The sequence below is a fragment of the Nakamurella sp. UYEF19 genome (assembly GCF_040546275.1).
Lineage (GTDB): Bacteria > Actinomycetota > Actinomycetes > Mycobacteriales > Nakamurellaceae > Nakamurella.
This window is the reverse complement of the sequence record NZ_JBEPNO010000003.1, coordinates 287,441-343,219: the sequence shown is the minus strand read 5'-3', so window position 1 is coordinate 343,219 and position 55,779 is coordinate 287,441. Positions and strand designations below refer to the sequence as shown.

General features: G+C 68.5%; 56 protein-coding genes (2 of these 56 only partly in view). 29 read left to right on the top strand and 27 right to left on the bottom strand.

Going from position 1 to position 55,779, the window contains the following annotated elements; all coding sequences use genetic code 11:
• Both ABIB25_RS07720 and ABIB25_RS07715 read right to left on the bottom strand, forming a co-directional pair.
• A protein-coding gene (locus ABIB25_RS07720; RefSeq protein ID WP_354527843.1) for a CPBP family intramembrane glutamic endopeptidase crosses the window boundary here: on the bottom strand, positions 1-238 show its start. It extends 560 nt beyond the left edge of the window; 238 of the gene's 798 nt are visible here — the first part of the coding sequence; the start codon lies at positions 236-238; its stop codon lies beyond the left edge, outside the window.
• A gap of 10 nt (positions 239-248) precedes the next feature.
• Positions 249-1,196, bottom strand: a complete 948-nt coding sequence (locus ABIB25_RS07715) for an NAD(P)H-binding protein (RefSeq protein WP_354527982.1) — start codon at positions 1,194-1,196, stop codon at positions 249-251.
• A gap of 223 nt (positions 1,197-1,419) precedes the next feature.
• Between ABIB25_RS07715 and ABIB25_RS07710 the strand changes: the two genes are divergently transcribed.
• From ABIB25_RS07710 to ABIB25_RS07700, 3 genes are all read left to right on the top strand, one after another.
• A complete protein-coding gene (locus ABIB25_RS07710) occupies positions 1,420-1,719 on the top strand; it encodes a WXG100 family type VII secretion target (protein ID WP_354527842.1) in 300 nt (99 codons plus the stop codon).
• A complete protein-coding gene (locus tag ABIB25_RS07705; protein WP_354527841.1) occupies positions 1,719-2,006 on the top strand; it encodes a hypothetical protein in 288 nt (95 codons plus the stop codon). The genes ABIB25_RS07710 and ABIB25_RS07705 overlap by 1 nt, the downstream gene beginning before the upstream one ends.
• 132 nt (positions 2,007-2,138) lie before the next feature.
• The gene (locus ABIB25_RS07700; RefSeq protein WP_354527840.1) at positions 2,139-2,546 is read left to right on the top strand and encodes a DUF3151 domain-containing protein; all 408 of its coding nucleotides are present in this window, start codon (positions 2,139-2,141) and stop codon (positions 2,544-2,546) included.
• 37 nt (positions 2,547-2,583) lie between these two features.
• Here the strand turns inward: ABIB25_RS07700 and ABIB25_RS07695 are convergent, their stop codons facing one another.
• Positions 2,584-3,264 (bottom strand): hypothetical protein, encoded by a 681-nt coding sequence (locus tag ABIB25_RS07695; protein WP_354527839.1) that lies wholly within the window; start codon positions 3,262-3,264, stop codon positions 2,584-2,586.
• Positions 3,265-3,327: 63 nt separating this feature from the next.
• Here ABIB25_RS07695 and ABIB25_RS07690 point away from each other — a divergent pair, with 63 nt between their 5' ends.
• A complete protein-coding gene (locus ABIB25_RS07690; RefSeq protein ID WP_354527838.1) occupies positions 3,328-4,620 on the top strand; it encodes an adenylosuccinate synthase in 1,293 nt (430 codons plus the stop codon).
• Between the two features lie 126 nt (positions 4,621-4,746).
• Here the strand turns inward: ABIB25_RS07690 and ABIB25_RS07685 are convergent, their stop codons facing one another.
• A complete protein-coding gene (locus ABIB25_RS07685; RefSeq protein WP_354527837.1) occupies positions 4,747-5,526 on the bottom strand; it encodes a maleylpyruvate isomerase family mycothiol-dependent enzyme in 780 nt (259 codons plus the stop codon).
• Positions 5,527-5,580: 54 nt separating this feature from the next.
• On the opposite strand from ABIB25_RS07685, the gene purD reads away from it, so the two are divergent.
• Positions 5,581-6,837 (top strand): phosphoribosylamine--glycine ligase, encoded by a 1,257-nt coding sequence (purD, locus tag ABIB25_RS07680; protein ID WP_354527981.1) that lies wholly within the window; start codon positions 5,581-5,583, stop codon positions 6,835-6,837.
• A gap of 89 nt (positions 6,838-6,926) precedes the next feature.
• A complete protein-coding gene (locus ABIB25_RS07675) occupies positions 6,927-8,027 on the top strand; it encodes an aminotransferase class I/II-fold pyridoxal phosphate-dependent enzyme (protein WP_354527980.1) in 1,101 nt (366 codons plus the stop codon).
• A 2-nt stretch (positions 8,028-8,029) separates the two neighbouring features.
• Here the strand turns inward: ABIB25_RS07675 and ABIB25_RS07670 are convergent, their stop codons facing one another.
• Positions 8,030-8,728, bottom strand: coding sequence for an HAD-IA family hydrolase (locus ABIB25_RS07670; protein ID WP_354527836.1), 699 nt, complete (start codon positions 8,726-8,728; stop codon positions 8,030-8,032).
• Between the two features lie 201 nt (positions 8,729-8,929).
• Here ABIB25_RS07670 and ABIB25_RS07665 point away from each other — a divergent pair, with 201 nt between their 5' ends.
• On the top strand, positions 8,930-9,112 hold the full coding sequence (locus ABIB25_RS07665; RefSeq protein ID WP_354527835.1) for a hypothetical protein: 183 nt from the start codon (positions 8,930-8,932) through the stop codon (positions 9,110-9,112).
• A gap of 154 nt (positions 9,113-9,266) precedes the next feature.
• Here the strand turns inward: ABIB25_RS07665 and ABIB25_RS07660 are convergent, their stop codons facing one another.
• Both ABIB25_RS07660 and ABIB25_RS07655 read right to left on the bottom strand, forming a co-directional pair.
• On the bottom strand, positions 9,267-9,869 hold the full coding sequence (locus tag ABIB25_RS07660; RefSeq protein ID WP_354527834.1) for an HAD family hydrolase: 603 nt from the start codon (positions 9,867-9,869) through the stop codon (positions 9,267-9,269).
• A 170-nt stretch (positions 9,870-10,039) separates the two neighbouring features.
• Positions 10,040-11,848, bottom strand: a complete 1,809-nt coding sequence (locus ABIB25_RS07655; RefSeq protein ID WP_354527833.1) for a molybdopterin-dependent oxidoreductase — start codon at positions 11,846-11,848, stop codon at positions 10,040-10,042.
• Between the two features lie 247 nt (positions 11,849-12,095).
• Between ABIB25_RS07655 and sigK the strand changes: the two genes are divergently transcribed.
• The 4 genes from sigK to ABIB25_RS07635 all read left to right on the top strand — a co-directional run bounded on the left by sigK (position 12,096) and on the right by ABIB25_RS07635 (position 14,656).
• Positions 12,096-12,722 carry an ECF RNA polymerase sigma factor SigK gene (sigK, locus tag ABIB25_RS07650; RefSeq protein ID WP_354527832.1) on the top strand — a complete coding sequence of 209 codons (627 nt, stop codon included), beginning with the start codon at positions 12,096-12,098 and terminating at the stop codon, positions 12,720-12,722.
• Positions 12,719-13,531, top strand: a complete 813-nt coding sequence (locus ABIB25_RS07645) for an anti-sigma factor (RefSeq protein WP_354527831.1) — start codon at positions 12,719-12,721, stop codon at positions 13,529-13,531. The genes sigK and ABIB25_RS07645 overlap by 4 nt, the downstream gene beginning before the upstream one ends.
• 82 nt (positions 13,532-13,613) lie before the next feature.
• Positions 13,614-14,069, top strand: a complete 456-nt coding sequence (locus ABIB25_RS07640) for an XdhC family protein (protein WP_354527830.1) — start codon at positions 13,614-13,616, stop codon at positions 14,067-14,069.
• A gap of 158 nt (positions 14,070-14,227) precedes the next feature.
• Positions 14,228-14,656, top strand: coding sequence for a hypothetical protein (locus tag ABIB25_RS07635; RefSeq protein WP_354527829.1), 429 nt, complete (start codon positions 14,228-14,230; stop codon positions 14,654-14,656).
• A gap of 7 nt (positions 14,657-14,663) precedes the next feature.
• Here the strand turns inward: ABIB25_RS07635 and ABIB25_RS07630 are convergent, their stop codons facing one another.
• Together ABIB25_RS07630 and ABIB25_RS07625 are read right to left on the bottom strand one after the other, a co-directional pair.
• Positions 14,664-16,337 (bottom strand): cytochrome c biogenesis protein DipZ, encoded by a 1,674-nt coding sequence (locus ABIB25_RS07630; protein WP_354527828.1) that lies wholly within the window; start codon positions 16,335-16,337, stop codon positions 14,664-14,666.
• Positions 16,338-16,473: 136 nt separating this feature from the next.
• A complete protein-coding gene (locus ABIB25_RS07625) occupies positions 16,474-17,400 on the bottom strand; it encodes a DMT family transporter (protein WP_354527827.1) in 927 nt (308 codons plus the stop codon).
• Positions 17,401-17,566: 166 nt separating this feature from the next.
• Between ABIB25_RS07625 and ABIB25_RS07620 the strand changes: the two genes are divergently transcribed.
• The 5 genes from ABIB25_RS07620 to ABIB25_RS07600 all read left to right on the top strand — a co-directional run bounded on the left by ABIB25_RS07620 (position 17,567) and on the right by ABIB25_RS07600 (position 24,064).
• Positions 17,567-18,115, top strand: coding sequence for a SigE family RNA polymerase sigma factor (locus tag ABIB25_RS07620; RefSeq protein ID WP_354527826.1), 549 nt, complete (start codon positions 17,567-17,569; stop codon positions 18,113-18,115).
• A 6-nt stretch (positions 18,116-18,121) separates the two neighbouring features.
• On the top strand, positions 18,122-19,165 hold the full coding sequence (locus tag ABIB25_RS07615; RefSeq protein ID WP_354527825.1) for a hypothetical protein: 1,044 nt from the start codon (positions 18,122-18,124) through the stop codon (positions 19,163-19,165).
• Positions 19,166-19,352: 187 nt separating this feature from the next.
• Entirely contained in the window at positions 19,353-20,732 is a 1,380-nt protein-coding gene (gene purB, locus ABIB25_RS07610; protein ID WP_502919767.1) for an adenylosuccinate lyase, read from the top strand.
• Positions 20,733-21,086: 354 nt separating this feature from the next.
• Positions 21,087-23,165 carry a M3 family metallopeptidase gene (locus ABIB25_RS07605; protein WP_354527823.1) on the top strand — a complete coding sequence of 693 codons (2,079 nt, stop codon included), beginning with the start codon at positions 21,087-21,089 and terminating at the stop codon, positions 23,163-23,165.
• Positions 23,165-24,064, top strand: a complete 900-nt coding sequence (locus ABIB25_RS07600) for a phosphoribosylaminoimidazolesuccinocarboxamide synthase (protein ID WP_354527822.1) — start codon at positions 23,165-23,167, stop codon at positions 24,062-24,064. The genes ABIB25_RS07605 and ABIB25_RS07600 overlap by 1 nt, the downstream gene beginning before the upstream one ends.
• On the opposite strand, the gene ABIB25_RS07595 is transcribed toward ABIB25_RS07600, so the two are convergent.
• Positions 24,019-24,441, bottom strand: coding sequence for a hypothetical protein (locus ABIB25_RS07595; RefSeq protein WP_354527821.1), 423 nt, complete (start codon positions 24,439-24,441; stop codon positions 24,019-24,021). The two genes, ABIB25_RS07600 and ABIB25_RS07595, sit on opposite strands and share 46 nt — an antisense overlap.
• 126 nt (positions 24,442-24,567) lie before the next feature.
• Positions 24,568-25,452: an alpha/beta hydrolase gene (locus ABIB25_RS07590; RefSeq protein ID WP_354527820.1), complete on the bottom strand. Its 885-nt coding sequence runs from the start codon at positions 25,450-25,452 to the stop codon at positions 24,568-24,570.
• 136 nt (positions 25,453-25,588) lie between these two features.
• Between ABIB25_RS07590 and purS the strand changes: the two genes are divergently transcribed.
• The 4 genes from purS to ABIB25_RS07570 all read left to right on the top strand — a co-directional run bounded on the left by purS (position 25,589) and on the right by ABIB25_RS07570 (position 29,688).
• Positions 25,589-25,831, top strand: coding sequence for a phosphoribosylformylglycinamidine synthase subunit PurS (gene purS, locus ABIB25_RS07585; protein WP_354527819.1), 243 nt, complete (start codon positions 25,589-25,591; stop codon positions 25,829-25,831).
• On the top strand, positions 25,828-26,544 hold the full coding sequence (gene purQ, locus ABIB25_RS07580; protein ID WP_354527818.1) for a phosphoribosylformylglycinamidine synthase subunit PurQ: 717 nt from the start codon (positions 25,828-25,830) through the stop codon (positions 26,542-26,544). The genes purS and purQ overlap by 4 nt, the downstream gene beginning before the upstream one ends.
• Positions 26,541-28,889: a phosphoribosylformylglycinamidine synthase subunit PurL gene (gene purL / locus ABIB25_RS07575; RefSeq protein WP_502919762.1), complete on the top strand. Its 2,349-nt coding sequence runs from the start codon at positions 26,541-26,543 to the stop codon at positions 28,887-28,889. Before purQ ends, purL begins: the two co-directional genes overlap by 4 nt.
• A gap of 82 nt (positions 28,890-28,971) precedes the next feature.
• Entirely contained in the window at positions 28,972-29,688 is a 717-nt protein-coding gene (locus ABIB25_RS07570; RefSeq protein ID WP_354527817.1) for a copper homeostasis protein CutC, read from the top strand.
• Here the strand turns inward: ABIB25_RS07570 and ABIB25_RS07565 are convergent.
• Entirely contained in the window at positions 29,677-30,408 is a 732-nt protein-coding gene (locus ABIB25_RS07565; protein WP_354527816.1) for an alpha/beta fold hydrolase, read from the bottom strand. The two genes, ABIB25_RS07570 and ABIB25_RS07565, sit on opposite strands and share 12 nt — an antisense overlap.
• A 139-nt stretch (positions 30,409-30,547) precedes the next feature.
• Here ABIB25_RS07565 and ABIB25_RS07560 point away from each other — a divergent pair, with 139 nt between their 5' ends.
• Positions 30,548-30,940, top strand: coding sequence for a sterol carrier family protein (locus tag ABIB25_RS07560; protein ID WP_354527815.1), 393 nt, complete (start codon positions 30,548-30,550; stop codon positions 30,938-30,940).
• A 580-nt stretch (positions 30,941-31,520) separates the two neighbouring features.
• Here ABIB25_RS07560 and ABIB25_RS07555 read toward each other — a convergent pair.
• Complete coding sequence (locus ABIB25_RS07555; protein ID WP_354527814.1) at positions 31,521-32,024, bottom strand: hypothetical protein; 504 nt, start codon at positions 32,022-32,024, stop codon at positions 31,521-31,523.
• On the opposite strand from ABIB25_RS07555, the gene ABIB25_RS07550 reads away from it, so the two are divergent.
• The 3 genes from ABIB25_RS07550 (at position 32,011) to purM (ending at position 35,484) form a co-directional block, all read left to right on the top strand.
• On the top strand, positions 32,011-32,619 hold the full coding sequence (locus ABIB25_RS07550) for a serine hydrolase (RefSeq protein WP_354527813.1): 609 nt from the start codon (positions 32,011-32,013) through the stop codon (positions 32,617-32,619). The genes ABIB25_RS07555 and ABIB25_RS07550 overlap by 14 nt on opposite strands.
• 175 nt (positions 32,620-32,794) lie before the next feature.
• Complete coding sequence (gene purF / locus ABIB25_RS07545) at positions 32,795-34,288, top strand: amidophosphoribosyltransferase (RefSeq protein ID WP_354527978.1); 1,494 nt, start codon at positions 32,795-32,797, stop codon at positions 34,286-34,288.
• 98 nt (positions 34,289-34,386) lie between these two features.
• Positions 34,387-35,484 carry a phosphoribosylformylglycinamidine cyclo-ligase gene (gene purM, locus ABIB25_RS07540; RefSeq protein ID WP_354527812.1) on the top strand — a complete coding sequence of 366 codons (1,098 nt, stop codon included), beginning with the start codon at positions 34,387-34,389 and terminating at the stop codon, positions 35,482-35,484.
• Positions 35,485-35,706: 222 nt separating this feature from the next.
• On the opposite strand, the gene ABIB25_RS07535 is transcribed toward purM, so the two are convergent.
• The 5 genes from ABIB25_RS07535 to ygfZ form a co-directional block, all read right to left on the bottom strand.
• Positions 35,707-35,955 carry a DUF3073 domain-containing protein gene (locus ABIB25_RS07535; RefSeq protein WP_354527811.1) on the bottom strand — a complete coding sequence of 83 codons (249 nt, stop codon included), beginning with the start codon at positions 35,953-35,955 and terminating at the stop codon, positions 35,707-35,709.
• A 175-nt stretch (positions 35,956-36,130) separates the two neighbouring features.
• Entirely contained in the window at positions 36,131-37,096 is a 966-nt protein-coding gene (locus ABIB25_RS07530; RefSeq protein ID WP_354527810.1) for an asparaginase, read from the bottom strand.
• 54 nt (positions 37,097-37,150) lie between these two features.
• Positions 37,151-37,735 (bottom strand): beta-keto acid cleavage family enzyme, encoded by a 585-nt coding sequence (locus tag ABIB25_RS07525; protein WP_354527809.1) that lies wholly within the window; start codon positions 37,733-37,735, stop codon positions 37,151-37,153.
• Positions 37,728-38,681: a threonine ammonia-lyase gene (locus tag ABIB25_RS07520; protein WP_354527808.1), complete on the bottom strand. Its 954-nt coding sequence runs from the start codon at positions 38,679-38,681 to the stop codon at positions 37,728-37,730. Before ABIB25_RS07520 ends, ABIB25_RS07525 begins: the two co-directional genes overlap by 8 nt.
• Positions 38,681-39,793: a CAF17-like 4Fe-4S cluster assembly/insertion protein YgfZ gene (ygfZ, locus tag ABIB25_RS07515; RefSeq protein ID WP_354527807.1), complete on the bottom strand. Its 1,113-nt coding sequence runs from the start codon at positions 39,791-39,793 to the stop codon at positions 38,681-38,683. The genes ABIB25_RS07520 and ygfZ overlap by 1 nt, the downstream gene beginning before the upstream one ends.
• A 100-nt stretch (positions 39,794-39,893) precedes the next feature.
• Here ygfZ and coaA point away from each other — a divergent pair, with 100 nt between their 5' ends.
• Both coaA and ABIB25_RS07505 read left to right on the top strand, forming a co-directional pair.
• Positions 39,894-40,889 carry a type I pantothenate kinase gene (coaA, locus tag ABIB25_RS07510; protein ID WP_354527806.1) on the top strand — a complete coding sequence of 332 codons (996 nt, stop codon included), beginning with the start codon at positions 39,894-39,896 and terminating at the stop codon, positions 40,887-40,889.
• 22 nt (positions 40,890-40,911) lie between these two features.
• Positions 40,912-41,799, top strand: a complete 888-nt coding sequence (locus ABIB25_RS07505) for an aminotransferase class IV (protein WP_354527805.1) — start codon at positions 40,912-40,914, stop codon at positions 41,797-41,799.
• A 96-nt stretch (positions 41,800-41,895) separates the two neighbouring features.
• Here the strand turns inward: ABIB25_RS07505 and ABIB25_RS07500 are convergent, their stop codons facing one another.
• From ABIB25_RS07500 to ABIB25_RS07485, 4 genes are all read right to left on the bottom strand, one after another.
• Positions 41,896-42,786 (bottom strand): carbohydrate ABC transporter permease, encoded by an 891-nt coding sequence (locus ABIB25_RS07500; protein ID WP_354527804.1) that lies wholly within the window; start codon positions 42,784-42,786, stop codon positions 41,896-41,898.
• On the bottom strand, positions 42,786-43,919 hold the full coding sequence (locus ABIB25_RS07495; protein WP_354527803.1) for a carbohydrate ABC transporter permease: 1,134 nt from the start codon (positions 43,917-43,919) through the stop codon (positions 42,786-42,788). Before ABIB25_RS07495 ends, ABIB25_RS07500 begins: the two co-directional genes overlap by 1 nt.
• A gap of 192 nt (positions 43,920-44,111) precedes the next feature.
• Positions 44,112-45,506: an extracellular solute-binding protein gene (locus tag ABIB25_RS07490; protein ID WP_354527802.1), complete on the bottom strand. Its 1,395-nt coding sequence runs from the start codon at positions 45,504-45,506 to the stop codon at positions 44,112-44,114.
• 190 nt (positions 45,507-45,696) lie between these two features.
• Positions 45,697-46,740, bottom strand: coding sequence for a LacI family DNA-binding transcriptional regulator (locus ABIB25_RS07485; protein WP_354527801.1), 1,044 nt, complete (start codon positions 46,738-46,740; stop codon positions 45,697-45,699).
• Positions 46,741-47,047: 307 nt separating this feature from the next.
• Here ABIB25_RS07485 and ABIB25_RS07480 point away from each other — a divergent pair, with 307 nt between their 5' ends.
• Entirely contained in the window at positions 47,048-49,054 is a 2,007-nt protein-coding gene (locus tag ABIB25_RS07480) for an amylo-alpha-1,6-glucosidase (protein WP_354527800.1), read from the top strand.
• Positions 49,055-49,140: 86 nt separating this feature from the next.
• On the opposite strand, the gene ABIB25_RS07475 is transcribed toward ABIB25_RS07480, so the two are convergent.
• Positions 49,141-49,653, bottom strand: coding sequence for a hypothetical protein (locus ABIB25_RS07475; RefSeq protein ID WP_354527799.1), 513 nt, complete (start codon positions 49,651-49,653; stop codon positions 49,141-49,143).
• A gap of 1 nt (position 49,654) precedes the next feature.
• On the opposite strand from ABIB25_RS07475, the gene ABIB25_RS07470 reads away from it, so the two are divergent.
• Entirely contained in the window at positions 49,655-49,954 is a 300-nt protein-coding gene (locus ABIB25_RS07470; RefSeq protein WP_354527798.1) for a hypothetical protein, read from the top strand.
• A gap of 336 nt (positions 49,955-50,290) precedes the next feature.
• Positions 50,291-51,931 carry a phosphoglucomutase (alpha-D-glucose-1,6-bisphosphate-dependent) gene (pgm, locus tag ABIB25_RS07465; protein WP_354527797.1) on the top strand — a complete coding sequence of 547 codons (1,641 nt, stop codon included), beginning with the start codon at positions 50,291-50,293 and terminating at the stop codon, positions 51,929-51,931.
• A 38-nt stretch (positions 51,932-51,969) separates the two neighbouring features.
• Here pgm and ABIB25_RS07460 read toward each other — a convergent pair whose 3' ends face one another.
• The 4 genes from ABIB25_RS07460 to ABIB25_RS07445 form a co-directional block, all read right to left on the bottom strand.
• Positions 51,970-52,968, bottom strand: a complete 999-nt coding sequence (locus ABIB25_RS07460; RefSeq protein ID WP_354527796.1) for an ABC transporter ATP-binding protein — start codon at positions 52,966-52,968, stop codon at positions 51,970-51,972.
• Between the two features lie 79 nt (positions 52,969-53,047).
• The gene (locus ABIB25_RS07455; RefSeq protein WP_354527795.1) at positions 53,048-54,031 is read right to left on the bottom strand and encodes an ABC transporter ATP-binding protein; all 984 of its coding nucleotides are present in this window, start codon (positions 54,029-54,031) and stop codon (positions 53,048-53,050) included.
• Complete coding sequence (locus ABIB25_RS07450; RefSeq protein ID WP_354527794.1) at positions 53,994-54,941, bottom strand: ABC transporter permease; 948 nt, start codon at positions 54,939-54,941, stop codon at positions 53,994-53,996. Before ABIB25_RS07450 ends, ABIB25_RS07455 begins: the two co-directional genes overlap by 38 nt.
• Positions 54,942-54,948: 7 nt before the next feature.
• Positions 54,949-55,779, bottom strand: partial view of an ABC transporter permease gene (locus ABIB25_RS07445; RefSeq protein ID WP_354527793.1) — the 3' portion only. The gene runs 159 nt beyond the window's last position; the window shows 831 of its 990 coding nt (coding positions 160-990); its start codon lies beyond the right edge, outside the window — the gene reads right to left on this strand; the stop codon is at positions 54,949-54,951.

Sequence of the window (55,779 nt, the reverse complement as noted above, 5' to 3'; positions counted from 1 at the left end):
TGCCGAGCAGGGTCGCGCCGAGCACCACCACCACGGCCACCACGATCCGCCGACGCCGGAAGGCCGCGTCGCTCTGCTGGTGGTCACGGTCGATCTTGTCGATCAGCGCGGGCCTGAACAGGCGCCCGACGCGACTGTCGGCGAGCCTGCTCCACGTCGGCACGTGCCCGACTCCCCCGGAAGCCTGCGCGCCTGCTGACCGCACGGATCGAGCGTCGGCCGGCTGATCCGCCGTCATCGGATCTGCGTCATTCGGCGGCAGCCTTGCTGTTCTCCTCGGCCGCGTCGGCCTGGGCCTGGGCCTCGGCGGCGGCGGCACGGTCGGCCAGGGCGAGACGGACGGCCTCGTCGTAGCCCATCGGCTCGCCGGGGATCAGCTCGCGAATGGCATCGCCGTCCCGCACCACCACCTCGTTCGTCATCGAGTCGATGAGGTTCCGGCTGGTCTCGAAGTCGACGTCGGTCACCAGGGTCAACCAGCCCGACGAAAGTCGCGGGGTCAGCAGCGGCACGATGAAGAGCGGCAGCGCCCGCTTGTTCTGGATCACGGCCGCGCGCTTGAGCATGTCGACGTACCTCAGGATCTCGGGCCCACCGATGTCGTAGACCCTGCCCTTGGCCTCCGGCGCCTGCAGGACGCCGACGAGATACCGGATGACGTCGGGCAGTGCGATGGGCTGCGTGCGGGTCTTCACCCAGCGCGGCGCGACCATGATCGGCAGGTGCTTGACCAGCTGTCGGGTGATCTCCCACGAGATCCCGCCGTGGCCGACGACCACCGCGGCGCGTAGGACCGTGACGGGAACGCCCGCCTCGCCGAGCAGATCCTCGACCTGACGGCGGGACTGCAGGTGGGCCGACAACTTCTCGTCCTCCGCACCGAGCCCGCCCAGGTAGATGATCCGCTGGACGCCGGCTGCCGCAGCGGCGGTACCGAAGGCCCTGGCCGCTTCGGCGTCCTTCTCGACGAAGTCGCCGGAGTCCAGGGAGTGCACCAGGTAGTAGGCGGCATCGATGCCCGCGAGCACCGGCGGCAGGGTGTCAGGGTCGGACACGTCGGCGGCCACCGGGTCGCCGACGCCGGTGTACTTCTCCGGGGTGCGGGTCATCGCACGGACCTCGTAACCCGCCTCGAGCAGGGCCGGGCACAGCTTCGAGCCGATGAATCCGGATGCGCCGGTGACCAGAACGCGCAGCGCCATGGGAGACCTTTCGGTTGTGAGGGGTCGAGCGTTTCAGGTCCGAGTTGTCCACATGCCCCAAACCATCCACATTTCTCGATGGCTTCTTTCCCGACCGGGGTGGGTGGCGAAACGATGTCCTGCATCACCGCAGTTCCACTGTATTTCGATCGGTGTCCCGACAACTGCATTCCGACAGTTGTGGTTCGACAGCTATGTTTCCGAGAGGACTTGCGACATGGACGGCATCACCATCAGCACCGAACGCATCACCGCGGCAGGCGCGGGAGTGACGGACGTCGGCACCCTGCTGGCCGGGGAGATCTCGACCATGACGGATCTGCTGGCCCAGATCCGATCGGGCTGGCAGTCCGACTCGGCGGCGCCCCAGTTCGCGACGGCCATGCACGGTTACCTGGACCAGGCCACCCAGCTCAAGAACGCACTGCTCGGCCACGGCGCCGGCCTTGTCACCACCGGGCATCGGTTCGCCGAGGCCGAAGGCAGTCTGGCCGAGGGTCTGCGGGGGCTCCGCTGATGTCGACGATCAGGGCGAACTACTCGGTGATGTCCTCCGGCCAGGACGGACTGGTGGCAACCTGGGGCCGCATCGAGACCCACCTCGGTCAGCTCGATTCTGCGGTGGGGGCCACGGCGGACATGGACGCGCAGGCACTCACGTCGTTCAAGCTGCTGAAGGCCAACTGGGAGGCGGCGGCCGTCGACCGCCAGCTGGTGCTCCGTAGCCTCGCCGAGGCGGTGGGCAATGCCAGGACCTACTACCAGCAGGTGGACCGCTCGCTGGCGGCGCAGTTCCAGATCTGACGCACGGGTTCCGGGCCCGGCAGGCACGGGTTCCGGATCCGGCGGGGGCGTTTTCGGATCCAGCAGGCGGCGTTTTCGGATCCAGCAGGCGGCGATGCGAGGTCCGGAGGCGGATACCGGCAGGATGGGGGGATGAATGGACCGAACCTGCTGGGACCGCCCCCGGTCACCCTGCCCGTCGACCCTGCCGACGCCGATCTGGCTGCCGGGCAATCCGCCGAGTCGGTGGCCCGCAACCACCCGACGTCGAGTCTGGTGTGGGCCGAACTGGCCGAGGCCGCCCTCGATCGCGGGGACGACGTCGCCGGCTACGCGTTCGCCAGGGTGGGCTACCACCGCGGGCTGGATCAGTTGCGTCGTAACGGGTGGAAGGGCGCGGGTCCGGTGCCCTGGTCGCACGTGCCCAACCGCGGGTTCCTCCGGGCGCTGGCGGCGTTGGGCCAGGCCGCCGCCCTGTTCGAGGAAACCGACGAGGTCGCCCGGATCACTGCATTCCTGCTCGACGCCGACCGCAACATCCCGGCGGACATGCTGCCCTGACCCGGTCGGTGACAGCACGCCGCTCTGGTCGACGCGGTCACAGCACTCCGCGCACCAGCCGGAGCGGTTCGGTGTGCTTGTAGAAGGTCCAGCGGTTCATCGGCCGGTCGTAGGTCACACCGTCCCGCAGCACCGTCGCGGGGGCGGTGCCGATCGACACCGCCCGACCCTGGACGGCGGTGGGACGCCGTCCGAAACCGAGAATCCGGCGGGGTACGACCGTGACGGACAGGCCCTTGGTGGTGTGCGGCTCGACCAGCACCTGCGCCGCCGACCCCTGGAGGACCCGCTTCTCGTCGACGTAGACCGTGCCGCGGACGTCCAGCAGTCCGCCGAGACCGACCAGGACGCCGCCGACGTCGTCCCGCACCACCGGCACCAGGTCCGGGTCGCCGGCGATCGCCAGTTTCACCGCCGCCGATCCCAGCGGCAAGGACCACAGTTCGGTCACGGACGTCGAACGGTCGGTGGCGAACCCGACGATCACCTTTCCGAGCAGTTCGCGCCGCATCAGCCGCAGGACGACGGCGGCGAGGTCGGTGTCATCACCGAGCACCACGATGCGCCCGGCCAGCATAGGGTCGATGCCCTTGTCGGGCCGCGGCCCGACGAACTCCACAGCGAGGTCGCCGCATCGGCCGAGGGCCGCGCGAACGGTCGGATCTGCCAGTGCTGCCGCCCGGTCGGGCCGACAGCAGAGCACGAGGATCGATTCCACCCACTACCCTTCCCCTGGCGGCTGCCGCACGTGGCCGGCCGATGAGATTCAAGGGAGTGTGTCATGTCGGTGATGGTCCTGATCGGCGCCCAGTGGGGCGACGAGGGCAAGGGGAAGGCGACCGACCTCTACGGCGAGCGGGTCAACTGGGTCGTCCGCTATCAGGGCGGCAACAACGCCGGCCACACCGTCGTCCTGCCGGACGGGCAGAAATTCGCCCTCCACCTGATCCCCTCGGGAATTCTCACCCCGGGCGTCAGCAATGTCATCGGCAACGGTGTGGTGATCGATCCCGGTGTCCTGCTGACCGAACTCGGCGGCTTGGACGAGCGGAATGTCGACACCAGCCGGCTATTCATCTCGGCAGACGCGCATTTGATCATGCCGTACCACGTGGCCATCGACAAGGTCTCCGAGCGCTACCTGGGCAAGGCCAAGATCGGCACCACCGGCCGCGGCATCGGCCCGGCCTACCAGGACAAGGTCGCCCGCCTCGGCGTGCGCGTGCAGGATCTGCTCGACCCGTCGATCCTGGCGCAGAAGGTCGAGGCGGCGCTGGACATCAAGAACCAGATCCTCGTGAAGATCTACAACCGCAAGGGTTTGGACGCCGGCCGCATCGTCGACACCGTGCTCGAGCAGGCGGAGGCCTTCAAGCACCGGATCTCCGACACCCGCCTGGAGCTCGGCGAGGCCGTCCGGCGCGGCGAGCACATCCTGTTGGAGGGTTCCCAGGGCACCCTGCTGGACGTCGATCACGGCACCTACCCGTATGTGACGTCCTCGAACCCGACCGCGGGCGGCGCGGCCGTCGGGTCAGGACTCGGTCCGACGTCCATCACCTCGGTCCTCGGCATCCTCAAGGCGTACACGACCAGGGTCGGTTCGGGGCCGTTCCCGACCGAGCTCGAGGACCAGTGGGGCGAGTACCTGCGCAAGACCGGCGGCGAGATCGGCGTCACCACCGGGCGTCTCCGTCGCTGCGGCTGGTTCGACGCCGTCATCGCGCGGTACGCGACCAGGGTCAACGGCATCACCGACTACTTCCTGACGAAGCTGGACGTGCTGTCGTCGCTGGAGACCGTGCCGATCTGCGTGGCCTACGACGTCGACGGCCAGCGTCACGACGAGATGCCCCTCACCCAGACCGGCTTCCACCACGCCACGCCCATCTACGAGGAGATGCCCGGCTGGTTCGAGGACATCTCGCACTGCCGCTCGTTCTCCGAGCTCCCGGCCAATGCGCAGGCCTACGTGAACCGGGTGGAGGAGCTGTCCCAGGCCAGGGTCTCGGCCATCGGGGTCGGCCCCGGACGGGACCAGACCATCGTCGTGCACGACGTGCTGGCCGGCTGACGTCCGCCGGCTGGCGGCTGACGTCCGCCGGCTGGCGGCTGACGTCCGCTGGCTGGCGGCTGACGTCCTGCAGAGTGCTCGCTATTGCGAGCACTTTGCAGGACGTCGTGGTCCGAGGCGCCGGCTTCAGGTCCAGCTGACCCTGACCCGCTCGCGCCACAGACCCAGCACGGGCGCGAGCCCGTGCTCGGCGATCTCGTCGCCGCGGTTCCACAGCCCGAGGTAGAGACCGACCGCCGAACCGGTGAGGGTGGCATCGGCCTCCGGGGCCACGCCGGTGGCCGTCACCGGCGGGTCGGTGCTGATCACGATGTTCCAGCAGGCCTGCGAATCGGTCGGGGTCACGTTGACGACGATCGGTTCGTCGACCCGCAGATTCGAGCTCGGGCGGGGCAGGAACCCCAGCAGCAGCTCGTCGATTCCGTCCACGGCCAGACCGGTGGTGATGTCGGTGCTCGCGGCCGTCGGCAGGCGCCCCAACTGGGCCGACAGTGCGTCGACCCGGTGCACGGTGGTCTCGTGGGCGCTGCGCCGGGCCCAGAACTCCCTGGGCGACGGCGCGTCGCGGAGGAACACCAGCGCCGGCCCGTCCGGCGCCGTCTCCAGTGCCGTCACCAGCTGTCCCGCCCCCTCGGCGTACCAGGCCAGCAGCGCTTTGCGGGCCTTCGGTGCCGTCATGACGTCATCCAGTTCGGCGTTCGTCAGGTTGTTCGTGCGGGCGCCGCCGGAGATGGAGGCCGCCCACCGACAGACTCCGCCATGATGTTTCAGCAGGTCGGCGACCGTCCAGCCCGGGCAGGTCGGGACGACGTCCGACATGGAGGACCTCGTGGCATCGGCCAGCAGGGCGGCGCTGTGGTGGCGGATCACGGCGAGGTGCTCGTCGTAGCTCATGGAGGTGGGCACAGGAGCCACTCTGACATGGACATCCTGCGGATCCACTCCCGCTACCCTCATGCCGTGCGCATTCTCGTCGTCGGTTCTGGTGCTCGTGAGCACGCCCTGTTGCGGTCACTACGCCGCGACCCGGCCGTCACCGACCTTTTCGTCGCCCCCGGTAACGCCGGTACCCACTCGTTGGCCACCGCCTTCCCACTCGACGTCGCGGACCCGTCCGCCGTCGCCGCGCTGGCGCTGGAGCTGGGGGTGGACCTGGTGGTGATCGGTCCCGAGGTCCCGTTGGTCAACGGAGCGGCCGATGCCGTCGCCGCAGCGGGCATCGCCGTCTTCGGGCCGACCGCCGCGGCGGCCAGGATCGAGGGGTCGAAGGCCTTCGCCAAGGACGTCATGACGGCGGCCGGGGTGCCGACGGCCATGGCTGTCGCGGTGGTGTCCGCCGATGAGATCGACGCCGCCCTGGACCTGTGCGGGGCCCCGTACGTCGTCAAGGACGACGGGCTCGCTGCGGGCAAGGGGGTGGTGGTGACGTCCGATCGCGAGATCGCCGTCGCCCATGCCCTCGCGGTGATGGAGGGTGGCCATCCGGTCCTGGTCGAGGAGTTCCTCGCTGGACCGGAGGTGTCGCTGTTCGCGGTGTGCGACGGCGTCCGGGCGGTCCCGCTGCTGCCGGCGCAGGATTTCAAGCGTCTCGCTGATCGTGACGAAGGCCCGAACACCGGTGGCATGGGCGCCTATGCCCCGCTGGACTGGGCGCCGGTCGATCTGGTGCCGCAGGTGCAACGCGAGGTGTTGGATCCGGTCCTCACCGAGATGGCATCCAGGGGAGCACCTTTCGCTGGACTGCTCTACGCAGGTCTGGTGCTGACCGTCGACGGGCCGAAGGTCATCGAGTTCAACTGCCGGTTCGGCGATCCCGAGACCCAGGTCGTGCTGGCACTGCTGGACTCGCCACTGGCCGGTCTGCTGGCCGCCGCAGCTGCGGGCGATCTGGGCCTGGTGTCGCCGCCGGTGTTCCGGAGTGGCTCCGCGGTGACCGTCGTCATCGCCTCCGAGGGGTACCCCGGCTCGCCCGTCGTCGGTGACGTCATCGAAGGTGGCGATGAAGAGGGCATCCTGCATGCCGGAACCCGCCGGGACGACGCCGGACGGGTGCTCTCCTGCGGTGGACGGGTGCTGTCCGCGACGGCCGCCGGCCGCGATCTGGGTGATGCGCGGGAGAAGGCATACGCCTTGGTCGATCGGGTGGCGATGCGTGGATCGCAGCACCGCACCGACATCGGCGCTGCGGCCGCGGCAGGCCGGATCAGCGCGCCGTGACCGGTCAGCGTGCCGTGACCGATGGGGGATCGGTTGCCGGCCTTGGGTTCTCGCCCTCCAACCGGTCCGAGGTGGCGCCGTTCCACGTCATGCGGGTACTGGCCGCGGCGGCCCGCCGGGCCGACACCGGCGCACCGGTCTTCGATCTGACGGCCGGCCAGCCGTCGACTCCGGCGCCGGCGCCGGTCCTGGCCGCGGCCCGGGCTGCCCTGGACGAGCAGCTGCTCGGCTACACCCCGGCCCCGGGGATCGCCCCGCTCCGGGAGGCGATCGCCGGCCACTACCAACGCACCTACGGCCTGGACGTCGATCCCGCACGGGTCTTCGTCACCACCGGGTCGTCCGGCGGATTCCTGCTGGCCTTCCTGTCCGCGTTCGACGTCGGTGACCGGGTCGGCCTGGCGCGTCCCGGCTATCCCGCGTATCGGAACATCCTGCAGGCGCTGGGGTGTGAGGTGATCGACCTGCCGTGTGGCCTCGAAAGCCGTTACCAGCCAACGGTGGAGATGATCGCCGACCTGGAACTGCAGGGATTGGTGGTGGCCTCGCCGGCCAACCCGACCGGCACCATGCTCGAGCCTGCCGAACTCGCGACGATGGCGACTTATTGTGCAGCGCAGAGCATCCGGCTGATCTCCGACGAGATCTACCACGGCATCACCTACAGCGGCGAGTCGTCCTGCAGCTGGTCGACCGACCGTTCCGGTTTCGTCGTCAACTCGTTTTCGAAGTATTTCTCGATGACGGGCTGGCGGATCGGCTGGCTGCTGGTGCCCGAGGATCTCACCGACCCGGTGGACGCGCTGGCCGGCAACATGGCGATCTGCCCGCCGGCCCCGGCACAGTACGCCGCGGTCGCAGCCTTCCAGTCCTACGACGAATGCGACGGCCATGTCGCGCGCTACGCCGGGAACCGGGGTCTGCTGCTGGACGGGCTGCGCTCGCTGGGGATCGACCGGCTCGCTCCGGCCGACGGCGCCTTTTACGTCTACGCCGACGTCTCCCACCTGACGGACGACTCCCAGGCCTTCTGTGCGCGGTTGCTCGACGAGGCGGGGGTGGCCGTCGCGCCCGGGATCGACTTCGACCCGATCGACGGTCATCGATTCCTGAGGATGTCCTTCGCCGGGACCCGGGCGACCATCACGGGCGGCCTGGATGCGTTCGGCAAGTTCCTGCGCCGCAGCTGATCTCAGCCGACGAGAAGCGAGAACCCCTCGGGGCCAGGCACGATCGAGACCTGCGCCAGGCTGTCGACCACCAGGTCGGCGTCCAGTTCGGAGCGGGTGCTGGTGGTGGTGACGGCGAGCGTCGCGCAGCCGGCGGCTCGGCCGGCCTTGATGCCGGCTGGAGCGTCCTCGACGACCAGGCACCTGGACGGGTCGATGCCGAGCCGGGCGGCGCCCGTCAGGAAGGGCTCCGGATTCGGTTTGCCGTGGGTGACGTCGTCGAACGTCACGACAACGGCCGGGGCGGTGAGGCCCGCGGCGGCGATCCGGGCTTCCGCCAGCTGCCTGGTCGCCGAGGTGACGATGGCGACGCGGTCGGCGGGCATCGCGGCCAGCAGCTCGGCGGCGCCGGGGAGCACCGTGATGTCGTGGAGGTCTTCGAGTTCGAGTTCGGCGATCCTGGCCAGGCCGCCGTCGATCTGGTCGGCGGCCAGCAGAAGGCGGACCAACTGCGAGGCCGGCTGGCCGTGCCCGGCGGCGAGGGCCGACCTGGTCAGGCCGTACTCGGCGCCCCAGGTGGCCCACGAACGCTCCACTGCGGGGGTGGAATCGACCAGGGTCCCGTCCATGTCGAACAGCACGGCATCGAAGGTCCGGCCGGCGATCGCGGGTTCGACCCGCTCGGTCACAGCGGCTGATCGGGTCGGTGATTGTTCATCCACTGCACCATTCTAGGAACCGACGTGCCCGCTTCGAGGCCGGATGTGACCAACACCCGCCGCGACCCCGGTGTGGACCGCACCAGGGTCACCCCTGAATGGAAGTTCAGGGTCGATCCCGGAGGTGCGGAGGTCCCAGAAGGTGCAGTCTGAAATCAGTGCCGGTCAACAGATCGGCCCGAGCAACGAAAGTCGGAGACTGTCATGGAGAAGGTACTGAAGATCGTCGGCGCGATCGTGGTGCTGTGGATCGCGTTCAGCATCATCGGAGCGGTGGTCGGCTTCGTCGCCCACACCGTGCTGTGGGTCGCCCTGATCGCCGGCGGCGTCTACGCGGTCAGCGCCATCGCCGGCCGCAACCGCAGGTCGATCAGCAACCGCCGCTGACGTTTCTCGCCCGCCGTGGGCTTCGCTGGCACGCCCGGCCAAGGGATTGCCGGGTCATGGCGGACGCCGCGTCGTGATCGCGGACGCCGCGTCGTGATCGCGGACGCCGCGTCGTGATCGCGGACGCCGCGTCGTGATCGCGGACGCCGCGTCGTCAGACCGGCAGGCCGAGCCCGCGCAGATCTGCGCGGGCGGCAGTCGCACCCTTGAAGACGAACCCGTGGATACCCACGCCGATCGCACCATTGATGTTGTCGGGTCGGTCGTCCAGGAACGCGACTTCGTCGGCGTGGACCGCGAGCTGCGCCAGCAGCCGGCGGTAGATCTCCGCGTCAGGCTTCATGAGGCCCAGGTCCCCGGAGAACAGCAGATGCTGGAACGGACCGACCCAGGGCTGGACCTCGATCAGCCGCCCCATCGAGGACGGCGCGTTGGACAGCACGGCGAGCGAGATCCTGGCCGCGTGCAGTTCTTCGATGAGCCGGAGCATGTCCGGATCGGTGACGCTCCAACCGAGGTCATCGATCCGTACGAGCTCGGCGATCAGCGCGGCGTCCGGCCGCCCGGCCCCCGACGACCGGGCCACGTCGGTGAAGAAGATCGCCGGATCCGTGTGCAGGTCGTACGCCCGGCGATGCTCGAAGTACGCTGCCGTGAACGCATCCGGCGCCACCGTGAGCAGCTCGGCGAGCGGGCCGAACGCAGTCGTCGCGCGCAACACCACGTCGCCGAGGTCGAACACCACCCACTTGATCATGTGCCGGATTCTTCCAGCCCGGCCGCGCTGTTTCCGCGCAACCAAAAGGTCCTGCGCATACGGAAAGGCCGGAATTCGTCGATTTTCGACGAATTCCGGCCTTTCCGTATGCGCCGGGCACTCCTGTATGCGCTGAACCTGAGGGGCGGCCCGGGGTCAGCGGGCGGGGGTCAGGAGACGACGATGCTGCGGGAGTCGTAGCCGCTGGCGCCGTTGGGGAGGACGTCGGCGACGGTCGCCGTCTGCACCGCGCCGGTGCCGTCGGTCGCCCGGGACTGCACGGTGTGGGTGCCGGCGGTGGCCTTCCAGACGAACTTCCACTGGCGCCAGGTGTCGATCGAGGCGTCACCGGCGAGCTCGGCTGCCTGCCACGGACCGTCGTCGACCTGGATCTCGACCTTGTCGATCCCGCGGTGCTGGGCCCAGGCCACACCCGCGATGGTGACGTCGCCGGCCGGGAACTGCGCGAAGCCCTTGGGCACGTCGATCCGCGAGGCCGTCTTGATCGGGCCACGGTCCGACCAGCCACGAGCGGTCCAGTAGGCCGTCTCCTCGGAGAACTTCGAAACCTTCATCTCGGTGATCCACTTGGTGGCCGAGACGTAGCCGTAGAGACCGGGGACGACCATCCGCACCGGGAAGCCGTGCTCGATCGGGAGCACCTCACCGTTCATCGCCACGGCCAGCATGGCGTCGCGACCGTCGGTCAGAGCGTCGAGGGGAGCGGTCAGGGTGAAGCCGTCCTTGCTGGTGCAGAGCACGCAGTCGGCACCGCTCTGCGGCCCGGCCTCCTTCAGCAGGTCGTCGATCCGGGCGCCGATCCAGGTGGCGTTGCCGGCCAGGTTGCCGCCCACCGGGTTCGACACGCAGGTCAGCGTGACGGTGCGCTCGATCTGCGGACGGGCGATCAGGGTGTTGTAGTCGATGCTGATCTCCTTGTCGACCATGCCGTGGATCTTCAGGCCCCACTCCTCGGCCGTGACGTTCGGCGGCACGAACGCCGTGTCCACCCGGTAGAAGCCGTCGGTCGCGGTCTTGTAAGGCGTGAGTCCGCTGAGGTTGAAGTCGGTGCCGGCAGGGAGGGCCTCCTTGACCACCGGCACCGGCACGACGGCCTTGGCGCGGCTGGCGGTGACCTGGGCGGTGCTCGGGATCCACCGGGAGATGGCGCCGGCGGCCACGGCCACCACTGCGCCGATCGCAGCGAGACGGAAGAATTGACGCCGATCCATGCCTGCGCGGACCCTCGTGGCCGGCCGGCCCGCTGCTGCGGACGCGAGGGCCATCGGGTGCTGGTCGCCCGAGGTGCCTGGCTTGGAGTCGTACAGCTCGCCATCGGCAGCGGGCGTAACAGTCTCGGAGGCGCCGGACTTCACCGTCGAGACGGCGGCGCTCGTCGAAGACTCAGCGGGAACGGATGGCAACGCGGTGGCCGTGCCGGCAGGGGCGCCCACGACGAGCAGCTCCGGGGCGACGGTCCGCCGGAAGACGGTGACCAGCAGGTAGATGCCGACGGCGCCGCCGATGAGGATCGGCAGGGCGTCGAAGGCGACGACACCGGTGGTGGTGAAGATGGCGGCCAGCGTCACGACGATGAGGACAACCGTCACGCCGGCGGCGATGCGCGGGCTGCGCCGACCGACCAGGCCGATGATCAACGCGACGACGAACAACGTGACGTACATGCCGACACGGAGCGCAGTCTTGTCGTTCTGGCCGAACGTCCGGATGGCGTATTCCTTCAGCCACTCGGGCGTCAGGTGGATGAACGCGGTGCCGAGGGAGGTGATCGGCGAAGAGGCGGTGGAGAGCCAGCCGAGCCACACGCCGAGGGCGGAGATCAGCTCGGCGACGCCGATGGCGAGGCCCATCGCGACGAGCCCGACGAGGGCGGAGACGACGAAGCCCGGCTGCCATGGAGCACGCGGTGCGGTACTGGCGGGAACCCTGTTGGGGGTCGGCCGGGAAGTGGTGGTCATGCTGGTTCCTTCGTGGCGGGAGGCGTTTCGGATGGGATACCGGCATGTGCTGTCGGCCCCATCCCCTACTTCCGCAGTGTCTCTCCAGAGCTGGTGAGAGGGACGAGAAACAACGCATCGGTAAGCCTCCGGTAAGACTTCGCGCCCGGCCCTGCTCCGGGCCATCCGCACAGCGGTCGGCGCCGAATGACCGTTTGACCACCACAGCAGGTGAGTGAGTACATCCCACGATCGGAGGAACGCCCAGATGTCTGCTAACACCCCGCAGTTGCGGAGCCTGTCGGCAGTCCCGTCGCTCCCGTCCGACCGCGATCCTGACGTCGCCGCCGCCGCAGTACCGGAAGACCTGTTGCGACGCATCGCACTCGGCGACGAGAAGGCGTTCGAGACGCTGTACGACCTGTTCGCGGGCCGGGTCTTCGGACTGGCCCGGCGGATCGTCCGGAATCCGAGCCAGGCCGAGGAGGTCGCCCAGGAGGTCTTCCTGGAGATCTGGCGGCGAGCCAGCCGGTTCGACCCGGCCAGAGGTTCGGCCACCTCCTGGGTGATGACGCTCACCCACGCCCGGTCCGTCGACCGGGTGCGTTCGGCCCAGGCCTCGTCCGATCGTGAGCTCAAGGTCGCCTATGCCTCCCACGAGATCGAGATCGACACCGTCGTGGACGCGGTCGAGTCGGCATTCGAGCGAAAAGCGGTACAAAAGTGCCTCGGCGCACTCACTGACCTACAACGTGAATCCATCACACTGGCTTATTACAGCGGATACACCTACCGTGAGGTAGCCGAACTGCTGACCACGCCACTTCCGACCATCAAAACCCGGCTGCGAGACGGCATGATCCGTCTGCGCGACTGCTTGGGAGTACAGGCATGAACACCGATCAGCACCTCAACAGCGGTGCCATGGCGTTGGGCTCCTTGCCCGACGACGAGGCAGTGGAGTTCACCGACCACCTCGATTCCTGTCCGACGTGTGCCGCGGAGCTGACCAGTTTCCTGGAAACGGCTGCGACACTGGGTAGCTCGGTGGCCCAGACGCCTCCGGCCAGCCTCCGTCGTTCGGTGATGGAGGCCGTGGCCAGGACGCCGCAGCTGCCTCCGCTCACCGATAGCACGCTCGGCCGGCACCGCCAGCCGAACGTCGCGACAGGTACCGGTCCAGTGTGGCCCGTGCAGGAGGACGCACCGGACGGCCCGCTTGCCGAGGTCATCCCGATGCGTCGCCCCTGGTACCGCCGTCCGCAGGCGCTCCTGGCTGCAGCCGTGGCCGTGCTGGTCATCGGCGGTGGGACCACGTTGGTCGTCGCCAACCAGTCGCCTTCGACCCCTTCGGTAGCTGCCTGCCTGGCCTCGGCCACGGACAAGGCGACCTTGGTGCCCAACGTCGGTAGCGGAGGCACCGTCACGTTGACGCCGTCCTGCGACGCCGCCGTGGTCAACATGCCGAACCTGCCGGCGCTGCCGGCCGGGTCGGTCTACCAACTCTGGGTGCTGCACGGATCCGATGCGAAGAACGCCACCTCGGCGGGAGTGGTCGACCGGAAAGCCGACGGTTCCGTCACGGCGGTCACCGCTGATGTGCGTGCCGGTTCCACCGCGGTCGGAGTCTCGGTCGAACCCGCATCACCGGTCTCGGTGACCCCGACCACCACGCCCATCTGGGTGGTCCCGCTGTCCACCTGACCAGGCGAACAGATCCGCCCGGCCATCCCGGATATCACCAGTGTCCCGCCACCCGCACCCGGGTTGCGGGACACTGGCGTTCATGGACACCGCACCGATGGAAAATGCTGCCCCGCTGATGCTCGTCCTGGCCGGCGGCCCGATCGCGGAGTCGCTCACCGCGGTCGGCCGGGCCCTGCAGATGCGGGTCGACGTGGTCGACCAGGGTGAGGCGGAGTCGCGGGTGCACGAAGCCGCGGCAGTGGTCGTCGCCTCACACCTTCCCGACGAGATCCCGGTGCTCGCAGCGGCTCTGCGAGCCGGCGTGCCGTACGTCGCGCTGATCGCCAATCGGCGACGGAGTCCTGCCGTGCTCGCCGCCCTCGATGTCGACGACTCGTTGCGTGAGAAAGTACGCACGCCGGCCGGTCTGGAGATCGGCGCAAGGACCCCGCCGGAGATCGCCGTCTCGATCCTGGCCGAGATCGTGTCGCTCCGTCCGCGCTCGACCGACGCAATCGACTGCGTGGTGCCGCCGCGCCCATCGCCTGCTGTCTGATCCGTGCGGTGACGCTTCAAAGGTCACTGACTGCTACGCCTTGGTCACATGATCGGAGCAGGCCCTAGGTTTTGGGACGAACCAGGGGAACACTGACGATCAGTCGCCAGGGCGGCGACGGATCTACAGCAACGTCTCGCGGGCAGGTGGCAGAGCCGATGATTCCCAGCAGATACAGCCATTCCCCCGACCAGCCAGACCAGGCCGATCAGACCGACCAGGCCGATCAGACCGATCAGACCGATCAGACCGACCAGGCCGACCAGATCGATGAAACCCGGTCGGAGGTCTCGCGCCTGTCCGCCTCCGGCGATCTTCTGGACGTGGCCAGGCGGATGCGCCAGATGGGCGTCGAGTCACTGCTCTTCGCCCAACCCGACGGACGCATCACCAGGGTCGTGACGGACCGGCAGATCGCCCACCTGGCCGGTACCACGTCGGTGTGGCTGGCTCTTCCTGTTACCACGAGGCCCGGACCGGTTGGCGCACAGATCGTCTCGCCACTCGTACTACCCGCGCAGGGCATTTCCGTCGACGACGATCTGCTCGAGGGGGACCCGACCGGGGCCGGCGTCAGCCGGAGGTGAACGGGCGTCAGCCGAAGGTGAACGAATAGGCCGTCAGCCCGGGGGACAGCGACACGGTCAGCGAACCGCGTCGTTCCTCGTCGCCGGACACCACCGGGTAGATGTCGGGCGCCCCGGAGACGGGCAGGGTGGTGGTCTTGCCGTCATAGGTGGTGGTCAGCGTTCCGGTGCCGCCGACGTCCAGGTACACCGTGCCGGCGTTGAAGTTCAGCCGGATCTTCGCGTCCGACGTGGCAGTGATCGACTCCTTGTCCGCCGACCACTGCCCGTCGAGGGCGAACTCGTCCTCCGGCACGGTCGTCGGGAAGCGATAGGTGTTGGGGCCGGCCACCAAGGGGGTACTGCCGCCGAAATTCTGGGTCAGTTCGACGCCGAGATAGGTTTCGGCCGTCAGATCGTTCGACGTCGGGGTGGTGTCGTCGACGATGGTCGCCTTCGGCAGTTGGAGGCCAGGCTTCGCGGCCACCAGCAGCTTGCGGATCAGGCTCTCCATGGCCGCGTACCGACCTTCGCCGACGGAGACGTGGCGGACCTGGCCCGTCGCGTCGATCAGGTACTCGGTCGGCCAGTTGCTGTTGCCGTAGTTCTTCCAGGTCGTGTAGTCGTTGTCGAGGGCCACCGGGTACCTGATGCCCAGCCGCTCGGCGCCGGCCTGCACGTTGCCGGTGACGTGCTCGAACGCGTACTCCGGGGTGTGCACGCCGACCACCTCGAGCCCGTCGGCGGCATAGGCGGAGTACCAGGCGTTGGCGTGCGGAATGGCGCGCTGGCAGTTGATGCACGAGTAGGCCCAGAAGTCGACCAGCACCACCTTGCCCTTCAGCGACGCGATGCTGATCTGCGAGCCGTCGGGGGTGTTCAGCCACTGCGAGATCCCGGCGATCTCCGGCGCCGGACCGCAGCCCTGCAGCACCGCCCGCAGGTCCTGGCTGCAGATCGACAACTGCGGATTCGGCGGCGTGCTCAGCTCCGGCGGCACGTCGGCGGCGCCGATCGCCGAGTTCAGGCTGGTGGTGTAGTCGGGAATGGCCCGCTGCAGATAGTCGGTGACGTTGAACGTCAGGGCGACCGCAAGGGCGAGCACCACCACCCCGGCACCGATCCGCAGCCCGCGCTGGTGGGTGCGGAAGGCCTTGACGCGTGCTCCGACCCGATTGCCGGCGAGCGCGAAGAAGAGCAGCGGGATGGCGGTCCCGATGGCGAAGGCGAGGGTCAGTGCGACGGTCTTCCCGCCGATCTGTCCGGTGGCGCCGGCGACCGTGATCGCCGCCAGGATCGGACCGGCGCACGGGACGTAGACCGCGCCGAGGGCCAAGCCGAGGACGAACCCGCCCCTGGCCTTCCCGGACTCATCGCGCCCGGACACCCGCAGGGCCGGGATCCGGGCGAAGGGGCGCTCGAGGATCTGCTCGAACCGGGGCACGATCATGCCGATGCCCAGCAGGACGAGCACGATGAGACCGCCCCACCGGATCACCCCCTGCGGAAGGTGCAGCGCGGACAGCAGCAGCGTGCCGAGCAGGGTGAAGATGCTGAAGCTCAACGCCAGCCCGAGCACCACCAGGTACGGGCGGCGGCTGTTCGACCCGGCCATGAACACGGCCGGCAGCACCGGCAGCACGCACGGGGAGATGCCGGTGATCAGGCCACCGACGAATCCGAGCAGCACCAGGGTCGACACCGTTTGCACGTTACTGACCGAAGTTGTGCGGCCCGGCCGGATCCGGGGTCCCGACCGGGTCCGTCGGACAACCGTCACATCTCCGCGGTGTCCCGGTCGAATTCGGGCTCGGCGGGTCGGGCCGTCCCGGCACCGGTCAGGCGGCGAGTTTCGGTACCTGGTCGGGGTGCGGCGCGTCGCCGGGATGACGTGGTCCGGTCTCGACGATCACCATCGCCGCCAGCATCAGGCTGCCGCCCACGGCGATGCGCCAGGTCAGCGGCTCGGACAGGAAGGTGATCGAGAACAGCGCCGCCCAGCCGGGTTCCGTCGACATGATGATCGCCGCCCGCGACGGTGCGAGATGCGCCTGTGCCCAGGACTGGACGATCATCGCCAGCGCCCCCGAGATCAGCGCCATGTAGATCAGGGCGATCCAGTCGAACGGGCCGTGCGGCAGGGTCAGGCCGCCGGGATCCGCGATGGTCGCGGCGATCAGGCTGACCAGCCCGGTCGCGACGATCTGCACGACGGCCAGCCCGAGCGCCTCCCGGGCGGTCGACCAGTGACCGAGACCGACGATGTGCAGCGCGTAGATGACCGCCGACGCCAGTGTGATGGCCTCGCCGAAACCCAGGTGCAGACCGGACAGCGCCAACAACGCCAGTCCGATCGTCGCGATGACGGCCCCGATCCACACTCGTCTGCCGATCGCGGTGCGCAGCAGCACCGCGGCGCAGATCGGCGTCAGGACGACGTACATCCCGGTGACGAATCCGCTGACGCTGGCCGAGGTGTGGGCCAATCCGGTGGTCTGGACGATCTGGGCGATGCCGTAGGTCAGGCCCAGGATCGCGCCGCGCTGCAGGCTCCGGCGGGTCAGCGCACGGACCGCACGGTGGAAGACGATCAGCATCACCATCGCGGCGATGGTGAACCGGACGGCCAGGAAGTTGAGCGGCGTCATCCGCTCCAGCAGGCTCTTGGTGAGGGGGAAGCTGGAGCCCCAGGCCGCGGCCACGCTCAGCAGTCCGATCAGGGCCAACAGGCTCGCCCGCGACGACGACGAATCGGGCGTGGACACGCCTGGCCATGCTTCCAGATCACGACTCGGGCGCGAAACCGCGCCGACCACCCCCCGCGGTAGGAAACAATGCGACCCTGCCCGCAAGCGAAGAGCCGGCGAAAGCAGAACCCAGTGCAACCCCGCTACCGGACAGTTCCGTCCTAGAGGCAACGAGGAGGTCCGCGTGGGGCCCGAGGAGGATGGCGCATTCTCCCAGTACGTCACCGCGCGCCGCGATCATGTCCGACGAACGGCCTATTTGTTGTGCGGAGACTGGCACCGCGCCGACGATCTCACCCAGATCGCCTTCGTCAAGCTCTACGGGGCGTGGGAACGAATCCGGGACCACCGCGCGTTGGACGCGTACGTGCGGTCGTGCCTGGTCCGCGCAACCGTTGACGAGTCGCGCCGGCCGTGGCGCCGGGAGCGGGCCGTCGAGGTGCTGCCGGAGACGGTCGACACCTTCGACATCGCGAGCGTCATCTCCGACCGGGAACTGGTGCAGAGCGCCTTGGAACAGGTGCCCTCCGGGCAGCGGGCCGTGCTGGTGCTGCGCTACTTCGAAGGTCTCGACGTGGCCGAGAGTGCCTCGGCACTCGGCTGTTCGGAGGGCAACGTCAAGTCCCAGACCGCCCGTGGGCTGGCGGCTCTGAAGAAGGCATTGCAGGCCATGGGCGAACTGGGGACCCCGCGGGATCGTGGCGGGCCGACGGATGGAAAGGGAAGGAGGTGACAGGGAATGGCTGACGACGCAACGCCGGACGAGCACGCGGCTGAACACGATGGGCCGGACCACCGCACGCCGGACGAGAAGGCCGTCGCCGCCCTGTTCGCCTCGCTGGTCGAGGGTTCGCCGAGCTCACAGCTGTCACCGCTGGAAGTGGTGCGGCTGGGCAAGATCGAGGCCCGTGGAGGTCTGGACACCAGGGTCCGGCGAGTGAAGATCGTGCGCAACCTAGTGGTGGCCGCGGCGCTGGTCGGGGCGGTGGTGCTGGTTCTGCCACGCCTGGGCAGGTCCTCGTCGAACACCGCCACAGCCGCCAGTTCGAGCTCGTCTGCTTCGGTCGCGGCTGCTCCTGCCGGCGCCTCTTCGGATACCGCGGGTGGCTACACCGCCGGGTCGTCGTCGGCGGCAGGTTCCTCCGCTGCGTCGTCCGCACCCATGGCCTCGTCGGCAGCCGCCGCGGGGTCTTCGTCGGCCGCGTCCTCGGGGGCCCTCGTCCCCGACCGGACCGCGGCCGCGGCCCAGGCCACCGAGCGGGCCGCGGCATCCGGGCAGGCTTCTTCTGGCCCGGCCTCCTCGGGCGCTCCTTCCGCCGCGTCGTCCAGCGCCAGCACCCCTCGCCCGATCACTCCCGCCTCGCCGCTCTCGACCGTTCCGGGTTCCGGTGGCACCGGTGAGTGCGTCACGCTCTCGGCCGCGGCGATCAAGGCCGCCAGATCGGCGTTCCCGGCCGGTTACTTCGATGCCGCCGCTGCGCCGACCGGCTGCATCAGCACCGGAGTCGTGCTGCCGTCCTCGACCGATGCGGCGGCGTCCGTGACGCTGGACGTCCGCAAGGCGAAGCCCGGCGCGTGCCTGCTGCCGGATGCGGGCGCCCCGTGCTCGAAGACCGCCTCGCCCGACGTGTTCGCCCTCACCTCGTTCGGCTCGGACAGCGACATCTGGGTCTACGGCAGCGGTTACGAGGTCTACCTGCTGATCAGTGGGGACTTCCCGCAGAAGGTCACCACCGACCAGTTGATCGCCGCGGGTCGGGCCGTCATCAAGGCCCTGGGCTGAGGGCCTGTCGCCAAGTCGGCCGCGTTGGCGACGGTCCTGGCTGGTCCGTCGACGGCGGGCCCGCGGGGCTGGGAGAATGAGGCACGTGACTTCCACCGCCGCACCCGCCACGCCGTCAGCCGCCGAATCGAGCAGAGCCCCCGGACCGACCGTCAACGTCCTCGCCGGGCGCTACGCCTCGCCGGAGATGGTGGCCATCTGGTCGCCGGAGAACAAGATCGTGGCCGAGCGCCGGTTGTGGCTGGCGGTGCTGCGCGCGCAGTCCGGGCTCGGACTGACCGTCGCGCCGCAGGTGCTGACCGACTACGAGGCCGTCGTCGACCAGGTCGACCTCGGCTCGATCGCCGCCCGCGAGCGGATCACCAAGCACGACGTGAAGGCCCGGATCGAGGAGTTCAACGCCCTCGCCGGGCACGAGCAGATCCACAAGGGCATGACCAGCCGGGATCTCACCGAGAACGTCGAGCAGGCGCAGATCCTCCAGTCGATGCGACTGGTGCGCGACCGGACCGTGTCGCTGCTCGACCATCTCGGACGACGGGCCGCCGAGTACGCGGAGCTGGTGATGGCGGGGCGCTCGCACAACGTGCCGGCCCAGGCCACCACCCTCGGCAAGCGCTTCGCCTCCGCCGCCGAGGAGGTACTGCTTGCCTACCAACGGATCTCCTCGTTGCTGGAGCGATACCCACTGCGCGGCATCAAGGGTCCGATGGGGACGGCCCAGGACATGCTCGACCTGCTGGGATCTCCGGAGGCCCTGGACCGGTTGGAGGCGCAGGTCGTCGCCGAGGTCGCCGGACCCGGCACCCCGGTGCTGACCTCCGTCGGCCAGGTGTACCCGCGGTCGCTCGACTTCGAGGTGGTCTCCGCCCTGGTGCAACTCGCCGCCGGACCGTCCTCGCTCGCCACCACCATCCGGCTGATGGCCGGCGCGGAGCTCGCCACCGAGGGCTTCCAGCCTGGCCAGGTCGGGTCCTCGGCCATGCCGCACAAGATGAACGCCCGCTCGTGCGAACGGGTCTGCGGGCTCGCCGTGATCCTGCGTGGCTACGCGTCCATGACGGCCGAGTTGGCCGGCGCCCAGTGGAACGAGGGTGACGTCTTCTGCTCGGTGGTCCGCCGGATCGCCCTCCCCGACGCGTTCTACGCCATCGACGGGCTGCTGGAGACCTTCCTCACCGTTCTCGAGGATTTCGGCGCCTACCCGGCCGTCATCGAGCGTGAACTCCAGCGCTACCTCCCGTTCCTGTCCACCACCAAGGTGCTGATGGGCGCAGTCCGGGCCGGGGTAGGACGCGAGAGCGCCCACGAAGCCATCAAGGAGCACTCGGTCGGGGTGGCGCTCGCAATGCGGGAGAGCGGCCAGATCGAGAACGACCTCACCGACCGCCTCGCCGCCGACCCCCGACTGGCGCTCACCCGCGAGCAGTTGGACACCCTCCTGTCCGACCCGCTGTCGTTCACCGGGATGGCCGCGCAGCAGGTGACCGGGGTGCTGGCCAAGATCGCCGCGGTGACGGCAGAACACCCTGAGGCGGCCCGGTATTCGCCCGGCGCCATCCTGTAGGCGCCTCGCCGGAAGAGTTCTCCCGGCGAGGCTTGCCAGGCCCGACTGAGATAGGTTAGCCTTACCTTGTTCGGCAGTGTTGGCATCAGCTCCACTCCTGGTACGTCCCGCGGCGGGGACCGAGCCAAGCTCCTGGGAGTGGATCGGTTCCGACAGACCCGTCGGCCTGGTTCACACCGAGCCGCCTGTCGACGGCCGGTGCGCCTTCTCTTCATGGAGGGCGCACCGACCGATCCAACTTTTCAGCCCGTCGCCGGCGTCGCCCCATTCCCGATGTGATGGCCCGATGTGATGGACTGGCTGTCGTCGTGTCGGCCGACCAGGGTCGCCGCCGGTCGAAAAGGAATCCCATCGATGACGATCCACCGGACGTCCGTCTCTCTGGGTGACAACCCCCTGGCCGCACCGTCCCCGTTGCCGTTCGAACTGCCCCCGTTCGCCGACGTGCGCACCGAGCATTTCGGGCCCGCGTTCGACGAGGGCATGGCCGAGCAGCTCCGGGAGATCGACGAGATCGCAGCGAACCCCGAGCCGGCCACCTTCTCCAACACGCTGGTCGCGCTGGAGAGATCCGGTCAGCTGCTGGCGCGGGCGTCATACCTGTTCTTCAACCTGGTCTCCGCGAACTCCGACGCGGAGATCCGCGCGATCGAGAAGGACTACGCACCGAAGCTCGCCGCCCACTCGGACCAGATCCACCTGGACACCGCGCTCTTCGCCCGCATCGACGCCGTACACGCGGCGCTGGACTCAGAAGGGGTTGCTGCTCCTGTTCTCACCCCCGAGGACGTCGCCCTGGTGCGGCGGTATCACCTCGACTTCGTCCTCGCCGGTGCACGCCTCGACGCGGTCGGCCACGAGCTCCTGCGTGATCTCAACCAGCAGATCTCCAAGCTCTCCACCACCTTCCAGCAGAATCTGCAGGCCTCGACCGAGGCATCAGCGCTGATCCTGGACGACGTCGCCGAGCTCGACGGGTTGAGCCAGGCCGAGATCGCTGCCGCAGCCGCCGAGGCGACGTCCCGCGGGCAGGACGGCAAGTACCTGATCCCGCTCATCCTGCCGAGCTCGCAGCCGTTGATGTCCACACTGCGCAACCGCAAGGTCCGCCGCCGGCTGCACGAGGCGTCCGTCACCCGGGCCTCCTCCGGTGAATTCGACAACGGTCCGGTGGCCGTCGAGATGGCCCTCCTGCGCGCCCGGCGGGCCCGACTTCTCGGCTTCGACACCCACGCCGATGCCATGGTCGCCGACCAGACCGCGGGCAGCAGCGCGGCAGTCGACAAGATGCTGGCCGAGCTGGTCGGCCCGGCGAAGGCCGGAGCCTCCGCCGAGGCCCAGATCCTCGTCGAGGCAGCCGCTGCCGACGGGGTCGAACTCTCGCCGTGGGACTGGGCCTACTACTCGGAACAGATTCGCGGGCAACGGTTCAGCGTCGACACTGCGGCTCTGCGGCCGTACTTCTCGCTCGAAAGAGTCCTGCACGACGGAGTGTTCTACGCGGCCACGCAGGTCTACGGGATCACCTTCGAGTTGCGGGACGATTTGGCCGGCTACCACCCCGACGTCCGGGTCTGGGAGGTCAAGGATGCCGACGGCAGCTCGATCGGCCTCTATCTCGGCGACTACTTCGCACGGGAGAGCAAACGTGGTGGGGCGTGGATGAACTCGTTCGTCGAGCAGTCGTCTCTGCTCGACCACCGGCCGGTCGTGGTCAACAACCTGAACGTCACCAAGCCCGGTCAGGGGGCCCCGGCCCTGCTGACGCTGGACGAGGTCAACACCCTGTTCCACGAGTTCGGCCACACCCTGCACGGCCTGTTCTCCCAGGTCACCTACCCCCGGCTCTCCGGCACGAGCGTGCCGCGAGACTTCGTCGAGTTCCCCAGCCAGGTGAACGAGATGTGGGAGCAGTGGCCGGAGGTGCTCGCCCACTACGCGGCGCACGTCGAGACCGGTGAACTGCTGCCCGCGGAGACGGTGGCCGCGCTCGATGCCGCACGGCTCTGGGGTGACGGTTTCGGGAACCTGGAGTACCTGGCCGCCACCCTGCTCGACCAGGCCTGGCACCGGATCTCGCCGGACACGCAGATCGAGGACGCCGCGTCGTTCGAGGCCGCTGCCCTGCAGGCTGCCGACCTTGCCGTCGAGCTGATCCCGCCGCGCTACCGGACCACCTACTTCCAGCACATCTTCGCCGGGGGCTACTCGGCCGGTTACTACTCCTACGTCTGGTCGGAGGTGCTCGACGCGGACATCGTCGAGTGGTTCCGGGAGAACGGCGGCATGACGAGGGCCAACGGTGACACCTTCCGGTCGCTGCTGCTCTCGGTCGGCGGATCCGTCGACGCGATGGATGCGTTCCGGGCGGTCCGCGGGCGGGATGCCGACCTGGGCGCGCTGCTACGGCGTCGCGGGCTGGAGACCAACTGATGGAGCTCAGCGAGTACCGCCACCTGGCGTCGGGCAAGGTGCGCGACCTGTACGAGGTCGACGACGAACTGCTGCTGATGGTGGCCAGCGACCGGATCAGCGCCTTCGACCACATCCTGCCGACACCGATCCCGGACAAGGGCCGGATCCTCACGGCGATGAGCATGTTCTGGTTCGAGCTCCTCGCCGACGTGGTGCCCCATCACGTGGCCGCGTACGAGGATTCGCGCATCCCGTCGGAAGTGACCGGCCGGGCGCTGCTGGTCCGGCGGCTGTCGATGGTCCAGATCGAGTGCGTGGCCCGTGGTTACCTGACGGGTTCCGGGCTGCTCGACTACCAGCGCACCGGCGCCGTGTGCGGGGTGGAACTGCCTCCGGGCCTGGTCGAGTCGTCCGCGCTGGACCACCCGATCTTCACCCCGGCGGCGAAGGCCGCACTGGGCTCGCACGATGAGAACATCACCTTCGCCACGGTGCGGGAGACCGTCGGGGACGAGCTGGCCGAACGGCTGCGCGAGACCACCCTGGCGATCTACCGCGTCGCCTCCGAGCATGCGGCCGGCCGGGGAATCATCCTGGCGGACACCAAGTTCGAGTTCGGGTTCGGTTTCGCCCGGGACGGTGTCCCTGGCGGCCCGCTGGTGCTGGGCGACGAGGTGCTGACGCCGGACTCCTCGCGTTTCTGGCCGGCCGATGGGTATCAGGCCGGGCAGGTGCAGCCGTCCTACGACAAGCAGTTCGTCCGGAACTGGTTGACCTCAGCTGATTCCGGCTGGGACAGGGCGGCAGACCAACCGCCGCCGTCGTTGCCGCCGGACGTCGTCGAGGCGACGAGGGATCGCTACCTGCAGGCCTACGAGAAGTTGTCCGGTGCTTCGTTCGCCGACTGGATCGGCTGACCGGCGGGCTCCACCCGCGCCGTTCGCTCCATCCGGACCCATCGTCCGACCAGGCCACCGGCCAGTGCGACTGCCACCAGCGTCAACGCGGCGACTCCGGCGGCAGGGGAGAAGGTGAGCTGGGCCTCCCGCCCCAGCACGAAGCCGGAGTCAAGGCTCCAGCAGATCCAGGCGGTGACCACCGCACCGGTCCAGCTGGTCACCGACGCCACCCCGGCCGTGACCACACCGAGCGGGACGAGCGCCCACAGCGGGTCGTGAGTGGACCCGACCGCGACCGCGAGGATGGTGGCGACGATCGCGCCGGCGAACCCGACGCCCGAGGCGATGCCGGTCGGCATCGGCGCCGACGTCCGCGATGTCGTGATGGTGGCCATCTCCCCATGACACGCCCGGCTTGCGCGCGGGGGGACGGTGGCGGCCGAACCTTGACGCGCCGGCGCCCGATCTTGACGCGCCCCTGACGGTTCCTCCTTCGCGTCGGCGCGTCAGGCGGTATGGCCTCACGCGGGGTGCAGGGCGTTCCCCAGGAAGGCCATCTGCTGCGGCGCCACCCGCGTCATGTAGGCGGCCGTGTGTGCGCCACCCGTCATGGCTCCCGCGGGAGCAGGGTGCAGCAGGTTCCGCATGGCGCGTGCCTGGTCGGCGAACGGGTCGTCGGTGCCGCAGTCGATCAGCACCTGGATCCCGTCGAGCCGGGTCGGGTCGGCCCTCGGATCGTTGGCCTCGAAGTCGGCCTCGCTGTCGTACGCGCCGGCCGACGACGAGGCGTAGTCGGCAAAGAGGGCCGGCGAGATCGCAGCTACCGCTGCCACTTTCGCGGCGCCCAGTTGCCCGCCGATCAGCAGCGCACCGTACCCGCCCATCGACCACCCGGTGACTCCGATCCGATCCGTCCGCAGTCCCTGCTCCGCCACGATCGGCAGCAGTTCGTCCCGGATCATCGTCAGTGGATCGTCGCCGTTCTCCCGCTGGTGCCAGTAGACGATGTCGCCACCGTCCACGGTGACCAACGCGAACGGCGGTACACCGCCGGCCACCGCAGCGGCCAGGTACCGGTCGTAGTGCAGGCCGGTGACGGCTTCGGTATGGGTCACCGACCTGCCGTGCAGCACGACGGCCACCGGGAGCGTCCCGGTCTGTCCGGGCGGTCGCAGGATGCTGTAGCCGACGGTCGTCCGTCTGGCCGTGGATCGGAACGAGCCGGAGATCGACGGGCCCGGCTCGATGTCGGGGACGGTGCCGCCTCCGCCGTCCCGGCCCAACGTCGCATCGAGCCGCGCGCGGCCGGGCAGCACGCCGGCCTCGACCAGCCCGATCCCGCCCCCCACCACCAGTACCAGGGCACCCGCTCCGCCCACGATCACGGCACGCCTGCTGATCCCCATGGACACAGGACGTGTGTCACGCAATTCGGTTCGGTCAGATCGGACTGGTTCTGCCTCGCCGAGCGACCGAATTCCAGGGCCGGTCCGAGCCTATAAACTGGTGCTGTTCTTCAAACCTGCAGAAGGGACCACCGCCGTGGCGCGCGTGGCAGTTGACGTGGTCATCAAGTCCGAGATTCTCGATCCGCAGGGCAAGGCGATCCTCGCCGCGCTGAGCCGCACCGGCCACCCGGGGATCAGCTCGGTCCGCCAGGGCAAGCACTTCGATCTCGAGGTGGACGACACCGTCACCGACGAGGACCTCGAGGAGATCGCCGGGCACCTGCTGGCGAACTCGGTGATCGAGGACTGGACCGTCACCCGGCTGGACACCAGGTGACCGCTCGGGTCGGCGTCATCACGTTCCCCGGCACGCTCGACGACGTCGACGCCGCGCGGGCCGTTCGGTACTCCGGTGTCGAGGCGGTGCCGCTCTGGCATGCCGACGCCGACCTGCACGGTGTCGACGCCGTCGTCGTCCCGGGCGGGTTCTCCTACGGCGACTACCTACGGGCCGGCGCCATCGCCGCCCAGGCGCCGGTGATGCGCGCGGTCATCGATGCCGCAAAATCCGGCATGCCGGTGCTGGGGATCTGCAACGGATTCCAGGTGCTGTGCGAGGCGGGGCTGCTGCCCGGTGCTCTGGTCCGCAACGCCGGACTCAAGTTCGTCTGCCGCGACCAGTGGTTGCGTGCCGAGAACACCACCTCCGCCTGGACCTCCCGGTACGAGAGCGGAGCCGAGATCCTCATTCCGCTGAAGAACGCCGAAGGTCGTTACGTGGCACCGGAGGCGGTGCTGGACGAGCTGGAGGGGGAGGGCCGCGTGCTGTTCCGCTACATCGGCAGTGCCACCGCGGACACCACGCTGGCCCCGGCCAATCCGAACGGTGCCCAGCGTGACATCGCCGGGATCTGTTCGGCCGACGGCCGGATCGCCGGACTCATGCCCCATCCCGAACACGCCATCGACCCCCTGACGGGTCCCACCGACGACGGGCTCGGGTTCTTCTTCTCCGTCGTCGACTTCCTCGAAGGAGTCAAGGTCTCGTGAGCGCCGACCTGTCCACCGCCGCGATCGTGCTGGACACGGTCGAGAACGCCGCCGCCACACCGGATCAGCAGCAGCCGTACCGCGAACTGGGTCTCAAGGACGACGAGTACCTGCGCATCAAGGAGATCCTCGGTCGGCGTCCGACCGAAGCAGAGCTGGCGATGTACTCGGTGATGTGGTCGGAGCATTGCTCCTACAAGTCGTCCAAGGTGCACCTGGCGTACTTCGGGGAGACCACCACCGACGAGATGCGCTCGCGCATGCTGGCCGGGATCGGCGAGAACGCCGGCGTGGTCGACATCGGTGACGGCTGGGCGGTGACCTTCAAGGTCGAGTCGCACAACCACCCGTCCTACGTCGAGCCGTACCAGGGCGCTGCCACCGGCGTGGGCGGCATCGTCCGCGACATCCTGGCCATGGGCGCGCGTCCCGTCGCCGTGATGGACCAGTTGCGCTTCGGGCCGGCCGACGCGCCGGACTCCCAGCGGGTGGTGCCCGGCATCGTCTCCGGTGTCGGTGGTTACGGAAACTCGTTGGGACTGCCCAACATCGGCGGCGAGGTGGTGTTCGACTCGTCGTACGCGGGCAACCCGCTCGTCAACGCGGGCTGCATCGGGGTGTTGCGGGCGGACGACATGTACACCGCGCACGCGTCCGGCACCGGCAACAAGGTCATCCTCTACGGCTCGCGGACCGGTCTGGACGGCATCGGCGGCGTGAGTGTGCTGGCCTCCGACACCTTCTCCGGTGACGGCTCGGCGGGAGCGGGCAGCAACGCCCGGCGCAAGCTGCCGAGTGTGCAGGTCGGCGATCCGTTCGCCGAGAAGGTCCTGATCGAGTGCACGCTGGAGGTCTTCGCCAAAGATCTGGTGGTCGGCATCCAGGATCTCGGCGGAGCCGGATTGTCGTGTGCCACTTCGGAACTCGCATCGGCCGGTGACGGCGGCATGCACATCGTGTTGGACGCGGTGCCGTTGCGGGCCGAGCACATGAGCCCGGCGGAGATCCTGTCGTCCGAGTCGCAGGAACGCATGTGCGCGGTGGTCACTCCCGACAAGGTCGAGGGTTTCCTCGAGGTCTGCGCCAAGTGGGAGGTCCAGGCGGACGTCATCGGCGAGGTGACCGACACCGGCCGGCTGATCATCACCCACCACGGCGAGGTGGTGGTCGACGTCCCGCCCCGCACCGTGGCACACGAGGGCCCGGTCTACCGTCGCCCGATCGAGCGTCCGGCCGGCCAGGATGCCCTGCAGGCCAACACCTCTGCCTCGTTGCCCCGGCCGAGCCAGGATGAGCTGGGAGATCTCGTCCTGCGGATGGTGGCCTCGCCCAACCTGTGTTCGCGAGCCTGGATCACCGACCAGTACGACCGGTACGTGCGCGGCAACACCGTGCTGTCCCAGCCGGCCGACGCCGGCATCGTGCGGGTTTCCGAGGATTCCTTCCTCGGCCTGGCCATGTCGACCGACTGCAACGGCCGCTACACGATGCTCGATCCCTACACCGGCGCGCAGCTCGCGCTGGCCGAGGCCTACCGCAACGTCATCACCACCGGGGCCACCCCGACCGCCGTCACCGACTGCCTCAACTTCGGGTCCCCGGAGGATCCCGCGGTCATGTGGCAGCTGTCGCAGGCCATCCACGGGATCGCCGACGGCTGCGCCATTCTCGGGATCCCCGTCACCGGCGGCAATGTCAGCCTCTACAACCAGACCGGGGCCACCGCGATCCTGCCCACCCCGGTGATCGGCGTGCTCGGCGTCATCGACGACGTGCGCCGCCGCATCATCCCCGGGATCGGACACGACGACGGTGAGACGCTGATCCTGCTCGGCGAGACCTATGACGAGCTGGACGGTTCCGAGTGGGCGAATCTGGTGCACGGTCACCTGGGCGGACTTCCGCCCAGGGTCGACCTGGAGGCGGAGCGGTTGCTCGGCGAGATCCTGCTGGCCGGCTCCCGCGACGGCATGGTGTCGGCTGCCCACGACCTGTCCGAGGGTGGGCTCGCGCAGGCCGCCGTCGAGATGTGCCTGACGGGCGAAACCGGTGCGCGCCTTGTCCTCCCGCCGGGAATCGACCCGTTCGTCGCGCTGTTCTCGGAGACGTCGGCCCGGGTGCTGGTGGCGGTACCGCGGACCGAGGAGCTGCGGTTCACCGAGATGTGCACCATGCGCCGGCAGCCGTGGGTCAAGGTGGGCGTGGTCGATGCCGACGATCCAGAGGGTCAGTTCCTGGACGTGCAGGGCATCCGGCGGATCCCGCTTGCCGAGCTTCGCAAGGCCTGGCAGGGAACACTTCCGGCCATCTTCGGCCCGAGCGTCGTCGGTTCGTCGGAGTTGTGAGAACCGCCTCCGTGGGAGTCGCGTTCATCCAGAACCACCGCGGGTCGATCGGTACGGATCGACCTGCGACGGTCGGTCGTTGATGGTGCGGATCGAGGTCTGCGTCGAGTCGACGTCGGGAGCGAAGACGGCCGCCCTGGGCGGAGCCGATCGCATCGAGCTGTGCGCGGCTCTGGAACTCGGCGGTATCACGCCGTCCGCCGGCCTGATCGAGGCTGTCGTCGACGTCATCACGACCCACGTGCTGATCCGGCCGCGTGGCGGCGATTTCTGCTACGACAAGCACGAGATCCGGGTGATGGCCAAGGATGTCGAGCACGCCATCGATCGTGGCGCTGAATCGGTGGCGATCGGTGCGCTGACGGCGGACGGTCGGGTGGACATGGACGCCATGGTGCGGCTTCTCGGTGCCGCGGGCGAGGTGCCGGTGACCTTCCACCGTGCCTTCGACTCGGTCGTCGACCCGTTTGCCGCCCTGGATGACCTGATGGAACTCGGTGTCGATCGACTTCTCACCTCTGGCTGCGCGCAGACCGCCGCCGAGGGCGCGGAGGCGATCGCCGAATTCGTGCGGCGCTGCGGCGACGATCTGTGCGTCATGCCGGGAAGCGGAGTCGCGCCGGACAATGCCGCCGCACTGATCCTTTCCACCGGTGCACGCGAGATCCACTGCAGCGCCAAGTCTCCCGTCGTTGGGAGTGCACCACTGGTCAAGGTCGGACCGCACGACGGCGGTCAGCGTTTCGAGACCGATCTCGGGCGGGTCCGCGCGATCGTTACCGCAGTGTCAGAACTCTGAGCCCTGCGCGTGGCGCGAGGCCGCGGAGTCCGACCGGGCCGCGGAGTCGGAGTCCGACCGGGCCGCGGAGTCGAACGCGGCCGAGCCGAGGATCGTCGCCACGCCTTCGGCGGACAGTCGGTGCCACACCCAGAACCGTCGCAGCATGGTGTGCCCTGCCCAGGGCAGCAGCGTCCGCTGGACGTGTGCGCCGGCGTGGGTCGCACGGGCCATCCACGGTCGGGTGGTCGGTTCGGGGATGACCCGGTCCCGTCCGCCCTGGATGGTGACCACCGGGACGCCGGCCAACTGCGCGGCCGGATCGTTCGAGGGGGTCCAGCCCGCCAGCATGACGATCCCGGCCACTCCGGGATCGCCGCCGACGTGCGCGGCCACCCGTCCGCCCAGGGAATGGCCGACCACGGTGATCGGGACGCCGGGGTGCCGCTCCCGTAGTTGCGCGAGCGCCCAGCGGGTGTCACGCAGGGCGCTGCTGCCGTCGCCGTTCCAACCCTTGATTGCAAAACGGAGTCGGTAGACCGCCGACTTCTCCCGCTTGCGGGCGATCACTCTGGCCACCGGCCACAGGCGAACCACCGCGAGGTTGCGCCACTGCGTCGGCGCGAACGAGTCGGCGCTGCCGCCGTGCAGCACCAGGACGGCGACGGCGGACTCACCGCCGGCGCCGGAACGGGAGGGTGACACCGGCGAGAGCGCGGCGCCTTCGGAAGACTTGATCACCCCGATGATTCTCCGCCGAGTACCTCGGAGATGGGTCTTGCGCCCTCCGGACACGGGTCGGTAGCCCGTTCGGGCCCAGGTCCGTTGCCTTGGTGGGATGGCGCCGACCACCAGGCCGCCGATCACTAGGCTGAGCAGTGTGGCGAGGCGAGCGGTGACGACCAGGGAGGCCTCCGCGGCGCTGGCCGCCATCCGCGAGCTACCGGTGGGACCGTCCGGTGAGGTGCTGGCCGACCGTGAACAGCTCAAGGAACTGGTGCGGGCCACGCTTGTGTTCTTCGGCCAGCAACATCCCGGGCGATCGGTCGAGGTGCGGGTCCCGCCGTTCTCGGCGGTCCAGGCGTTCGACGGCATCCGGCACACGCGGGGGACCCCACCCAACGTGATCGAGATGGACGGGCCGACCTGGTTGGGACTGACCGTTGGCACCCTCAGCTGGGCGGATGCGGTGCAGGACGGGCGGGTGAGGGCTAGCGGGACACGCGCCGACCTCAGTCTTCATCTACCCATGCCAACGTCAGCGAACGAGTGATCCAGGCCACGTCCGTGGCGGGCCTGATCGGTCAACTTAGGTGCACCGAGCGTATCGATGCACGTCGGGCCGTCAGATCGCTAGCTGTTCGGCGCGCCGACCCTGATCATCCGGGTGGCCGATGCACCATTGACAGGTCGCACACAGGTCGGCCACAGGGCTCGTCACATCCTCGCCCGCCACGCTGCGTTCACCGGTCGGCGAAGTGACCGACAGGCCGCCGATGGCCGACAGAGGCCGGACCCGCGCAGGCAAGCTCCCCGCGACGGGACCGCAGACGGCGAGAGGAGACCGGCATCGTGCGTCCACGTGCTGCCGTTTCCGTCGTGGCGGCCACCGTGGTGGTCGTCGCCGGGGCCGTGATCATGACCGCTGTCCGGTCTCACGCCGACGAACGGGCGGCGGACTCTCCAGCGCCGGCCGTCTCGCTCGCCCGGGCCAGCGACACCCACAGCGCCGACGACAGCGCCACCATCACCGTGCCGGGGCTGATCGACAGCGCCTCGTCGGCCGCCGAGAGTCAGGCCGCCGAGAGTCAGGCCGCCGACCGTCAGTCTGCCGAGAGCCAGGCCGCCGAGAGTCAGTCTGCTGAGCGAAGTCTCGCTGCCGCGAGTTCGAGTAGCGCGGCGCAGTCCAGCAGTGCCGCCGCCCGCGTGGCCGCCGCCAAGGCCGCGGCGAGCAAGGCGGCGGCGAGCAAGGCGGCGGCGAGCGAGGCGGCGGCGAGCGAGGCGGCGGCGAGCAGCGCGGCAGCTTCCAGCGCGGCTTCCTCTAGTGCGGCGGCCTCCAGCGCTGCAGTCTCCAGTGCGGCAGCCTCGAGTGCGGCGTCATCGAGCGCTGCGGCCTCCAGTGCTGCGGCCTCGAGCGCCGCCGCCTCCAGCTCGGCGGCCAGCCGCTCGGCGGCGGCCGAGAGTGTCAGTGCCGCAGCCGATCCGGCGCCGGACACCAGCGAAGCGGTGGAGAAGGCCGTCGAGCAGGCCGAGGGCAACGGGATCACCCAGTCGGTCGTCGTGATGAACCGGCAGACCGGATCGGTGACGACCGCGGTCAACTCGAACATGGAGATGCCGTCCATGAGCCTCGTCAAGCTGATCCTGGCGGCCGATGTCATCGATCAGGCCGGCGGCGTCGCGAACGTGCCGTCCGACACCCTGGACGAATTGCACGAGATGATCGCCGTCTCCGATGATTCGGTCGCCCAGGACTTCTATGACGACGGCGGTCAGGGCGCGATCATCACCCGGGTTGCGGCCGAGTACGGCCTGTCCGAGACTTCCCCGTCGCCGGAGCCCCGCTACTGGGGTGATGTGCGGATCACCGCCCACGACATGGCGTCCCTCCTCTACCAGTTGCTGAGCAACCCCGACACCTCGCTGTGGTTCACCGAGGCCATGGAGGACTCGCAGTCGATCGGCGCCGACGGGTTCGACCAGAACTTCGGGGTCAACTCGGTGCCCGGTGCCGGCTCCAAGCAAGGTTGGGGCTGCTGCCTCGGCTCCGTGCTGACGATCCACTCGGTGGGGTTCACCTCGAACCAGATCATCGTGGTGATGTCGACTGCACCGAACGACAGGCCCTACGCCCAGTTGGGCACCGCCCAGGAGTTGACAGACGATGCCGGCGCCCAGGCAGCGGTGGCCGGAGTGACCAGAACGGTGGATGCGGCGCTACCGGTTCCCTGACTCGAACAGGTAACATGGGGTACCGAGTTCCCCTAATTTTGAGCGCCTTCGACAGGAGCACGGTTACGTGGTTTCCAACCTCGGTCCCGGCCACGCGCTACTCCCACTCAGCACCACGCCACGCGGCCCGAGCGGCGCCGCTCCCGGCAGCAGTCCAGCCGGACGAGATCCGGACGTGGACGCGGCGACGGACCAGGGCCCCCAAGAAGAGTGCGGTGTCTTCGGCGTCTGGGCCCCCGGCGAAGAAGTGGCGAAGCTCACCTACTACGGCCTCTACGCGTTGCAGCATCGCGGTCAGGAGGCAGCCGGCATCGCCGTCGCCGACGGCAGCGAGATCGTGGTCTTCAAGGACCTCGGACTGGTATCCCAGGTCTTCGACGAACAGACCCTCTCCGCGCTTCGTGGCCACATCGCCGTCGGGCACTGCCGCTACTCGACCACCGGCTCGGGTAGCTGGGAGAACGCTCAGCCCACCTTCGCCACCACCTCCGTCGGCTCTGGAATCGCGTTGGGCCACAACGGCAACCTGGTGAACACCGCCGAGTTGTCGCTGAAGGCAAACCGTCTCGCCGGCAAGGCCGGGAAGTCCCGCTCCACCACCGATTCGGACATCGTGACCCGATTGCTCGCCGATGCCGCCACCGACATCGGGATCGAGGCCGCTGCACTGAGGCTGTTCCCGACGCTGGCAGGGGCGTTCAACTTCGTCTTCTGCGACGAGCACACCCTCTACGCGGCACGTGATCCGCATGGTGTCCATCCCTTGGTCCTGGGCCGGCTGGATCGCGGCTGGGTGGTCGCCTCCGAGACAGCAGCGCTCGACATCGTCGGCGCCTCCTATGTCCGCGAGGTCGAGCCCGGCGAACTGCTCGCCATCGACGAGGACGGCATCCGCAGCGAGCGTTTCGCCTCCGCGGAGCCCAAGGGCTGCATCTTCGAATACGTCTACCTGGCCCGCCCGGACACCACCATCTCCGGTCGCGGCGTGCATGCGACCCGGGTCGAGATCGGGCGTCGGCTGGCCCAGGAATCCCCGATCGATGCCGACCTGGTCATCCCGACGCCGGAATCCGGCACCCCGGCGGCCATCGGTTACGCCCAGGAGGCCGGCATCCCCTACGGCCAGGGCCTGGTCAAGAACGCCTACGTCGGGCGAACCTTCATCCAGCCCTCCCAGACGATCCGTCAGCTGGGCATCCGGCTGAAGTTGAACCCGCTGCGGGACGTGATCCGCGGGAAGCGGCTGATCGTCGTCGACGACTCGATCGTCCGAGGCAACACGCAGCGCGCGCTCGTCCGGATGCTGCGCGAGGCGGGTGCCCTCGAGGTGCACGTCCGGATCGCTTCCCCGCCAGTGCGGTGGCCATGCTTCTACGGCCTCGACTTCGGCACGAGGGCCGAGCTGATCGCCAGTTCCAGCGACATCGACGACGTCCGCCGGTCGATCGGCGCGGACACTCTCGGCTACATCTCCCTCGACTCCCTGATCGCCGCGACCGAGCAGCCCCGCAACCGGCTCTGCTCGGCCTGCTTCACCGGCGAGTACCCCATCGCCATCCCGGACCAGGTCGGCAAACACGTGCTCGAGGGGATCGCGCGGAGCGTGACGGGCGAGCCCGCGACGGCTGCCGCAGCCTTTGGCGCAGGGGGCGCGCTCAGCCGGCCCTGACAACGTTTTGGCTGGTCCGGCTGGGGTACAGCGGACCTGCCGAGAACCTAGGTCGGTTCCGCGGACGCGGGACGGCCACGAAACGGAGACTTCAGACTGTGAACAGCGACGCGCCCGGACACCATCGTCAATCGATCGGCTCCGGTGCCACCTATGCCGGCTCCGGTGTCTCGATCGCCGCCGGCGAAGAGGCCGTCGATCTGATGAAGCCGTACACCGAGAAGACCCACCGGCCCGAGGTGATGGGTGGGATCGGCGGGTTCGCCTCGTTGTTCCGACTCCCGATCAACCGCTTCCGGGATCCGGTTCTCGCCTCGTCCTCCGATGGCGTCGGCACCAAGTCGGCCATCGCCCAGGCTCTCGACATCCACGACACCATCGGGATCGACCTCGTGGCCATGGTGGTCGACGACCTGGTCGCCTGCGGCGCCGAACCGCTGTTCCTGCAGGACTACATCGCCTGTGGGCGGTTGGATCCACATCGCATCGCGGCCATCGTGTCCGGTATCGCCGACGGCTGCGTGAAAGCCGGTTGCGCGCTGGTCGGTGGCGAGACGGCGGAACACCCCGGTCTGATGAACGAGCAGGACTACGACCTGGCCGCGACCGCGGTCGGCGTCGTCGAGGCTGATGACATCCTCGGACCGGACCGGGTACAGCCGGGCGACGTGCTGATCGGCATGGAGTCGTCCGGTGTGCACTCCAACGGCTACTCGATGGTGCGGCACGTGCTGCTGGACATCGCCCGGCTCTCGCTCGAGGGTCACGTGGAGGAATTCGGACGCACCCTGGGGCAGGAACTGCTGGAGCCGACCCGGATCTACGCTCTCGACTGCCTACGGCTCGCACGCGAAACCGATGTCCACGCCTACGCGCACATCACCGGCGGCGGACTGGCCGGCAACGTCGGCCGGATCATCCCGTCCGGCCTGACGGCGGTGATGGACCGCCGCGCCTGGACGCCGCTGCCCGTCTTCGGCTACATCGCGGGCCACGGCCGTGTGCAGCGCGAGGAGATGGAGAAGGCGTTCAACATGGGGATCGGCATGGTGGCCGTCATGGCTCCCGATGACGTCGATCGTGCCATGGCCGTGCTCACCGCTCGCCACGTGGATTCGAAGGTGCTCGGTACGGTCGAGCGCACCGGCCACGACAAGCCCCGCGCCACGCTCAGCGGCGACCACCCGCGCTTCTGACCGGCGGCGACACCGGGGTTCGGGCGGCTGCCAACGGGCGTCTGCCGCTCGGGACAGTTCCGGCTCGTGTCGGGGTGCCGGAGGACGAAGTCAGCAGGGGCGAAGGCGATCTGTACTGGTACTCCGGTACGGATCGCCATCGCTCGTCTGCGTGGGAGCCCGCCGAAGCCGGCACGGCGCAGCAGCCATCCACTTCGGAGCAATGAGATTCGATGCAAGGAGCTAGCGGCGCGACGAACCGTTGGCATAGGACGTCACGGGGCCCTCGTCGTCGTCATCATCGTCGACGATGTACTTGGCGTACAACGAGGACTCGTCATCCTCGCTCTCGTCCTGGACAACAGGCGCCGGTCGGTGGACCGGTATCCCGCGGAGTTCCTGGGTCAAAGCGTTGGGGTCGAACGAGGATTCGTGATATTTCAAATCCCGGGCGACCTTCGTCTGCTTTGCCTTCTGACGGCCTCGCCCCATGAGCGGACCCCCTTGCACGTTAAAGCGGGGCGGCCTGACGGCGGCCCCGGCATCTGTTGTCAGTCGTAGCTCAAGGGTACATGTTCCGCGAACCGGGTCCCACTCCGCCCGGCCGATGTTTCGCGGCTGGATCGGACAGCCTCGCCGGACGTCGGACGACCGCTCGGCGAGCGGGTCAGAACACGCCGGGCGCCAGCTCCGTCGTGCCCACCGCGCGACCTCCGCCGAGCACTGTCCCGGTGCCCAGTTCGTCGAGCAGGTCCGAGCTCAATCCGAGCGTCCGTAGGCCTGCGACCAGCACCGGCATCCGCGCGCGGTCACCACCGTCGGTGATCTTGACGGCCACCGCCCGGCCGTCCGGCAGGGCTGCGCAGTGCACTCCCTCGGCTCCGCCCTTCACTAGTAGGCCTCGATGGGCCCGCATCAGCCGGGTGTCCTCGCGACCCGTCCCACCGACCATCTCCGGGTACTCCCGCATGGCCTCCGAGACGGTCCGATCGTCGGTACCGGTTGGTGCCGCGTTGACGCGCCCGAAGGCACGCGCCAGGCCGGTCAGCGAGATGGCGAACAGTGGTGCGCCACAGCCGTCGATCCCGACCGCCGAAGGTTGCTCGTCCGACAGCCTGACCACCTGGTCGCGGACCAGGAGCTGGAGCGGATGGTCGGTGTCCAGGTAGCTCGCGGTGTCCCACCCGTGCTCGACGCAGGCGCTGAGCATTCCGGCATGCTTGCCCGAGCAGTTCATGTAGAGCCGCCGCGGCGCGCCACCGGCGGCCAGCACCTCGCTGCGGGCGGTGTCGTCCAGGGGCAGGGCCTCCGGGCAGCCGAGGTCACCCTCCTGCAGCGACACCCGATCCAGCATCGCCTGCACTCGTTGCGTGTGCATCGGTTCGCCCGAGTGCGAGGCCGCCGAGATCGCCAGATCCGCCCCGTCGAGCCGTGCGCCGGCGGCCAGCATGGCGACGGCCTGGAACGGCTTGTTCGACGATCGGGGGAAGACCGGCGCGTCCACCGCGCCCCGGGCGTGCAACACGCTTCCGTCGCTGTCCACCACCACCACGGACCCGAAGTGACTGCCCTCGTGGAACCCTGACCGGATCACCCTGACCAGCTCGACCGGCTGGGCTGTTGCGACGTTCATGCGCTCGATTCGTCCTTCATCATGTCGGTGTGGGGGTTGGCAGTGCGAACCGGATCAGGGCAGGCCGAGCAGGGTGCGGGCCGCCCGACGGTCCAGCGGCGGCCGTCCCGCGATCCGGGCGAGTCCGCTCGCCCTGGCGATGAGGGCGACGTGATCTCGCCCCGATGGGGCGGCACCGGGGATGTGGTCGCCTGGTTCCGCCGGTTCGACCATGACATGCCCGCCGGCGGCGAGGGTCGCCAGCAGTACCGGCAGGGTTGATCGGCCCCGCCCGGTGACGGCAATACCCGACGGGTGCTCGGCCACCAGGCGGGCGACCTGACCGACCACGTCCGGGAGGTCGTCGCTGTGGTCGAGCACCGTCCGCTCGAAACCTGATGACACGACGTCCAATCCGGGATGGGCGCGGTCGCAGGTGAGCACGAGATCGGTGTGCTCGCGCAGCCCGGACACGGCCGAGGGCAGGTCCGGTTGGTCGGCGGGCAGGTGCAACAGGGTGGCGCCGACCTGCTCGGCATCGATCGCGATCCGGAGCAGATGGCCGATCTCGCCGGCAGCGGGCGCGAACCCGATCAAGGTCCCGGTCAGCACCCGATCCGGTGCACCGGCCGGCGTCGCGAGGCGAGCGGCGTCACGCATCGAGCACGCGACGGAGGACCGCCGGATCGATGTTGCCGCCCGACACGATCGCCACGGCGTTCCCGTCGGCAAGCTGGGCACGGTGATGCAGCCAGGCGGCGGTGGCGACCGCCCCGGACGGCTCGGCGACCAGTCGGGCCTGCAGGGCCAGCCTTCGCGTCGAGTCGATGATCTCGTCCTCGGTGACGGTGATGATGTCCGCCACCTGCGCCCTGATGTGTTCCCACGGCAGCTCGCCGACGGTGAAGGTCCGCAGACCGTCGGCGATGGTGCGCGCGGTGTCCGCCGGCTTCCATGCCTTTCGCTCGCCGGAGCGGAACGAGTCGGCGGCGTCACCGGCCAGTTCGGGTTCGACGCCGATGACCGCCACGTCGGGCATCAGGGCGGCCAGCGCGGCGGCGATGCCGGAGACCAGCCCACCTCCGGACACCGGCACCAGCACCGTCCGCAGCGGTGAGGGGCCCGTCCAGTCCTGCGCGATCTCGAGCCCGATGGTGCCCTGGCCGGCGATGACGTTGCGGTCGTCGAAGGGCGCGATCATGGCCTTGCCGGTTTCCGCGGCGAGCTCGGCGGGACGGCTGAACCGTTGCTCGACCGGAACCAGCTCGACGGTCGCGCCGAGCGCTCTGGTGGCGGCGACCTTGAGGTCGGGTGCGTTGTCGGGAATGACGATGTGGGCGTCGACGCCGAATTCCCGGGCCGCGTAGGCGACCGCCTGGGCGTGGTTGCCCGAGGAGTGCGCGAGGACGCCGCGAGCCCGGAGCTCGGGGTCGAGCCGGGACATCGCCGTCATCGCGCCACGGATCTTGAAGGCGCCGATGGGTTGCAGGCCTTCGGGTTTGAGCCACAGACCCGGCCACGGTGAAGCGAGGAGGGGCGTTCTGACGGCGACACCGGCGATTCTGGTTGCGGCATCGTAGATCTCGTCGAGAGTGACCAGCTGCATCAACGGCGCCGGATGTCGGTGAAGGTACGCCGATCCACGGCCGACTGCGGCGGGCCGGCCGGGGCGTCGTCGGTCAGGTCGTCGGGATCGATGGCAGCGTCGACGCCGTCGGCCAGCAGCGGCGTCCCGGCGGTCAGGTTCCGCTTGATCATCGCCAGTGCGATCGGACCGTCCTCGTGGTGATGCGCCACCGAGCCCACTCGGCCGACCACCCGACCGTCAGCGGTGGTGACCGGCGCGCCAGTTTCCGGGAGCCGGTCCGCCGACCCGTCGAGCTGCAGAATCACCAGTCGGCGGGGCGGACGGCCGAGGTTGTGAACGCGGGCCACCGTCTCCTGGCCCCGGTAGCAGCCCTTGTTCAGGTGGACGGACGTGGCCAGCCAGTCGACCTCGTTGGGAATGGTGCGGTCGTCGGTGTCCAGGCCCAATCGCGGCGTGCGGGTGGGGATCCGGAGCGCCTCGGCGGCCCAGCTGCCGGCCGGCCGAGCACCGGCGGCCATCAATGCGGCGGCGCTGTTGGCCAGAGCTTCCCGTGGCAGGAACAGGTCGAGTCCGTGACGTGAGCGCCGGGCGAACCCGCCGCCCGGCAGTGCGACGGCATCGCCTTCCGGCAGATCGTCGGCCAAGATGCCGGCGGCTTCGACGACGTCGGCGGTGTGCGGCCCGACGATCCGGAGTTCGGACAACTCGGCGGTGGTCAGCTCGACCTTCGACCAGAAGATCATCATCTCGAGATATTTCAACAGGGCGGCCGCGGTGGCGGGCTCGGTGTCCAGGTAGGTCACCTCGCCGATCTCCGTCACGCCCATGTGGTGTTCGACGTGTCCGGTGGGGGAGAGCACCAGGGCCTGCGTGGTCCTCCCGGCCGGGAGGTCGGTGAGCAATTGGCTGGTCAGGGTGTTGAGCCAGGTCAGGCGATCCGGTCCGGACACCCCGATGACGCCTCGGTGGGAAAGGTCGAACAGCGCTGCACCGCGCACGGCGGCCCGTTGTTCGCCGACCGGATCACCGTAGTGCCAGGCGACTCCGGCGTCGGGGCCGTCGGCCGCGACCGCGTCAGGAAATGCGAGTAGGGGCGAACGATAGGACTCCGGGTGTGCCACGTCCTCCATCGTAGGCGCCGGGCGGCAAGCCGGATGTGCGCTGGTGCGGCCCAGGTCACACCAGTTGGATGACGCGCCTGCGGGCTGGGGGCGGCATGATCTGCAGATCATGGCAGGTGACGACGAGGTCTCCGTTCTCAATCTTCTGAGCGCTCCGGTTTTCGGGCCCTCCGGCGTGACGCCGTACGTGGAGCTCGACCGTGCCCAGTGGGCGTCGCTCGCACGGTCGACCCCGCTCCCGTTGACTGCCCGGGAGCTGGAACGGGTGTCGGGGCTGGGTGACCCGATCGACCTCGCAGAGGTGGACACCATCTACCGACCGCTGTCCCGCCTGCTCAATCTGTACGTCGGCGGAACGGGTGCGCTGCATCGCGTGACGTCGACCTTCCTCGGGGAGCGAGCGTCGCGGACCCCGTTCGTCATCGGCGTCGCCGGTTCGGTGGCCGTCGGGAAGTCGACCACCGCAAGGGTGTTGCGCGAGATGCTCGCGCGCTGGCCGGACACGCCGCGCGTCGAGCTGGTCACCACCGACGGCTTCCTGTACCCCAACGCTGTCCTTCAGGAGCGAAATCTGATGTCCCGCAAGGGGTTTCCAGAGTCGTACGACCGCAGGGCGCTGATGCGGTTCGTGGCCGAGGTGAAGTCGGGCGCGGAGGAGGTCAGAGCCCCGAAGTACGACCATCTGACGTACGACATCCTCACCGACGACGAGGTGGTGGTGCACCGCCCGGACGTGCTCATCATCGAAGGCCTGAACGTCCTGCAGCCGGCGCGCGTCGACGACGAGGGACGCAGCGCCCTGGCCGTCAGCGACTTCTTCGACTTCTCGATCTACGTCGACGCCGAGACCGCGGACATCAAGCGCTGGTACGTCGACCGGTTCCTGAGCCTGCGGCAGACGGCCTTCTCCGATCCCGACTCGTTCTTCGTGCGCTTCGCCGAGCTCACCGACGCGCGCGCAGTGGAGCTGGCCGGTGAGTTCTGGGACAACATCAACGCACCGAACCTCATCGAGAACATCCTGCCCACCCGTGGCCGCGCCAACCTCGTCCTGACCAAGGGTCCGGACCACGCCGTCACCAAGGTCCGGCTGCGCAAGCTCTGACCGGCGCCCTACCCTGATGTCCGTGACCGAACAGCTGCGCGATGTCCCCGAGCCGGACTCCGGTGATCCCGACACCCGATCGCCGATGCTCGTCGGTCTGCTCGACGGGACCGTGTTACCCGCCAGCACGCCGCTGATCCGCCCGGACGATGCTGGGATCGCCCGCGGTGATGGCATCTTCGAGTCGACCCTGGTGGTCGACGGCCAGGTTCGAGACCTGCCGCAGCACCTCGCCCGGCTGGCCAGATCGGCACGGATGACTGATCTCGTCCTACCGGAGGCCGACGCCTGGACCCCGGCCGTCGACGCGTTGGTCGCAGCCTGGACGGGCGGAGGGGAGATGGTGATCCGGTTGGTCGTGACCCGGGGTCCGGAACAGGGCGGGCCGACGTGTTACGTGACCGCTGCGGAACTTCCGGCAAGCTCTGCGCGCCAACGAACCTCAGGTGTCAGGGTGCTGTTGCTCGATCGCGGGATCAGTGGTTCTGCAGTGGCAACGTCGCCCTGGCTGCTGGCGGGGGCGAAGACCCTGTCCTATGCGGTCAACATGGCGGCCCTGCGGTACGCGGCCGCGAACGATGCCGATGACGTGATCTTCGTCGGCTCGGACGGCGCGGTTCTCGAGGGTCCGACCTCGACGGTCGTCATCGCCAAGGACCGCACCCTGCTGACGCCCCCGCTGGAGGGCGTGCTCGACGGCATCACGGTCGTTCGCCTGATCAGGGCGGCCCAGACGGCAGGGTGGGCGACCGCGTACCGCCGGATGACGCCCGACGACCTTGCTGCCGCCGACGGTGTGTGGCTGGCCTCCAGCGCCCGTCTGCTCGCCCCCGTCAGGAGCATCGACGCGGTGGAACGGACCGATGGTGGGTTGACCCGCGAACTGCTCACCCTGCTCGAAGCCCCCTGAGCCGTTTTTACCGCGCATACCGTTCTGCCCGGCGTGGGCGCCGGGCGTGGGGGCTGGGCTCGGGCCGGGGCTGCGGGGCCGGGCCCGGGTGTTGGATCAGCCCTTGACGGCGCCGGCGCCGGCGCCGCGGACGAATTGTCGTTGGAAGATGAAGAAGACGATGGCCACGGGGATCGTCATCAGCAGCGCGGCCGCCATCTTCAGCGGGAACTGCTGTCCGGAGCCGAGGGCGCCGGAGGACAGGGTCGCAACGCCTTTGGTCAGGGTGTACAGCTTCGGGCTCTGAGCCGACACGATGAAGTGGGACAGCTCGTTCCACGACCCCTGGAACGACAGGATCGACAACGTGATCACGGCGGGCCTGGCCATCGGCAGCACGACCGACCAGAAGGTGCGGAAGACCGAGGCCCCGTCGATGCGGGCGGCTTCCTCCACCTCCACCGGGATGTTGACGAAGAACTGCCGCATGATGAAGATGCCGGCGGCGTCGGCCAGCAGCGGGATGATCATGCCGAAATAGGTGTCGTAGATGCCCAGCTGCACCAGCACCAGATATTTCGGGATCAGCAGCACGACGCCCGGTACGGCCATGATCGCGATGAAGGCGCCTCCGATGGCAGCTCGTCCCCGGAAGTGCAACCGCGCCAGGGCATATCCGGCGAGGGAGTCGAAGAAGACCCGGCCGAGCGTCACGCAGACGGTGACCACCACCGAATTGGTGAACCACAGCGGGAAATCAACCTGCGAGAGCTGGCGGAAGGCGTCCAGCGTCCAGGTGGTCGGCAGTGGGTTGAGGGAGTGGGCGGTCGCGTCCGGATCGGTCTTGAACGACGTGCCGATCTGCAGGATGAATGGGAAAAGATAGACCAGCGCGAAGAAGATGACGACCAGGTAGAACAACCACCCGACCCCGATTCCTCGTCGAGCGGTGGGGGTGGACGTATCGGCGGGTCCGGTGAGCTTGCGGCCGGTGAGGGTGCTGGTCATCAGGATTTCTCCCAGGTGGCGATGCGGTGGCGGCGGGAAATGGTCTTCTTGTCACGCATGACGAAACGCTGGACCAGGGAGAACACGATGATGACCGCGAACAGGATGAACGAGATCGCCGCGCCCTGACCCCATTTGCCATCTTTGAACGACGCCTGGTACGACAGGTAGGCCGGTGTGAGGGTGGTTCCCTGCGGTGCGCCCTGGCTCAGGATGAAGACCTGGTCGAACATCTGCCAGGTGCCGATCAGTCCCAGCGTGATCACCAGGAAGAAGGTCGGCTTCAGGGCGGGCACCACCACTCGCATGAACGCCTGCCACGGCGTCGCGCCGTCCACTTTCGCTGCTTCCATCATGTCCTCCGGGATGTCCTGCATGGCTGCCAGGAACATCAGCATGAAGGTGCCGCCGGTGGTCCAGATGGCCAGGATGATGATGGAGCACATGGCGATCGAGGGTCCGGCAACCCAGTCCCACCAGGTCAGGCTGAAGAACTTGTGGCCGGTGAGCCAGGCCGGCGGGTTGTTCAGGTCGACGCCGAGCCCCCCGAGGATCAGGTGCAGCACGCCTCGCGGGTCGGCGAACCAGTTGGGACCATTGATTCCGAACCAGGCGAGAATTGCATTGATCGCGCCGCTGGCCTGGAACAGGAACAGGAAGACCAGAGAAATGGCGACCGAACTGGTGACCGACGGAAAGTAGAAGGTGGTACGGAAGAAGCCTTTACCGCGCAGTCGCTGTCGATTGAGAACCAGCGCAAGGATAAGCGCCAGGATGGTTTGCAGCGGCACCACCAGCAAGACGTAGTAGAAGATGTTCCGATAGGACGTGGCCATGTTCTTCTGCGACAGGCTCGGTTTCCCGAGCAGGGCGTCGTAATTCTTCAGGCCGACCCAGTGAGCCGACAACGGCGAGCCCTTTCCAGACCAGTCCGAAACGGATACCCAGAGCGAGGCGAGCACCGGCAGGATCAGGAACAGCAGGATGATGACCACCGACGGAGCCACGAACAGCCACCCGGCCTTTCCCTGCCCTTTCGTCAGGGCGCCTTTCCTGTTGTTCGGCGGGCCCTTGGACAGCGAGGCCGCCAGCCCGATGTTCTGCTCGATGCTGGGACCGAAATCGACCGACATGACTGCTCCTGTGCAGTGTGGGATGAGGTGCCGTGGGGGACGACGTGCGGGGTGGAGGCGTACAGGGTGGAGGCGTACAGGGTGGAGGCGTACAGGGTGGAGGCGTGCAGGGGTGGACGAGGCGCATGGGTGCTGCGGCCCGCCCGGCGGGATTGCAGAATCGACGCCGGGCGGGCTGGGGATGGAAGGGGATCAGCTGCCCATGGCGCTGGTCAGGTTGTCCTGCACCGAGTCGAGGATGGCCTTGGGATCACCGGTGGAGAGTCCCTGCAGCTGCGAGTTGAAATCGGTGAGCACGTCGGTGATGCCCGGAGCGCTGACAACACCCTTGGCGTAAGAGACGCCATTGACGAACGGCGCGTTGTTCGGGTTCGCCTTGAGGTAGGCGTCGGCGGCAGACTGGACGGACGGGATGACGCCGAAGGCCTTCGCGAAGGCCAGCTGCTGATCGGTGCCGGTCAGATACTGCACGAGGGCCTTGGCCTGGTCGGGACTCTTGGTGGTGGCCGCGATGCCCCAGCAGTTGGTGAAGGACAGGGTGCCCTTGACGCCGGTGGGTCCGGTGGGCAGCTCGACGACCTTGTACTTGGTGGTCGGGTAGTCCTTCGTCATCGAGCCGAGCAGCCAGTTGCCCTCGATCGTCATGGCGGCCTCGCTCTTTCCGAAGGCCTCGCCGGCCCATCCGGCCCCGAGATCCTTCGGCCACTTCATCGAACCGTCGGTGTACAGCTTCTTGGCGAAGGTGAGGGCGTCGATGTTCTTCTGGTCGTTGACGGTCGGCTTGCCGTCGGCGTCCACCAGGTTCGAGCCGTTCTGCACCATGAAGGCGTCGAGACGGTCGTGCTCGGGGGACATCACCAGTCCTGGGACCTTCCCGGCCGTCAGCTTCTTCGCCACCGCGGCGAGCCCGTCCCAGTTCTTCGGGATGTCCGCGTCGGTCAGTCCCGCCTTCTTCCACATGTCGGTGTTGATGAACAACGCCAGCGTGGAGAAGTCCTTCGGTGCGCAGTAGAACTTGCCGTCATAGGTGAACGACTGCTTGAGGGACGGGTAGAAATCTGCGGCATCGGTGAGGGAATCTGCGTACGGCAGCAGGTTTCCGGCCTTTGCGTAGTTCGCGACCTGGTCCGCGCCGACGTAGAACACGTCCGGTGCCTTGCCGGCGGCGAAACCCTGGGCCAGCTGCTGGGTGAGGTCCTGCGCCGCGGCCACCGTCGCCGTCGACCCGGAAGACTTCCCCCAGGCCGCAGCTGCGGCGGTGACCGCCTCGGTCTCGGCCGGCCCCGACGAGCCGATCAGGACGTCCAGCTTGGCCGCGGGAAGTGCTGCGACCGAACCGCTCGGTGCGTCGCCGCCACTGCTGGGCGCGCCGGTCGATGCTCCGGAGGAGGCAGCTGATGCAGGGGAGGAGGCCATCGATCCCCCGGCGGCGGAGGCAGTCGAAGATGCCGCGGACGGCGTGCTCGCCGGGGCAGCACTGGTTGCGCCCGGCGATGCGTTGCTCGCACCGCCGCACGCCGAGGTGACCATGAGCACGGCCAAGCCGGCGGCTGCGACGCCGATCCGACCGAGATGTCTTGTCTTCATTGCTGTTCTCCTTGATTGCCGCCAGGACTCGACGGTGATTCGGGTGGGAAAGCGGTGTGGCGGAACTGCGGTGGGGCGGGAATGCGGCAGGACCGCCGTCGTGTCGGACTGCGGGTGGTAGCGGTCGGTGGTGGTGGACGGTTCGGTGGCCGATGGGCGTCGGGACGCCTTGGCCAGTGGGAGTGCGGTGTCAGTGCGGTGGCGTCGAGGAGGAGGGACGGATCACCAGTTCGGGGGCGAGCAGCACCTGTTCCGGCGGCCCGGCCGATCCGGATTCGAGCAGGGCAGCGATCAGGCGGGCGCTGTGTGCTGCCACGTCCACCAGCGGCTGTGCGAGGGAGGTCAGGCCGCTGACCTCGGCGATGTCGGTGTCGTCGAAGCCGATGACGGCGATGTCCTCACCGACTTTCTTCCCGCGGAAGGCGATCTCGGACATCGCTCCGAGGGCCAGTACGTCAGAGGCGCAGACGATGGCCGTCGGGCCGGCCGCGTCCAGCAGTTCCGCAGCAGCGGAGCGGCCCTGCCCCGCGTCGTTCACCGCCCGCGATGGCTCGAGCAGCGGCAGGTCCGCCGCGGTGAGTGCGGCGGCCCAGCCGGCCAGTCGGTCGCCGCCGACTCCCGAGCTGTCGGGCCAGCCAAGGAATCCGATTCGTCGGTGGCCCTGGGAGATCAGGTGCTCGGTGGCGGCTCTGGTGCCGCCGGCCCCGTCGACATCCACCCAGGGGTGGTGTCCGGAGTCGTCCCAGGGACGGCCGAACGTCACGCAGGGGACGCCGGTCCTGCTCAGGTACGACGTCCGCTCGTCACCGGGATGGGTTCCCGTCAGGACGAATCCGTCGATGTCCCAGCGATCGATGAGTTCGTCGTAGGCCTTGATCTCGGCGGTGTCGTCAGCCGCGGTGTAGAGCATGAGACGGTAGTCCAAGGCCCCGGCTGCGTCCGTCAACGCGTGCAGGAATCGGTCGAAAACGGCATCGGCGAAACGGTTCTGCACACGGAGGCCGAGTACCCGGGAACGTCGGGTTCGTAGTTGCGCGCCGGCCCGGTTGGGGCGGTAGCCCAACACCTCGATGGCGGCGAGGACCTTGGCGGCGGTGTCCTCCCGGACCATCTGGGGGGAGTTGATGACGTTGGAGACAGTCTGCTTCGAGACCCCGGCCATGGCCGCGACCGAGCCGAGCGTCGCCCGCGTCGAGGCGCTGCGCCCCGCGGCGGATCCGCTGCTGTCGGTCATCGCTTCTCCTCGTCGAGAATCCCGGACCAGGTGCCCGGAGTGACCTTGGATCGATCCAAAATTTGTTGCCAACCGGTTTGGATCGATCCAAGGAATAGACGTAGTGTTGCGGGGGTCACAGCGCCTGTCAAGTGCGGCGCCGAAGTTTCTTCCCGCCGGGACTGTTGTTCCCCTGTCCCCGCAACGCATGTCGCCCACCGAGCAATACCTACGAAAGGCGCGATGAGCCGTGTTCCCCGTCCAGTCGCCACCTGCCGAGCCGGCAGCCCTCGCAGTCGCCTCTCTTCAGCCCCTCCTGCACGACCTCGTGACGTGCGTCAGCGCCCCGACCGTCGTGCTGTCGGGCCCGGATGGCCAGATCCGTCCGCAGGGTGCACAGGGTGTGTTCAGTGCCGACATCCGCGTGCTCGGCCGGGCCGAGGTCCGGGTCGCCGGACTCGACCTCGAACCGATCGGTACGTCCCCGGTCGGGGCAGCCACCGTCGAGTTCGTGTCGGTGATCAGGCCACCGGAGCTGCCGACGGCGGACCCGACCATCTGGCTCCGGCGCCGCCGGACCGCGGTGTCGGACGGCGTCGACGAGGAAATGGAGTTGGTCAACGTCTCGACCAGCACTGTCGACGTCGTGCTCGAGCTGCATCTGGCCACCGACCTGCTGGACATGGAGTCCGTCAAGGCCGGACGGTCCGGGTCCGCGGCGCGCCCGACACCGGCCCCTGGTGGGCTGAGATTCAACTCCGTCTGGGTGGATGCCGTGCTCACCTCGACGGACGCCGACACCGAGATCCTTGCCGACGGTGCAGTTCTGCGCTGGCGACGTACGGTCGGCCCGCGTAGCAGTGGTCTCGCAGCCTGGACCCTGCGGGTGCGGGACAGCGGCGCCGTCGTGTCGGCGGCAGACCCGTCGGCCGGATTCCTCGCTCCGGTGATCGTGTCGTCGGACCGTCGCATCCGCCGCATGATCGAGCAGGCCGTCGGTGACCTCCGCGGCCTGCGGATGACGACGCCATGCACCCCGACCGACGAGTTCCTGGCCGCCGGGAGCCCCTGGTACCTCACCCTCTTCGGCCGCGACTCGATCTGGGCCGCGCGCATGCTGCTGCCGCTGGGTACCGAGCTCGCCGCCGGAACGCTTCGGACGCTGGCATTCCGCCAGGGCACGGTCGAGGACACCGTGACCGCCGAGGAGCCAGGCAAGATCCTGCACGAGATCCGGCGTCCACTAGGTGATCTCGCCGATCCGTTCCTTCCGCCGGTCTACTACGGAACCGTTGATGCGACTCCACTGTGGGTGTGTCTCCTGGCCGATGCCTGGCGGTGGGGCCTGGCCGCCGGAGAGGTCGAGCAGCTGCTCCCAGCCGCCGAGCACGCCCTTGAATGGATGGCACGGTACGGCGACAGCGACGGCGACGGCTTCCTCGAGTACGTCGACAAGTCCGGCCGGGGGCTTGCGAACCAGGGGTGGAAGGATTCGGGCGACTCGGTGCGCTTCGCCGACGGCCGCCTCGCGGTCGGCCCCGTCGCGCTCGCCGAAGTGCAGTCCTACGCCTACGAAGCCGCACTGGCCGGCGCTGATCTGCTGGACGCCTTCGGTCGACCGGGAGGACAGCGGTGGCGGGACCACGCGGCCGCGCTGGCGGCCAGGTTCCGCGAGAAATTCTGGGCCACCGACGAATTGGGTGCCTATCCGGTGCTCGCTCTCGACGGCGGGAAGAACCAGGTGGACGCACCCGCCTCGAACATGGGCCATCTGCTGGCCAGCGGAATCCTGTCGGACGCCGAGGCGGCTCTTGTCGCCGCGAGACTGGTCCATCCCACCATGTCGAGCGGATTCGGGCTCCGCACCATGTCGAGCACCGCCGGCGGCTACTCGCCGCTGAGCTACCACTGCGGCTCGGTGTGGCCGCACGATACCGCGATCGCCATCCATGGCCTGCGGCGCGCCGGATTCACCGATGAGGCAATGGTTCTCGCCGAGGGTCTGCTGGCGGCCGGCGACGCCTTCGACGGACGTCTGCCCGAGTTGTACGGCGGGTTCTCGATGAAGGAGTTTCCGGTGCCGGTGCCCTATCCCGCCTCGTGCCGCCCACAGGCGTGGTCGGCCGCTTCTGCGGTGGTTCTGCTGCAGACCTATCTCGGCCTCGACGTCGACGTGCCGGGTGGAACTGTGCGGATCTCGCCCGCCGAGGGCATCGGAAGCCTGTCGGTGTCCGGTCTGCAGATCGCCGGTTCGGCCTTTGACGTCGAGGTGGCCAGTGGCAGGGGCGACCTGGTCACCAGCACCGACGCCGACCTCCGCATCGAGGTGGGCTGAAGACCCGTAGCGTCCTGCACAGCGATCGCTATAGCGATCGCTGTGCAGGACGTCGGTGTGGTTTGGGGGCGGCGCGGGTCGTTGTGTCAGCCGAAGCAGTCCTGGTTGCGGAGCAACAGGCTGAAGCCGACGACCTTGTCGCTGCTGTCGAAGCGCACCTTGTAGACGGCCTTGGCGTTCTGCGGAACGGCGATCTCGGGGCCGCCGTCCTCCTCGTGCGTGTCGCCCAGCCGGAAGGTCGGGTACGCGGCATGCACCTGCGTCGCGGTCCAACCGGCCGTCATGCCTTCCGGGGTCTGCATGCTCGATGCACTGCGCGGTGAGATGCCGGCGATGCCCAGCTTGGCGCTCATCAGGACGGAACTGATGGGCGCGGCCGCGATGGTGTCCCAGCTCGTGCACGACGTCGTCACAGCCGGTGTGCTGGCGAAGACGGCGTCCAGCTTGGCCGTCGGCTGGGACTCGCCGAGTTCCACACCGAGATAGCCGTCGGGGCCAAGGACATTCTTGGCCGACGAGGTAGAAGTGGTGGTCGATGCCTCGGTGCTTGGTGCCTCCGAGGGCGGAGAGTCCTGCGCCGGCGCGGCTTCCGTGGTCACGGTGGCGGTTTCCGTCGACGTCTGGGTCGCGGTGACCGTGACGCGCGCCGGACTGACCGGAGGCAGCGCCGAGGAAGGGGCCTCCGGGGTCGAGGCTGCGGAGACCGGCGGGCCGGCGGAGACCGGCGGGGCTCCGGAGACCGGCGGATCGGCGGAGAGCGCGGCAGTGGCCTGGCCGGCCGAGGAGACGGGCGCGGCCGACTGCGGCGCGGAGAGGGCCGCCGCAGGTTCCGACGGTGCCGGCGCCGCAGCGGAGATGGAGGCCGACGTCGGGTTGCCACTCGACCCGGCCGAGCCCTGACCTGACGTGGTGGAACTGCAGGCAGCAAGCAGGATCAGTGTCATCGCGGCGGGGAAGACCAGTCCGGGACGGAATCGGCGCCCTGAGCGGCGGAGGCGAGAAGGCAAGGTGGTCATCGTGGATTTGTCCCTCGGTTCGGTGGCCGGCGGCTGGGTCGGGTTCTTGCTCATTCGCCGCTAAGGGGTCTGGTACTCGCTCGGCTGATACGCGGATCTGTGATGGGATCTGTCACCGGAGGGGGCGACGTCCGAGCTGCGAACGGCGGTACCAACCCGGTCGCCCGCTCCGATCCGGCCCTGTGCTGCCGGAGGGTCAGGAGTGCGGTTCAATTCCTCCATGGACCCGCGCGCTGGCCAAGTGGCTCTCTCTTCCGACCTGATCGACGTCGACGCCCTGCTGGGTGCGTACGAGGATCTCCATCCCGACGTGTCGGACCCCTCGCAGATGGTGGTGTTCGGAACGTCCGGCCATCGCGGGTCGAGTCTGGACACGGCCTTCAACCGGGATCACATCCTGGCTATCACCCAGGCGATCTGCGAGTACCGAGCCGAGCAGGGCACCGACGGTCCGCTCTACCTGGGTGCGGACACCCACGCGTTGTCCGGTCCGGCCACGTCGACGGCGCTGGAGGTGCTGGCGGCCAACGGCGTGACCGTGATGCTCGACGTGGCCGACGGCTACACGCCCACCCCGGCCGTGTCGCACGCGATCCTCAAGGCCAACCGCGGGCGGACCAGCAAGCTCGCCGACGGCATCGTGGTGACCCCGAGCCACAACCCGCCCCGTGACGGCGGTTTCAAGTACAACCCGCCCAATGGAGGTCCGGCCGACTCCGACGCCACATCGATCATCGCCGCGCGGGCAAACGAGTTGCTCGCCGCTGGTCTGGTCGGAGTCAAGCGCATTCCGTACGCAGAGGCGCGGAACGCTGATTCCACCGGCTTCTACGACTTCACCGCGTCCTACGTCGGCGATCTGGAGAACGTCGTCGACATCGACGCGATCCGGGGTGCCGGCGTGAAGATCGGCGCCGATCCGCTGGGTGGCGCCTCGGTCGCCTACTGGGCCGCGATCGCCGAACGGCTGCACCTCGACCTCACCGTGGTGAACGAGAAGGTCGACCCGCAGTGGGCTTTCATGACGTTGGACTGGGACGGCAAGATCCGGATGGACTGCAGCTCGCCGTACGCGATGGCCTCCTTGGTCAAGCGCGCGGGGGAGTTTGACATCGCCACCGGCAACGACGCGGACGCCGACCGCCACGGCATCGTGACCCCTGACGCCGGTCTGATGAATCCGAACCACTACCTGGCCGTGGCCATCGACTACCTGTACCGCCACCGAACCGAGTGGTCGCCCGACGCCGGTGTCGGCAAGACGCTCGTGTCGTCGTCGATGATCGACCGGGTCGTCGGCGACCTCGGTCGGCGCCTGGTCGAGGTGCCGGTCGGCTTCAAGTGGTTCGTCCCAGGGTTGATCGACGGCTCGATCGGATTCGGCGGCGAGGAGTCTGCTGGTGCCTCCTTCCTGCGCAAGCGTGGCACGGTGTGGACCACCGACAAGGATGGCATCCTGCTGGCCCTGCTCGCCTCGGAAATCCAGGCTGTGACGGGGAAGTCGCCGTCGCAGCGGTACGCGGAGCTGACCGCGCAGTTCGGTGATCCGGCCTACGCCCGTGTCGATGCGCCCGCCACCAAGGCGCAGAAGGCCAAGCTGGGCAAGCTCTCTCCGTCGGACGTGAAGGCGGATACGTTGGCGGGGGAGAGGATCACCGATCGTCTCGTCGCTGCGCCCGGTAACGGCGCAGCCATCGGCGGCCTCAAGGTCACCACCGAGAACGCCTGGTTCGCTGCCCGCCCGTCGGGCACCGAGGACGTCTACAAGATCTATGCCGAGTCGTTCAAGGGACCCGAGCACCTGGCCCAGGTCCAGGCCGAGGCTCGCGACGTCGTCTCCGCTGCCCTCGGCGGCGCCTGACCTCTATTCGTGCAACCCCCCGGGTTCCGCCGACGGGTTCAGGGGGTGGGGGCGAGGGCGGCGGCCACGTGACAGGCGGCGGCATGGGCCGGGGCCAGGTCGAGCAGCGGCGGCGTCACTTCCGCACACCTGTCGATCGCCACCGGGCAGCGCCAGCGGAACCGGCAGCCGGGGCCGGGGTTGATCACCCGCGGCGGCTCGCCCCTGTCCGACCCGGCGTCCGCCGCGAGCGGGGCCCTTGGGTCCGGAACGGCCGAGACTAGGAGCTGGGTGTACGGGTGCTTCGGGTTGGCCAGCACTTCCTCGGTGGGTCCGGACTCCACGATGTGGCCTGCATACATCACCATCAGCCGGTCCGAAACGTAACGCGCGCTGGCGATGTCGTGGGTGATGTAGAGGAACGAGACATTCTCCTGCTCGCGCAGGTCGGCCATCACGTTCAGCAGTCCGATGCGGATGGAGACGTCCAGCATCGACACCGGCTCGTCCGCGAGGATCAGCGTCGGTTTGTACGCGAGGGCCTGCGCGAAGCCGATCCGCTGGCGCTGACCGCCGCTCAACTCGTACGGATAGCGGTCGAGGATCCCGGCCGCCGGCCGCAGCCCGACCGTCTCGATCACCCTGATCGCCTCCTCCCGACGTTGACTCCGATTCAGCTCCGGGCGGTGCAGGGTGAGCCCGCGCATGATCCCGTGTGACACCGGGTAGGCGGGGTTCAGCGAGGAGAACGGGTCCTGGAAGACCATCGGCACGTCGCTGCGGTACGCCAACGAGTCCTTTCGGGACCGCATGGAGCGCAACGATTTCCCCTGGTACAAGATGTCGCCGGCGGTCGGCTTGTAGACCCGGGCGAGCAGCCGGGCGATGGTGCTCTTTCCGCTGCCGCTCTCACCCACCAGAGCGACGATCTCCTTGGCGTTGATGACGATGTTCGCGTCGTCGACGGCGTGCAGGGTCTTGCGCGCCAAGTTACCGCCGACCTTGAAATGCTTGGTCAGGCCGCGGGTCTCGAGCAGTGGTACAGCGGTAGTCGTCATGCCTGATTCTGCCTCTTCGCGCGGGCGCTCATCGGTTCACGAGCTCCGCTCCTCGCTCGTACCTCGCGACGATGCTCGCTCATGCTGTCACCTCCGCAGGGCGATGCAGCAGGCAACGGCTGGCGACGTCGCCGACCGGATACAGGTCCGGCACGGTGGTCGAGCACTCTTCCATGGCGACCGAGCAGCGTTCGTGGAACCGGCAACCGGTCGGTGGACGTCCGAGATCCGGTGGGCTGCCGGGGATTCCGGTCAACCGGACGCGTGGCCCGCGGATCGAGGGGAAGGCATCGAGCAGGCCTCGGCTGTAGGGGTGGGCCGGCCTGTCGAACACCGTTCTGGTCGGGCCGGCCTCGACGACCTGGCCGGCGTACATCACCAGCAACTGGTCCGAGAAGTGGCTGACCAACGACATGTCGTGGGTGACGAAGACGACCGCGAAGCCGAGTGTGCGCTGCAGCTCACGGATCTGGACCATCAGCGACCGCTGCGCGACGACGTCCAACGCGGAGGTCGGCTCGTCCATGATCACGAGTTCGGGAGTGAACAGCAGGGCCATCGCGATCATCGCGCGCTGCCGCATGCCGCCGCTGAGCTGGTGCGGGTAGCTCTTCAGATGGATCCGGTCGATGCCGACGAGCGCCAGCACCTCGGTCGACCGCTCGGTGATCTCGCGCTTGTTGAAACTCCCGTGCGCCTCCAGCGCATCCTTGAACTGGGCGCCGATGTTGCTGACCGGGCTCAAGGCGTTCATCGCGCTCTGCATCACCACCGAATAGTCGCGCCACCGCAACACGTTCAGCTGCTTCTCCGTCATGGTGACGAGATTCTGACCGTTGAAGACGACACTTCCGTCCGTGATCGCGGCCGGCGGGCTGAGCAACTGCGCGATCGCGAACAGCATTGTCGACTTGCCGCAGCCGGATTCGCCGACGACACCGACGAATTCGCCCTTGTGGACCTGGAGGTTGACCCCGTCGACCGCCCGCACCCCGGGGCCGTCAGTGGCGTATTCGACCGTCAGGTCAGTGACCTGCAGGACTGGTGCGCTTGCGCTTGACACGTCGCCTCCTCACTGGCCGAAGGGCCGGGTTGCTGATCTCGTCGAAGGCGTAGTTCATCAGGGCGAAGGAGGTGCCCAGCAGCGCCACGCAGAGGCCGGGGGCGATGGACCAGAGCGGCATGCCCGTCTGCAGCGCCTGTTGGTTCTGCGACCAGTAGAGCATCGTGCCCCAGCTGATCGAGTTGGGGTTGCCCAGCCCGAGGAACTGCAGACCGGCCGCGGTGAGCACGGAATACAGGGCGGCGCCGAGGAAGTTGGCGACGATCAGCGAGATCATCGTCGGCAGTACCTCGGCGACGATGATGTACGAGCGACGCTCGCCCCGCACCCGGGCGGACTCGAGGAAGTCGCGGTTGCGGAGCGAGAGGGTCTGCGCCCGAAGCTGGTTCGCGCCGTAGGACCACCCGGTGACCACGAGCACGATCAGCACCACCAGCAGCGTGCCCTTGCCGGCGTAGGTGGCGAAGATGATGATCAGTGGGAACGTCGGGATGACGAGGAAGATGTTGGTGATCATCGACAGCACGTCGTCGGCGATGCCGCCCAGGTAGGCCGAGGAGACGCCGACCAGCACCGACAGCACCGTGGCGAACAGCCCGGCGACCACCGCGATGATGAGTGATTCGCGGGTGCCGTAGATCAGCTGGGCCCAGATGTCCTGTCCCAGAGCCGTTGTCCCGAGCAGGTGATCCCCGGAGGGCGGCAGGGCCGGGGTGAACTGCAGCGCGTTCGGGTCCTTCACCGAGGTGAACAGCTGCGGCACGATGGCCGCGACGGTGAACACGAAGAAGATGAAGAATCCGACCAGGGCCTTCCGGCTGTGCAGGATCGAGGACAGCAGGCCGCCGCGACGGCGGCGTGGTTCGTCGGCGGCATCGGTGCCGGCCCCGGCGACGAGCAGTGCGGTCATCGGTATCTCATCCCTTCGTCCGTGCGCGGGGATCCAGCCAGGCGATCGCGAAGTCGCAGAGGATCAGTGCGACCAGTACGGCGACGGTGAACAGCATGAACAGCACCTGCATCACCGGGTAGTCGGTATTGGCGACCGCGTTGTAGAGCAGGTAGCCGAGACCGGGATAGTTGAAGACGTATTCCACCAGGATCGACCCGGAGATGACGAAGCCCAACGACATCGCGAAGCCGGACAGGTTGGGCAGGAATGCGTTCCGGCCGGCGTAGGTGGTCATCACCCGCCATCCGGACAGGCCTTTCGCACGCCCCATCCGCACGTAGTCCTCGGCCAGAGTGGTGATCATGTTGTTGCGCATGGTCAGGATCCAGCCGCCGACCGAGGTGATCAGGATGGTCGCTCCCGGCAGGATGGCGTGCTGCAGCACGCTTCCGATGAACGGCCACGTGAAGCTCGGCTGCAGACTGTTGTCGTAGTTGAAGTCGCTGGGCAGGAAACCGTTGGTCCACACCGAGAACACCAGGATCAGAATCAGCCCGACCCAGAAGTACGGCAGCGCCGAGGTGACGACGAAGATCGGCGGCAGGATGGAGTCGAGCTTTCCGCCGCGACGCCATCCGGCGACGACGCCGACCAGCGATCCGATCAGGAAGGCGATCACCGTCACAACGCCGACCAGACCAACCGTCCAGGGCAGCGCATGCAGGACGATCTCGCTCACCGGCTGGCCCAGGGTGCCTCCGATCGAGATGCCCCATTTCCCAGTGACCATGTTGCCCAGGTAGTCCCAGTACTGCACGAAGATGTTCTGGTTCGGTTTGAATCCGAATGACGTCAG

Bases quoted from the DNA above. Each gene is read 5' to 3' on its own strand.
- ABIB25_RS07710 (WP_354527842.1), top strand. From the start codon at position 1,420: ATGGACGGCATCACCATCAGCACCGAACGCATCACCGCGGCAGGCGCG.
- ABIB25_RS07705 (WP_354527841.1), top strand. From the start codon at position 1,719: ATGTCGACGATCAGGGCGAACTACTCGGTGATGTCCTCCGGCCAGGAC.
- ABIB25_RS07700 (WP_354527840.1), top strand. From the start codon at position 2,139: ATGAATGGACCGAACCTGCTGGGACCGCCCCCGGTCACCCTGCCCGTC.
- ABIB25_RS07690 (WP_354527838.1), top strand. From the start codon at position 3,328: ATGTCGGTGATGGTCCTGATCGGCGCCCAGTGGGGCGACGAGGGCAAG.
- ABIB25_RS07675 (WP_354527980.1), top strand. From the start codon at position 6,927: ATGCGGGTACTGGCCGCGGCGGCCCGCCGGGCCGACACCGGCGCACCG.
- ABIB25_RS07665 (WP_354527835.1), top strand. From the start codon at position 8,930: ATGGAGAAGGTACTGAAGATCGTCGGCGCGATCGTGGTGCTGTGGATC.
- ABIB25_RS07660 (WP_354527834.1), bottom strand. From the start codon at position 9,869: ATGATCAAGTGGGTGGTGTTCGACCTCGGCGACGTGGTGTTGCGCGCG.
- ABIB25_RS07655 (WP_354527833.1), bottom strand. From the start codon at position 11,848: ATGACCACCACTTCCCGGCCGACCCCCAACAGGGTTCCCGCCAGTACC.
- sigK (WP_354527832.1), top strand. From the start codon at position 12,096: ATGTCTGCTAACACCCCGCAGTTGCGGAGCCTGTCGGCAGTCCCGTCG.
- ABIB25_RS07645 (WP_354527831.1), top strand. From the start codon at position 12,719: ATGAACACCGATCAGCACCTCAACAGCGGTGCCATGGCGTTGGGCTCC.
- ABIB25_RS07640 (WP_354527830.1), top strand. From the start codon at position 13,614: ATGGACACCGCACCGATGGAAAATGCTGCCCCGCTGATGCTCGTCCTG.
- ABIB25_RS07635 (WP_354527829.1), top strand. From the start codon at position 14,228: ATGATTCCCAGCAGATACAGCCATTCCCCCGACCAGCCAGACCAGGCC.
- ABIB25_RS07615 (WP_354527825.1), top strand. From the start codon at position 18,122: ATGGCTGACGACGCAACGCCGGACGAGCACGCGGCTGAACACGATGGG.
- purB (WP_502919767.1), top strand. From the start codon at position 19,353: ATGGTGGCCATCTGGTCGCCGGAGAACAAGATCGTGGCCGAGCGCCGG.
- ABIB25_RS07605 (WP_354527823.1), top strand. From the start codon at position 21,087: ATGACGATCCACCGGACGTCCGTCTCTCTGGGTGACAACCCCCTGGCC.
- ABIB25_RS07600 (WP_354527822.1), top strand. From the start codon at position 23,165: ATGGAGCTCAGCGAGTACCGCCACCTGGCGTCGGGCAAGGTGCGCGAC.
- ABIB25_RS07595 (WP_354527821.1), bottom strand. From the start codon at position 24,441: ATGGCCACCATCACGACATCGCGGACGTCGGCGCCGATGCCGACCGGC.
- ABIB25_RS07590 (WP_354527820.1), bottom strand. From the start codon at position 25,452: ATGGGGATCAGCAGGCGTGCCGTGATCGTGGGCGGAGCGGGTGCCCTG.
- ABIB25_RS07570 (WP_354527817.1), top strand. From the start codon at position 28,972: ATGGTGCGGATCGAGGTCTGCGTCGAGTCGACGTCGGGAGCGAAGACG.
- ABIB25_RS07550 (WP_354527813.1), top strand. From the start codon at position 32,011: ATGAGCCTCGTCAAGCTGATCCTGGCGGCCGATGTCATCGATCAGGCC.
- ABIB25_RS07535 (WP_354527811.1), bottom strand. From the start codon at position 35,955: ATGGGGCGAGGCCGTCAGAAGGCAAAGCAGACGAAGGTCGCCCGGGAT.
- ABIB25_RS07530 (WP_354527810.1), bottom strand. From the start codon at position 37,096: ATGAACGTCGCAACAGCCCAGCCGGTCGAGCTGGTCAGGGTGATCCGG.
- ABIB25_RS07525 (WP_354527809.1), bottom strand. From the start codon at position 37,735: ATGCGTGACGCCGCTCGCCTCGCGACGCCGGCCGGTGCACCGGATCGG.
- ABIB25_RS07520 (WP_354527808.1), bottom strand. From the start codon at position 38,681: ATGCAGCTGGTCACTCTCGACGAGATCTACGATGCCGCAACCAGAATC.
- ygfZ (WP_354527807.1), bottom strand. From the start codon at position 39,793: ATGGAGGACGTGGCACACCCGGAGTCCTATCGTTCGCCCCTACTCGCA.
- coaA (WP_354527806.1), top strand. From the start codon at position 39,894: ATGGCAGGTGACGACGAGGTCTCCGTTCTCAATCTTCTGAGCGCTCCG.
- ABIB25_RS07500 (WP_354527804.1), bottom strand. From the start codon at position 42,786: ATGACCAGCACCCTCACCGGCCGCAAGCTCACCGGACCCGCCGATACG.
- ABIB25_RS07495 (WP_354527803.1), bottom strand. From the start codon at position 43,919: ATGTCGGTCGATTTCGGTCCCAGCATCGAGCAGAACATCGGGCTGGCG.
- ABIB25_RS07490 (WP_354527802.1), bottom strand. From the start codon at position 45,506: ATGAAGACAAGACATCTCGGTCGGATCGGCGTCGCAGCCGCCGGCTTG.
- ABIB25_RS07485 (WP_354527801.1), bottom strand. From the start codon at position 46,740: ATGACCGACAGCAGCGGATCCGCCGCGGGGCGCAGCGCCTCGACGCGG.
- pgm (WP_354527797.1), top strand. From the start codon at position 50,291: ATGGACCCGCGCGCTGGCCAAGTGGCTCTCTCTTCCGACCTGATCGAC.
- ABIB25_RS07460 (WP_354527796.1), bottom strand. From the start codon at position 52,968: ATGACGACTACCGCTGTACCACTGCTCGAGACCCGCGGCCTGACCAAG.
- ABIB25_RS07450 (WP_354527794.1), bottom strand. From the start codon at position 54,941: ATGACCGCACTGCTCGTCGCCGGGGCCGGCACCGATGCCGCCGACGAA.